The sequence below is a fragment of the Roseibium sp. SCP14 genome (assembly GCF_040329475.1).
Taxonomy (GTDB): Bacteria; Pseudomonadota; Alphaproteobacteria; order Rhizobiales; family Stappiaceae; genus Roseibium.
Genome location: NZ_JBDZYH010000012.1, coordinates 1 through 57,671 on the forward strand (window position 1 = coordinate 1; position 57,671 = coordinate 57,671).

General features: G+C 57.1%; 47 protein-coding genes (1 of these 47 running past the window's edge). 27 read left to right on the forward strand and 20 right to left on the reverse strand.

All coding sequences use genetic code 11. The annotated features are described in order from the left end of the window. The first annotated feature begins 1,718 nt into the window (after window positions 1-1,718). Complete coding sequence (locus ABLQ08_RS29545) at window positions 1,719-1,994, forward strand: ribbon-helix-helix domain-containing protein (protein ID WP_352950047.1); 276 nt, start codon at window positions 1,719-1,721, stop codon at window positions 1,992-1,994. Further along, on the forward strand, window positions 1,981-2,325 hold the full coding sequence (locus ABLQ08_RS29550; protein ID WP_352950291.1) for a type II toxin-antitoxin system RelE/ParE family toxin: 345 nt from the start codon (window positions 1,981-1,983) through the stop codon (window positions 2,323-2,325). Before ABLQ08_RS29545 ends, ABLQ08_RS29550 begins: the two co-directional genes overlap by 14 nt. A gap of 70 nt (window positions 2,326-2,395) precedes the next feature. Here ABLQ08_RS29550 and ABLQ08_RS29555 read toward each other — a convergent pair whose 3' ends face one another. After that, window positions 2,396-3,619, reverse strand: coding sequence for a tyrosine-type recombinase/integrase (locus tag ABLQ08_RS29555; RefSeq protein ID WP_352950049.1), 1,224 nt, complete (start codon window positions 3,617-3,619; stop codon window positions 2,396-2,398). Window positions 3,620-3,822: 203 nt separating this feature from the next. Here ABLQ08_RS29555 and ABLQ08_RS29560 point away from each other — a divergent pair, with 203 nt between their 5' ends. The 3 genes from ABLQ08_RS29560 to ABLQ08_RS29570 all read left to right on the forward strand — a co-directional run bounded on the left by ABLQ08_RS29560 (window position 3,823) and on the right by ABLQ08_RS29570 (window position 8,378). Further along, window positions 3,823-4,953 (forward strand): RHE_PE00001 family protein, encoded by a 1,131-nt coding sequence (locus ABLQ08_RS29560; RefSeq protein ID WP_352950293.1) that lies wholly within the window; start codon window positions 3,823-3,825, stop codon window positions 4,951-4,953. 202 nt (window positions 4,954-5,155) lie between these two features. Next, complete coding sequence (locus ABLQ08_RS29565; RefSeq protein WP_352950051.1) at window positions 5,156-6,118, forward strand: helix-turn-helix domain-containing protein; 963 nt, start codon at window positions 5,156-5,158, stop codon at window positions 6,116-6,118. A gap of 268 nt (window positions 6,119-6,386) precedes the next feature. Next, window positions 6,387-8,378, forward strand: a complete 1,992-nt coding sequence (locus ABLQ08_RS29570; RefSeq protein ID WP_352950053.1) for a tyramine oxidase — start codon at window positions 6,387-6,389, stop codon at window positions 8,376-8,378. A gap of 250 nt (window positions 8,379-8,628) precedes the next feature. On the opposite strand, the gene ABLQ08_RS29575 is transcribed toward ABLQ08_RS29570, so the two are convergent. From ABLQ08_RS29575 to ABLQ08_RS29590, 4 genes are read right to left on the reverse strand one after another with little or no spacing between them, the layout of a single operon-like run. Continuing rightward, window positions 8,629-9,285: a GntR family transcriptional regulator gene (locus tag ABLQ08_RS29575; protein ID WP_352950055.1), complete on the reverse strand. Its 657-nt coding sequence runs from the start codon at window positions 9,283-9,285 to the stop codon at window positions 8,629-8,631. 58 nt (window positions 9,286-9,343) lie between these two features. Beyond that, the gene (locus tag ABLQ08_RS29580; protein ID WP_352950057.1) at window positions 9,344-9,769 is read right to left on the reverse strand and encodes a universal stress protein; all 426 of its coding nucleotides are present in this window, start codon (window positions 9,767-9,769) and stop codon (window positions 9,344-9,346) included. Next, window positions 9,762-12,356: a TRAP transporter permease gene (locus ABLQ08_RS29585; protein ID WP_352950059.1), complete on the reverse strand. Its 2,595-nt coding sequence runs from the start codon at window positions 12,354-12,356 to the stop codon at window positions 9,762-9,764. Before ABLQ08_RS29585 ends, ABLQ08_RS29580 begins: the two co-directional genes overlap by 8 nt. 59 nt (window positions 12,357-12,415) lie before the next feature. Beyond that, window positions 12,416-13,396 carry a TAXI family TRAP transporter solute-binding subunit gene (locus tag ABLQ08_RS29590; protein ID WP_352950061.1) on the reverse strand — a complete coding sequence of 327 codons (981 nt, stop codon included), beginning with the start codon at window positions 13,394-13,396 and terminating at the stop codon, window positions 12,416-12,418. 310 nt (window positions 13,397-13,706) lie between these two features. On the opposite strand from ABLQ08_RS29590, the gene ABLQ08_RS29595 reads away from it, so the two are divergent. Beyond that, window positions 13,707-14,882: an NAD(P)/FAD-dependent oxidoreductase gene (locus ABLQ08_RS29595; RefSeq protein WP_352950063.1), complete on the forward strand. Its 1,176-nt coding sequence runs from the start codon at window positions 13,707-13,709 to the stop codon at window positions 14,880-14,882. Then, window positions 14,883-16,250 carry an NAD(P)/FAD-dependent oxidoreductase gene (locus ABLQ08_RS29600; protein ID WP_352950065.1) on the forward strand — a complete coding sequence of 456 codons (1,368 nt, stop codon included), beginning with the start codon at window positions 14,883-14,885 and terminating at the stop codon, window positions 16,248-16,250. It begins immediately after the preceding gene. A 26-nt stretch (window positions 16,251-16,276) separates the two neighbouring features. Here the strand turns inward: ABLQ08_RS29600 and ABLQ08_RS29605 are convergent, their stop codons facing one another. Further along, window positions 16,277-17,197: a LysR family transcriptional regulator gene (locus tag ABLQ08_RS29605; protein ID WP_352950067.1), complete on the reverse strand. Its 921-nt coding sequence runs from the start codon at window positions 17,195-17,197 to the stop codon at window positions 16,277-16,279. Window positions 17,198-17,295: 98 nt separating this feature from the next. Here ABLQ08_RS29605 and ABLQ08_RS29610 point away from each other — a divergent pair, with 98 nt between their 5' ends. Then, window positions 17,296-18,261, forward strand: a complete 966-nt coding sequence (locus ABLQ08_RS29610) for a sodium-dependent bicarbonate transport family permease (protein ID WP_352950068.1) — start codon at window positions 17,296-17,298, stop codon at window positions 18,259-18,261. Between the two features lie 89 nt (window positions 18,262-18,350). On the opposite strand, the gene ABLQ08_RS29615 is transcribed toward ABLQ08_RS29610, so the two are convergent. Next, window positions 18,351-21,500, reverse strand: a complete 3,150-nt coding sequence (locus ABLQ08_RS29615; RefSeq protein ID WP_352950070.1) for an efflux RND transporter permease subunit — start codon at window positions 21,498-21,500, stop codon at window positions 18,351-18,353. A gap of 14 nt (window positions 21,501-21,514) precedes the next feature. Beyond that, window positions 21,515-22,615, reverse strand: coding sequence for an efflux RND transporter periplasmic adaptor subunit (locus tag ABLQ08_RS29620; RefSeq protein ID WP_352950071.1), 1,101 nt, complete (start codon window positions 22,613-22,615; stop codon window positions 21,515-21,517). Here ABLQ08_RS29620 and ABLQ08_RS29625 point away from each other — a divergent pair. The 5 genes from ABLQ08_RS29625 to ABLQ08_RS29645 all read left to right on the forward strand — a co-directional run bounded on the left by ABLQ08_RS29625 (window position 22,614) and on the right by ABLQ08_RS29645 (window position 29,322). Then, on the forward strand, window positions 22,614-22,787 hold the full coding sequence (locus ABLQ08_RS29625; protein WP_352950073.1) for a hypothetical protein: 174 nt from the start codon (window positions 22,614-22,616) through the stop codon (window positions 22,785-22,787). The genes ABLQ08_RS29620 and ABLQ08_RS29625 overlap by 2 nt on opposite strands. A gap of 364 nt (window positions 22,788-23,151) precedes the next feature. Beyond that, window positions 23,152-23,961, forward strand: a complete 810-nt coding sequence (locus tag ABLQ08_RS29630) for an ATP-binding cassette domain-containing protein (RefSeq protein WP_352950075.1) — start codon at window positions 23,152-23,154, stop codon at window positions 23,959-23,961. Then, window positions 23,951-24,832 carry an ABC transporter substrate-binding protein gene (locus ABLQ08_RS29635; protein WP_352950076.1) on the forward strand — a complete coding sequence of 294 codons (882 nt, stop codon included), beginning with the start codon at window positions 23,951-23,953 and terminating at the stop codon, window positions 24,830-24,832. The genes ABLQ08_RS29630 and ABLQ08_RS29635 overlap by 11 nt, the downstream gene beginning before the upstream one ends. Then, the gene (gene fhuB, locus ABLQ08_RS29640; RefSeq protein WP_352950078.1) at window positions 24,829-26,808 is read left to right on the forward strand and encodes a Fe(3+)-hydroxamate ABC transporter permease FhuB; all 1,980 of its coding nucleotides are present in this window, start codon (window positions 24,829-24,831) and stop codon (window positions 26,806-26,808) included. Before ABLQ08_RS29635 ends, fhuB begins: the two co-directional genes overlap by 4 nt. Window positions 26,809-27,126: 318 nt before the next feature. Beyond that, window positions 27,127-29,322 (forward strand): TonB-dependent siderophore receptor, encoded by a 2,196-nt coding sequence (locus ABLQ08_RS29645; RefSeq protein ID WP_352950079.1) that lies wholly within the window; start codon window positions 27,127-27,129, stop codon window positions 29,320-29,322. Between the two features lie 38 nt (window positions 29,323-29,360). Here the strand turns inward: ABLQ08_RS29645 and ABLQ08_RS29650 are convergent, their stop codons facing one another. The 9 genes from ABLQ08_RS29650 to ABLQ08_RS29690 all read right to left on the reverse strand — a co-directional run bounded on the left by ABLQ08_RS29650 (window position 29,361) and on the right by ABLQ08_RS29690 (window position 39,621). Further along, window positions 29,361-30,296 (reverse strand): AraC family transcriptional regulator, encoded by a 936-nt coding sequence (locus ABLQ08_RS29650; protein WP_352950081.1) that lies wholly within the window; start codon window positions 30,294-30,296, stop codon window positions 29,361-29,363. A gap of 139 nt (window positions 30,297-30,435) precedes the next feature. Next, window positions 30,436-31,212 carry a slipin family protein gene (locus ABLQ08_RS29655; RefSeq protein ID WP_352950083.1) on the reverse strand — a complete coding sequence of 259 codons (777 nt, stop codon included), beginning with the start codon at window positions 31,210-31,212 and terminating at the stop codon, window positions 30,436-30,438. A gap of 2 nt (window positions 31,213-31,214) precedes the next feature. After that, window positions 31,215-32,645 carry an NfeD family protein gene (locus ABLQ08_RS29660; RefSeq protein WP_352950085.1) on the reverse strand — a complete coding sequence of 477 codons (1,431 nt, stop codon included), beginning with the start codon at window positions 32,643-32,645 and terminating at the stop codon, window positions 31,215-31,217. A 192-nt stretch (window positions 32,646-32,837) separates the two neighbouring features. Beyond that, window positions 32,838-33,641 (reverse strand): ATP-binding cassette domain-containing protein, encoded by an 804-nt coding sequence (locus ABLQ08_RS29665; RefSeq protein WP_352950087.1) that lies wholly within the window; start codon window positions 33,639-33,641, stop codon window positions 32,838-32,840. Window positions 33,642-33,650: 9 nt separating this feature from the next. Beyond that, entirely contained in the window at window positions 33,651-34,517 is an 867-nt protein-coding gene (locus ABLQ08_RS29670) for an ABC transporter ATP-binding protein (protein WP_352950089.1), read from the reverse strand. Then, window positions 34,514-35,365, reverse strand: a complete 852-nt coding sequence (locus ABLQ08_RS29675; RefSeq protein WP_352950091.1) for an ABC transporter permease — start codon at window positions 35,363-35,365, stop codon at window positions 34,514-34,516. Before ABLQ08_RS29675 ends, ABLQ08_RS29670 begins: the two co-directional genes overlap by 4 nt. Then, on the reverse strand, window positions 35,358-36,368 hold the full coding sequence (locus ABLQ08_RS29680; protein WP_352950093.1) for an ABC transporter permease: 1,011 nt from the start codon (window positions 36,366-36,368) through the stop codon (window positions 35,358-35,360). Before ABLQ08_RS29680 ends, ABLQ08_RS29675 begins: the two co-directional genes overlap by 8 nt. A 105-nt stretch (window positions 36,369-36,473) precedes the next feature. Then, entirely contained in the window at window positions 36,474-38,000 is a 1,527-nt protein-coding gene (locus ABLQ08_RS29685) for an ABC transporter substrate-binding protein (protein ID WP_352950095.1), read from the reverse strand. 52 nt (window positions 38,001-38,052) lie between these two features. Continuing rightward, window positions 38,053-39,621 (reverse strand): phytoene desaturase family protein, encoded by a 1,569-nt coding sequence (locus ABLQ08_RS29690; protein WP_352950096.1) that lies wholly within the window; start codon window positions 39,619-39,621, stop codon window positions 38,053-38,055. Window positions 39,622-39,733: 112 nt separating this feature from the next. Between ABLQ08_RS29690 and ABLQ08_RS29695 the strand changes: the two genes are divergently transcribed. From ABLQ08_RS29695 to ABLQ08_RS29715, 5 genes are read left to right on the forward strand one after another with little or no spacing between them, the layout of a single operon-like run. Then, a complete protein-coding gene (locus ABLQ08_RS29695; RefSeq protein ID WP_352950098.1) occupies window positions 39,734-40,528 on the forward strand; it encodes a cyclase family protein in 795 nt (264 codons plus the stop codon). Between the two features lie 10 nt (window positions 40,529-40,538). Then, complete coding sequence (locus ABLQ08_RS29700; protein WP_352950100.1) at window positions 40,539-42,095, forward strand: phytoene desaturase family protein; 1,557 nt, start codon at window positions 40,539-40,541, stop codon at window positions 42,093-42,095. Beyond that, a complete protein-coding gene (locus ABLQ08_RS29705; RefSeq protein WP_352950102.1) occupies window positions 42,092-42,586 on the forward strand; it encodes a MarR family winged helix-turn-helix transcriptional regulator in 495 nt (164 codons plus the stop codon). The genes ABLQ08_RS29700 and ABLQ08_RS29705 overlap by 4 nt, the downstream gene beginning before the upstream one ends. 21 nt (window positions 42,587-42,607) lie before the next feature. Beyond that, complete coding sequence (locus tag ABLQ08_RS29710; RefSeq protein WP_352950104.1) at window positions 42,608-44,758, forward strand: indolepyruvate ferredoxin oxidoreductase subunit alpha; 2,151 nt, start codon at window positions 42,608-42,610, stop codon at window positions 44,756-44,758. Continuing rightward, complete coding sequence (locus ABLQ08_RS29715) at window positions 44,758-46,311, forward strand: indolepyruvate oxidoreductase subunit beta family protein (protein WP_352950106.1); 1,554 nt, start codon at window positions 44,758-44,760, stop codon at window positions 46,309-46,311. Before ABLQ08_RS29710 ends, ABLQ08_RS29715 begins: the two co-directional genes overlap by 1 nt. An 86-nt stretch (window positions 46,312-46,397) precedes the next feature. On the opposite strand, the gene ABLQ08_RS29720 is transcribed toward ABLQ08_RS29715, so the two are convergent. Together ABLQ08_RS29720 and ABLQ08_RS29725 are read right to left on the reverse strand one after the other, a co-directional pair. After that, window positions 46,398-46,934: a GNAT family N-acetyltransferase gene (locus tag ABLQ08_RS29720; RefSeq protein WP_352950108.1), complete on the reverse strand. Its 537-nt coding sequence runs from the start codon at window positions 46,932-46,934 to the stop codon at window positions 46,398-46,400. A 231-nt stretch (window positions 46,935-47,165) separates the two neighbouring features. Beyond that, window positions 47,166-48,302 carry an aminotransferase class V-fold PLP-dependent enzyme gene (locus tag ABLQ08_RS29725; RefSeq protein WP_352950110.1) on the reverse strand — a complete coding sequence of 379 codons (1,137 nt, stop codon included), beginning with the start codon at window positions 48,300-48,302 and terminating at the stop codon, window positions 47,166-47,168. Window positions 48,303-48,579: 277 nt separating this feature from the next. Between ABLQ08_RS29725 and ABLQ08_RS29730 the strand changes: the two genes are divergently transcribed. From ABLQ08_RS29730 to ABLQ08_RS29770, 9 genes are all read left to right on the forward strand, one after another. After that, entirely contained in the window at window positions 48,580-49,230 is a 651-nt protein-coding gene (locus ABLQ08_RS29730; RefSeq protein WP_352950295.1) for a GntR family transcriptional regulator, read from the forward strand. 33 nt (window positions 49,231-49,263) lie between these two features. After that, window positions 49,264-50,352, forward strand: a complete 1,089-nt coding sequence (locus ABLQ08_RS29735; RefSeq protein WP_352950112.1) for a cupin domain-containing protein — start codon at window positions 49,264-49,266, stop codon at window positions 50,350-50,352. 64 nt (window positions 50,353-50,416) lie between these two features. Further along, window positions 50,417-51,619 carry an ABC transporter substrate-binding protein gene (locus ABLQ08_RS29740; RefSeq protein ID WP_352950114.1) on the forward strand — a complete coding sequence of 401 codons (1,203 nt, stop codon included), beginning with the start codon at window positions 50,417-50,419 and terminating at the stop codon, window positions 51,617-51,619. 17 nt (window positions 51,620-51,636) lie between these two features. Next, the gene (locus ABLQ08_RS29745; RefSeq protein ID WP_352950116.1) at window positions 51,637-52,410 is read left to right on the forward strand and encodes an ABC transporter ATP-binding protein; all 774 of its coding nucleotides are present in this window, start codon (window positions 51,637-51,639) and stop codon (window positions 52,408-52,410) included. Continuing rightward, window positions 52,407-53,126 (forward strand): ABC transporter ATP-binding protein, encoded by a 720-nt coding sequence (locus ABLQ08_RS29750; protein ID WP_352950118.1) that lies wholly within the window; start codon window positions 52,407-52,409, stop codon window positions 53,124-53,126. The genes ABLQ08_RS29745 and ABLQ08_RS29750 overlap by 4 nt, the downstream gene beginning before the upstream one ends. Continuing rightward, window positions 53,123-54,013 (forward strand): branched-chain amino acid ABC transporter permease, encoded by an 891-nt coding sequence (locus ABLQ08_RS29755; protein WP_352950120.1) that lies wholly within the window; start codon window positions 53,123-53,125, stop codon window positions 54,011-54,013. Before ABLQ08_RS29750 ends, ABLQ08_RS29755 begins: the two co-directional genes overlap by 4 nt. Continuing rightward, window positions 54,013-54,963, forward strand: a complete 951-nt coding sequence (locus ABLQ08_RS29760; RefSeq protein ID WP_352950122.1) for a branched-chain amino acid ABC transporter permease — start codon at window positions 54,013-54,015, stop codon at window positions 54,961-54,963. The genes ABLQ08_RS29755 and ABLQ08_RS29760 overlap by 1 nt, the downstream gene beginning before the upstream one ends. A gap of 276 nt (window positions 54,964-55,239) precedes the next feature. Next, entirely contained in the window at window positions 55,240-55,947 is a 708-nt protein-coding gene (locus tag ABLQ08_RS29765) for a ribonuclease activity regulator RraA (RefSeq protein ID WP_352950124.1), read from the forward strand. Window positions 55,948-56,116: 169 nt separating this feature from the next. Further along, complete coding sequence (locus ABLQ08_RS29770) at window positions 56,117-56,680, forward strand: peroxiredoxin (protein WP_352950126.1); 564 nt, start codon at window positions 56,117-56,119, stop codon at window positions 56,678-56,680. 165 nt (window positions 56,681-56,845) lie between these two features. Here the strand turns inward: ABLQ08_RS29770 and ABLQ08_RS29775 are convergent, their stop codons facing one another. Then, a protein-coding gene (locus ABLQ08_RS29775; RefSeq protein WP_352950128.1) for an MFS transporter crosses the window boundary here: on the reverse strand, window positions 56,846-57,671 show its 3' portion. It continues 452 nt past the right edge of the window; the window shows 826 of its 1,278 coding nt (coding positions 453-1,278); its start codon lies beyond the right edge, outside the window — the gene reads right to left on this strand; it ends in the stop codon at window positions 56,846-56,848.

Sequence of the window (57,671 nt, forward strand, 5' to 3'; positions counted from 1 at the left end):
CCTACCGCTATATCGAGCCGATCACCATGGTCGGCCTGTTCTTCCTCGCCGTCTCAATCCCGGCCGTCATCCTCTCAATATGGCTGGAAAGAAAGTTCGCTATGAACCCAAATCGGTTGTGAAAAACAGGGACAAGTTATCTCTTACGAGCGCTTCCTGCCATGGAAGCGCTTTTTTTATGTCTGCTTGCCAGCGTCAATTCATGCGCCAAAGACCGACAGATACGTACAGCAGGACCGTTCAAGACGCTTAACAGGATCGAAGACCAGGAGCCGAGCTGAAAGAAAAATAATGCAAGGCAGCGTTTTCTTCAGGAGTTTCTTTGGGTGCGTTGAAGAGAGTGCAAAATGGTAGCGATTCTGTTTTGGGCGAGATATTGCAATTGCAATAAGAGTCGGGCTCCTTGCTGCGAGACAACCACATATTAGCTGAAGCGCGCCTTCCCCTGCCCTCTCCTCTTTACGACTGTTTCAGGGTCGATTAGTCCAAGCGGTGGTCATTTGTGAAATTTGCAGCTCTCATCGAGGCCGAATGCAGGTTATTCGGCAGGAAACCTCGATTGTCTCGCATCGATGACCAATATTGCAATTGCAATATCGAGGTCGAAATAGAGTGTCTTCAGCGGCGTAAACACAGCGTGCCCCTTCCCCTTGTGAAACCTATTCCTGGCCTCGTAGCAGGCATAAACTCCTCGGAGCAAGACGTCACACACATCTGAATTGCCGGACTCCGTTTCGAAATGCAGAGCCAGAAACTACATTTCTTGCAGGTCGCGGGTCTCGGGAAATCGCTCGATGGTTTGCCACTTCCCACCTTCTGTTCGTTCCTCGTCGCCCTCCCCTCGGCAAGAATATCTGAAGAAGTCTTCCGGCTGGCACCGGTAGTGTCGTCTTCACCATGTCAGTGAAGCAAATGCCTGCATCAGAGGTATTGGAAAACAGGGGTTTGAATTCGGCTCGCGCAGCAAGAAACGTTTTGACCGAATGGGGAAGGGTTGAAGAACAGGCCTCATACTCGACCCTCTGAGGCAAGCAAATGTTTGACGGGCTTGATGGGTCTGGTCTCAACTTGAAAACGGGTAGGGGAGGGGTGCGATTTTCGACTTGTCGGCCAGGTAACCAAGACACGCGTGATCTGGTGTCTTGCCCGTTTCGGGATGTTTTGAGCGGGCAACGAAGGGCTCGAATTGCGCAGGTCCGAGTATTCACTCTCCGGGAATTTGGTCACTACATTCGGAACGTCGTTGGCAGTCCGAATGAGACACTCAAGGTCAAGTGAGTTGGAAGTTCTCAAGCGGTGAGGGCAGTTCAGGTTGTTGGCTGGCTCAGCTGGATTGCGGGTTGGTTTCGACGTACTTGCAGATGTCAAGCATGACCCAAATGTTGAGATAAGGGATTTCAACCGCGATTCCGAGGTTGGATCGTGACATTACTCGTTGATTGCCGAGGCAGGCGCAGCGGGGCGGCGGCCGTATCCGGGTTCGAGTGTTCTTGTTGGAACTGATCAGATCTGTAACCATTGAGGCGACGGGAGGCCTGGATTATCAGCTGTCTCAATCGAAAACTCAGGTCCCAGTCCCGATTGGTTATCCAATGAACTTGATCTGTCGGGCCGAGTGAGCAAGCCTTTGAGAACATGCGACATGCTTCAGTTGCCAAGACATAAGCGCCTTGACGACCGTGCTACTGGGTAGCATATTTCATGGAAAGGAGCGTTTCATGAGCGTCAAGTCGTCCATATCACTGACCGAACAGCAAGACGCATTTGCGCGTTCGCTCGTTGAATCAGGTCAGTATTCGAGCCTCAGCTCCGTTTTGCAGCAGGGATTGGAGCTGTTGCGCCAGAAGACCGAGCTGGAGTCCCTGGAAACACAGGCATTGCGGCACCTACTCGGGCAGCGGCTGGACGGACCTACGGTACCTGCTGCGGAAATGGAAAATCGAGTGGAGGCCATGATTGAGCAAAAGCGGCGTGCCTTCAATGTGGACACTTGAGTATTCGGCAGCCGCTGAACGCGACTTTGAGCTGATTTTCGACCATCTCTTCACCTCCTACACCGACCTGGGCGACGACACGGAGGCAGCGTTCGAGCGCGTGGTCAGTCGGATTCGAACCATCCGGTCTTCCATTGATGGACTGTGCAATACACCCTTTATTGGAACGTTGCGCCCCGATATTCTGCCGGAACTGCGGTTTGTTCGTCGGGAACAGGCTGCCGTCTGGTTTGTCTCTGACGAAAAGCGTCAGAAGGTCATCGTGGCAGCGATTTTCTTCGGCTCACAGGATCACATTCGCCATATGTTGACGCGATTGCTGACCGAGTAGAGAAGGTCCTCGCAGCATTACCAATTCGCTGAAGATGGCGAAGCCATAACAGGAAAATTTCCTGGACATATCACCCGAGAAGACGCGCCGATCGGCTCCGATTACGCCCGGCATCGTTATAATAGGAGGAAGCCTGGGCAAACGACCTGTGGCGGGATTGCTGCATGGCATCCTGGATCGGAACCTTCTGGTTGGCTGCTTCCGTCAGAAAGCCGGACCGCAAGCCGTGGGCAGAAAAGTCTTTTGGTTCAAGCCCTGCAATTGCGCATCTCTTTTTCAAGATCGCATTGACCGATTGTGGTGTAAGACCTCGTTGCTTGACATTGCCCCATTGGTCGATCGCTCTGAAAATCGGTCCTTCGACAATTTTCGCCGCATCAAGCCACGCTTTTAGGGCATCCACGGACCGGCCAATGAGGAGAACCATATTGTCGTCCTCCGCAGCAGACTCGGTTTTGGTGCGTCCGAGCCGAATGCTGGCACATGGCAACAAGGGACTGTCCGGGCGTTCCGGATCCGCGGGTACCGGGTCTTCGAAAGAAATCTGCGGCAAGCGTAGTCTGGCCAGCTCCGAGCGGCGGCGCCCGCCGGATGAAAAACCGGCCAGAAGCAGGGCCTTGTCACGCAGGTCGACAAGGCTGGGTGCAGATGCCGCAGAGCCGTCGCAGGTTTTCAGCAAAAGCTCCAGAAAATCGGCGGTGAGTGCCTTGCGGCTTTTTCGTTTCCTGGGGCGGTCTGCGACCCGAATGGCAAGACGCAAGGCTGAGCGAACATCCGCGTGCTTGAAGTTGCCCGAAAGGCCACGCCAGCGATGCAGCGTTGACCAGGAGGCAAGCCGTCTTTGAACGGTGGATGGTGCGTGCGGCTGCAGGGTGCCGTCCGACTTACGGGTTCGCAACAGGCCTTCATCCTCCAGAACATCTGCAACGTCTTTCGGCATGCCATGAGCAGTATCGTTTTGGCGTCGGTCGGGATCCCACAAGTGGTGGGCTATAAACTTGAGGATCAAGGGGGTTGGGGCCGGCCAGAGCAGACTTTCTCCCATCGCAGCCATACACCAGGCTTCCAGATAGGAAAGATCCGAGGTGAGGGCGCGCAGTGAATTTTCGCCCATTCCTTCCTTGGCCAGATGCCGCAATGTTTCGATGTCATCATCTGTGAGCAGACGGGCCAGTTGTCCGGATCGCTCATTGGACGCAAGAGCTGGCAATATTGCAGCGAGCGTATCAAGTTTCTCCAGCTTCTCATCTTGGATTTCTGAAGGCAGGGGGCGCCAAACGGGTGTTTTCTGCATGTTCGTGCGGTCTCTCGGACGAGCCAATGTGTTGAAACTCTAGCAAAATCTGCGCGAAACGTCTAGCTATCGATAATAGTTAGTTATCGATAGTTAAAAATGTGTTTTGACGTGTATCCAAGTAATGATAATTATATATACGATAGCTATCATAAACGAAAGAAAAGCAGGATAAAACAATCGCTTATGATGTAAGTAAACAGATTTCAAAGCTTGACTGGTCTCGACTCGCCTTGCCAATGGACGCAGCTGGTCGCGAGCTGACCCGAGCAGATGAACGACTGAAGCGTTCTTCGGAACTTGCTGACGGCATTAGAGCGCGAGGGCACATTCTAGACGCGTGTGCCGGTATGTGGCTGGACGGCGACCTGGTTCATCTTGAGGACCTCGTCCTGCACGATGCAGGGGCTGATGTTCGCGCACCGACCCACGAGTTGACGCTTGCCGCCCGTTTGCTGCGCCTGAGGAGAACCGTCGAACGACAGGACTTCGATTGGGTTTTCAGTCGAGCTGGACTTCTTGCTCTTGCGGGAAGGGGAGGGCAGGCGCGCGCAGGTAGTGACGAAACTTCATTCTTCTCAGAAGCGGCAGATGCAACGCTTGACGATGAGGACGAAGTCTCCTCCTTCGAAGACGATTTGCTGGCAGAAATTGATGCGATTGCCGATCGCGCGCAAAAACTGGCGGACAGCGCCGCGAGCGCGGCCGGTCGTTTGGAAGGCCACCGTTTGGACAGTGGCAATGCGAGCAAATTGGAAGATTTGCTCGGGGATCCCGATCATGACGAAACGCAGCTCCTGAACAGCTGGCATCGGGTCGTCGAGGACACCCGCGCTCTGCCACCCGTCCTTGGCGCTGCCCTGATCCTTGACGCCTGGCTGGTGCTCGAGCCGCTCGAAAGACGCTCCGAACTCGGGCGCTTGATTGCCGCGGCAGCTTTGCGACGCTCCGTGACGCCCAACCATCTTCCGCTCGTTGCCGTCGGACTTCGTCAATCAAAATTCCGCTGGCGCCGATCCGATCCGGTTCAAACGCGCCTGTCGATGCTTCTCACCGGCTTCGAAGTTGGAGCCCAGGAAACGATGGAGCAGATGAACCGCTTGCACTTTGCCCGAGAGCACATGTTGCGTCAGTGCCAGAATTGCAGGCGCAACTCCAAACTTCCGCAACTGGTCGACCTGTTCATTGCGCATCCGTTTGTGTCGATTCCGCTTGCACGCAAGAAGCTGAAAGTCACCGCCGCGGCTGTTGATCGGATGCTTGAACAGCTTGGGTCCGCGCTCCCCCGCGAGCTCACGGGTCGCGGACGTTATCGCGCCTGGGGAGTGCTGTGAGGTCAATCCCGGCGAATGCAATCTGAAGTTTGGAGGCTGGAAAATTTTGAGCAGCTATCGGGGACAGTGCTATTGCGTCGTGTCCCGAATTTTCGGTGCGGGAGAGACCTTTTGTCAGGTGAGCGAAAAAGTGGCGCTTCCAGGCGCCCTTGCTTGACAGGCCGAAGAAGCTCTTCCTAGGGTAACGGGCTTGGGAGGAAGGATGAGCTTTTCGTTGCCACCCGTTCCGTTGGAGACATTCGATCAGGATCACTGGCGGTCCCGATTAACCGATATCTGCGGTCATTTTCAGACCAGGACCGACAGGAAGAATCTTACCGGTCGTGCCGATCTGTTTCAGAAGGGCACTGTCGATTTTGCCCTTGTCGGTCACAATGCCAACGAGATCACTCGCTCAACGCGCGAAATCAGCCGCGATGGTGAAGCCTATTATTTCCTGATCATTCAACTCGCCGGCATCGCGGAACTCGAACAGGGGTCGACACGCGCCGTTCTGAAACGGCAAGGAGACATGACGCTGATAGATTCAACGCGTCCTTGTACCTTCCGCACCGACCCGACACTCGGGTCGGATCAACTGTCGATCCACATTCCGCGTCACTTGCTTCACGATTGTGGTTACCTGACTTCGTTTGACTGTGCGCAACGTCTGGCATCTGAGGACGAAGAGAGCAAGCTGTTGAACCAGCATCTGCGGGTGCTTTTAAAGTCCGCGGACGGCAGTCGTTCCCAGCACCATCTGTCAAACGCCTTTCTGGAGTTGGTACGCGCTGTCTTCGTTGAAGACGGTGCAGACAACTACACTGTCCAATCCAGTCGACGGATGCAGCATCTGATTGCCGTCATCCACGATCACGCTTTGGAGGAAGATTTCTCCGTATCGCGGCTTGCGGAGATTACCGGGCTCTCGAAGAGCGGTATTTTCAGAACTTTCCGCGCCTATGATCTGAGCTGCAACGACATGATCAAGCGGGTGCGGATAAGCCGTTTCAAGCGCGAGTTGGAGAACCGTATTCATTACAAGCAGGACTACCGGATTGCCGAGCTCGCATTCGAGTGCGGGTTCAAGGACATCTCCACTTTCAACCGGACGTTCCGAACTGAAATCGGCATGGCGCCCCGCGCCTATACCGAACACCTGACCAGAGTACGACAGTCGTTCTGATTGAGATCAAGCTGCGTCTGACACGATTTACCTAGTTTTTGAAAGCGTTCGCAAAGACGATGGCCGCCGGAGCGCGCTAGCATGCGGCGATTGGACCGGGCTGCGGACGCATTCAGAGCAGCTCCGGTATCCGACATTTTTCCAGCCAGGCGCGTTGTCACGAAGGAAGATGCGCCGGGCTACCGCTTCGCTGGGAGAACTGGAGCGGAAAATGCACTGCCGGGTGTCCGATACAGATCGGACGTCTTGCTCAAGAGGGAGGAAAGTTATGACCATTCGCAGGACGTTGTTGGGGTCCTTATGCGCTGTTGCACTGTCGAGTACAGCAATGGCGGATCCGCATCCACTCGACGGCTTGACCGCCGATGAAATCGGCTCCGTCATGGCAATATTGAAGGCTGAGGGAAAGGCGAACGAAGATACGCTTTATCCGTTGATCGAACTTCTGGAACCGCACAAGGACGAGGTTCTGGCACGCGGCGACGGCCGTGCGATCGACCGTCAAGCGACGGTTCACTATTTCGATGGCGAGAGCTTTCACAAGGCAATCGTCAACGTCTCCCAGAACAAGGTGGAAAGCGCGGAACCGCTTGCCGGTCAACCGATGGTGATGTTTGCCGAATTCATAACGGCGATGGAGGTTGCGCTTGGAGACGAGCGCATGCTCGCAGGTCTTGAGAAACGAGGCCTGACACCGGACGACGTATTCTGCCTTCCGCTTACCGCGGGCAATTTCTTCACTGAAGACGAGCAGGGCAAACGTCTGATGAAAGTGCCATGCTACGTCAACCCGACCGGCTCCAACTTTTATGCCAAGCCGATCGAAGGTCTGTTTGCGATCGTGGAGCTGAAATCGAAGCAGGTGGTCGACGTGGTCGATGAGGACGTGATCCCTTTGCCGGAGGATCCCTGGGGTTATACGGAAGAAGAAATTGCCGGGCGTGTCGACCTGCGACCGGAAGCGAGCCCTGCCCATATCAGCCAGGAAGGCGGGCCGAATTTTACCATCGACGGCAGCGAGATCACCTGGGACATCTGGAAAATGCGCTACCGTACCGATAAGCGCCCCGGTCTCATCCTGTCGGACATCCGCGCCAATGACGGCGGCAACTGGCGTTCGGTTCTGTATCAGGCCAATCTGTCGGAAGTGTTCGTTCCCTACATGGATCCGAGCGAGGGCTGGTACTGGCGCACCTATATGGACAGCGGCGAGTACGGTTTCGGGCTTTTCCTGACACCACTGCGCAAGGGCATCGACTGTCCAGCCAACGCCACTTTCCTGCCGGCGATGATCCATGACGACAGCGGCAATCCGCTCCAGATCCCTGATGCGATCTGCGTCTTCGAACGTAATATAGGCGATCCGGCCTGGCGTCACTTTGAGGTCTTCGCGCAAGGAGAAAACCAGTTCACACCTGCAGAAGGACGGCCTGAAACGGAACTCGTGGTGCGCACCGCATCGGAGGTCGGAAACTACGACTATCTGATCGACTACCGGTTCAAGCAGAATGGCGAGATTTACATCAAGGTCGGTGCCAGCGGCCTGGACGCCGTCAAGGGCGTGGCATCCCGGTCTCTGTCTGACGCAACGGCCGGGGAAGACACCAAATATGGTTCCCTGATCGCTCCCAATCTGGTGGCACCGTTCCACGACCATTATTTCAACTTCCGTCTCGACTTCGACATCGACGGACCGCGGAACACGATGATGGTGCAGGAAATCGTTGCCGGAGAGGTTCCCGAAAACAGTCCGCGCCGGTCGGTCTGGACAGTCAAAAACACTCCGGTAAAGAGCGAGATGGAAGGACGCTTCAGACTGAGCTCCATGAAGCCGAAGGCCTTCCACATCATGAATACCAACGAGGATGGTTACCTCGGTTACAAACCTGGCTACATGCTGCATCACGGCAGCGTTGCCTATGGACCGTTCGATTTCGACAACGACCCGCCCATGGCGCGCAACCGGTACATCGAGTACAGCGTCTGGAACACCGCTTATGATCCTCGAGAGCGGTACGCTGGTGGTGAACTTGCGTTCGGAAGCGATGGCTCCGATGGTCTGGCAAAATGGGTTGAAGCCGATCGCGACCTGAGGAACAAGGATATCGTCACCTGGTTCACCGCAGGATTCCACCATGTGCCACGCATGGAGGACTGGCCGGTCATGTCAACCGAGTGGAAGACCGTTCACATCCAACCGATGAACTTCTTCCCGCACAATCCGGCATTGACCATCCGGATGCCGAAAGAAACCAACTGACCGAAATGCTACCTGTTGACGGCAAATCAACAGGTAGCGGCTGATGCCGGAAAACTGGATCTGGCCTGTCCTGACACTTTTTCGGCACCACGCTGTTGAAGATGCGATTAGCGAAACCGAGACGGTCAATGTTGAGCTCGTCGCCTCGGCCCGGTCGTTCGATCGGGCCGAGGTGCGCAGCGTTTCATGCCTGTTCATGGAGTGTTCGGTCCGGGTGTCGCCCTGGAGGACGCGAAGGCCGCTACTTAGCTTATGACCGTGTGCCCCGCCGCATGTACGCGGCCGTTACCTTTTTCGTCGTCTCGATATGCTGCTTCAGCAACTCAACGGCTTCTTCGGTTTTGCCTGCTTCGCAAGCTGCAAGAATATTCTGGTGCTCCTGATGAGGGCGCTCCAGACCCGAGGCTTCTGACACAAGCATGTTCGTGAACGGACCGAGACGGGCACGAACATCCGCAATCATTTGCAACAGGGATGGATTGTCGCACGGCTCGTAGAGGGTCTGGTGAAAAGCGATGTTGTGCTCGCTCCAGCTCTTTGAGTCCGACTGCGCGGAATAATCGTCTAAAACGTCTTTTGCCCTGGCAAAATCCGACGGGATCATGTTCGGAACACTGAGTTCCAGTGCTTTGCACTCAAGCGCGATACGGATATCCATGAGGTTGAGCACTTCATTGCTGGACATCTCCCTGACAGTCGCCCCCTTGTTCTTGCGAAACAGGACAAAGCCGTCGATTTCCAGTTTGAGCAAGGCCTCACGCACCGGAATCTTGCTGACGCCAAAGCGCTTGGCGATTTCCTCCTGGCGCAAGGCCTCGCCAGGAAGCAGCACACTTGTCACGATCTCGTCTTTGAGAGTCTCGTAGATGGGGATGGCTGTCGATTTTGCTTCGGACATATCGCTCATGGTTCTGCTTAACACGGATTCTGACTTGCTTTCCAACATCGACAAGGGTGAGTTGCCGTTAATCCCGTACAACCATGACTGAGCAGTCGGCGTGACGCACCACCCTAGCCGCGTTGGGCCCAAGCAGATAGTCTCGCGCCTCGGGATGGTGCGAGGCCATCACGATGAGGTCTGCGGCAAGCTTTTCTGCCGTCTCGATGATCTGGTCGTAGATGGCACCATGGGTGACGATGTGCTGAACTCTCATGCCTGACAGGTCGTGCGCCTCGGTGAATGTGTGCAACCTTTGGCGGGCCGCTTCCGTAGCCTTGGTCTGAAACCCTTCGGGAAAGAAGGTTGAGGCAAACGAAGCGAGCGGTGGCACGACGTTCAGAAAGTGCAGAGTTGCATCGTGACGAGTGGCCAGATCGAGTGCGGCTTCAACAACCTTCTCGTTTACATTCGTTGCATCAAGGTCAATGGGGATGAGGATGTGTTCATACATAGGACGCTACCTCCTTTTTTCGGCGGCGGGCCAATTGTGCGAGAACAATCAGAACAAGTGCCCCGTAGGCAGGTATATAGAACAGTTCTTCGGGCATGCGGGTGTTTGGCCGGTTCAACTCCAGCACCTTCCAGTCAAAGTCGACGCCCCATTTCTGGGCCGGACTGTTGAAGTCGACACTGTCGACATATACGTCGCGCCCCTCGAACCGCATCGTCATGCCGGTCGCTGACTGCAATCGGTCTTCACCCGTCTCGCCTGCAGGACCCAGAGGGATGGCAATCTTCCGCCGGATCATGTCGCCGGAGAAGTTCTCACCCTCCATGAGCATCTGGATCTGGGCGTTGTCTTCGGCGTTGCCGACGGTTTCATGAATTGCGTCCGGCGGGACTGACGAGAACGGTGACTGCACAAGATCGAGCCAGAAGGCGGGACGCAGAAGTGAAAGGGCAATAACGAGCATGAGGGCGCTTTCGATCCTGTAACTGCGCACGAACATGAAGCCCTGCGTTGCCGCCGCGAAGACGCACATTGCAATTGTCGATGACACGATAATCAGCGCGGCGCTCCACCAGCTCTCAACACCGATCAGAAGCATCTCGGGATTGAAAACGAAAATGAACGGCAGGATGGCTGTCCGAAGGCTGTAATAAAAGGCCTGAATGCAGGTCTTCATCGGATCCGATCGCGCGACCGCCGCGCCGGCGAAGCTGTCGACGGCGACGGGCGGCGTCGTGCCCGACATCAGGCCGAAATAGAAAACGAACAGATGAACCGCGAAGAGGGGGATGATCAATCCGTTTTGCGCAGCGAGCGTTACAAGAGGCTGGGCCATGACGCTTGCAACGACGATGTAGTTGGCCGTTGTCGGTAGCCCCATTCCCAGAACGACGCACATGATCGCGGTAAACAGAAGCATGATCATCACGTTGCCACCGGAAACGGCATTGATGATCTCCGTCATCAGAAGACCGAGACCTGTAAGCGATACCACACCGACGATGATCCCGGCAGCTGCCATGGCAACAGCAATGCCGACCATGTTGCGCGAACCTGCAATGAAGCCCTGGATAAGATCGGAAAATCCGGCCTTGAGGGTCGACGGATAGCTCACCGGATTGGCAGCCCTGAAATAGGCCATGAGTGGCTTCTGGGTGAGGATGATAAAGACCATGACCAGAATGGCCCAGGATACCGACAGTCCCGGAGACAGCCGCTGAACCATCAGGCACCAGACAAGCACTCCGATGGGCAGTACGAAGTGAAGGCCCGCCATCAGTGTAGGCTTCAGCTCCGGGATTTCGATCAGCGGCGCGTTGGGATCATCGATCTCCAGTTCGGGATAACGCGCGGCTATCCTGAGGAGCCAAAGATAGAGCCCGGCCATGAGGAGACCGGCTAGGGGTGTGGCCAGCGAGCCGGTCGCGGTCTGGAGGCCTGTCGCGACCGCGAAAACAACACCGCTGATCAGCGCGACGGCACCAAACCCGAAAAGGAAACTCCAGACCTTCGCCAGCAGCGACGATTCCCGCACCTTTGCCAGCACCGGCATGTTCGCTTTCACCGCTTCCAGGTGAACGATGTAAAAAAGGCCGATATAGCTGACGATTGCGGGCACGAACGCATGCAGCACGACTTCAAAGTAACTGATGCCCACAAACTCGGTCATGAGGAAAGCCGCAGCTCCCATCACCGGGGGCATGATCTGGCCGTTGATGGATGAGGAAACCTCGATTGCACCGGCCTTTTCACCGGAAAAGCCAATCCGTTTCATTAGCGGAATTGTGAAGGTTCCGGTTGTGACGACGTTGGCGATGGCCGATCCGGAGATCAGTCCGGTCAGCCCGGAAGAGACAACGGCGGCTTTTGCCGGGCCTCCTCGCAAGTGACCCAGCATCGAAAAGGACAGCTTGATGAAGAAGTTGCCTGCTCCCCCTTTGTCCAGCAGCGCGCCGAACAGGACGAACAGGAAAATGAAGCTGTTGGAGACACCAAGTGGTAGGCCGAATACGCCTTCCGTCGTCAGCCACATGTGATCGACATAACGGTTCAGGCTGAAGCCTCGATGCGAGATCAGGTCCGGCAAGGTCGGTCCGAGAAACACATAGGCGGAAAACAGAACCGCGATAACGACAAGCGACAGGCCCAAAACGCGGCGGGTGATTTCAAGCACCAGGGTGATGCCGACCATCGACACAATTGTCTCGGCCAGGGTGCGCTGACCGCCTGCATTGTTCACCACGTCGCGATAGAACACGACGATGTAAAGCGCGCAGGCTGCGGCCACCAAGCCGAGGACCCAGTCGTAGCGCGGAATGTAATTTCTGGGGGATCGGACAAAAGCTGGAAAAGTCAGGAAGCCGAGCAGGAGCGCAAACGCCAGGTGAATGGCCCTTTGCTGGCTGTCGTCGATCAGTCCTATCCCGGTCACAAACGGCAGGGGCGAGGCCATGTAGAGCTGATAGAGCGGCCAGCACAGGGCGACGGCGAAGATGATCCGTTTCGACAGCCCGGACGGATTTCGCGCTCCGGTGTCGTTTTCGGCAATCAGGTCGTCGAGTTCTTCCCGGTGAGTTTTGTCGGTCACGGTCCCCTCCCGTTTTGGCGGGCGCGCCGAATGAACACGCCCGCTGAATTTTCAAGCGGTTACTTGATGAGACCGACTTCGCGGAAATAGCGCTCGGCACCCGGATGGAACGGCACGGACCGTCCGTTGACGACGGCGCCGTCACGGCTGACTGCCACGTAAAGCGTTGATTGCGCCTTGAAGTCTTCGAAATTGTCGAAGACGGATTTCACCATGTTGTAGATGACTTCCTCGTCCGCGTCGGCAGAAGCAACCAGTGTCGCAGGAAGACCCCAGGTGACCCGTTCTTCATCCTGTCCGCGGTAGGTTCCGGCCGGAATGACCGACTTACCATAGTAGGGAATTTCAGCGATCATCGCGTCGATCGTGTCGTCGTTCCAGTTGAGGACATTGGCATCGCAGGTGTTGGTCGCCTCCGTGATGGAAGATGCGGTCACACCGGTCGTATAGAAGAAGGCGTCGATCTTGCCGTCGCAAAGTGCCTGTGCCTGTTCACGGGAGGTAAGGCGGGTGGCCTGACCGAAAAACGCCTCCGGATCAGTGCCGTAGCGAGACAGGGCAAATGTCATCGTTGCCTCGGTTCCGGAACCCGCATTGCCGATATTGACGGTTTTGCCTTTCAGTCCGGAAAAGTCCGAGACGTTCTGGTCCGCCCTGGCAACGAGGTGTGCCGTGTCGAGGTGAAGCGAGAACAGGAAACGAAGGTTTTCGTTCGCGCCGTTTTCCTCGAATTTCGAAGAGCCGTTATATGCATGGTAGAGCCAGTCGGCCTGTGCGATGGCAACGTCCATCTCGCCTGCCTGGATGGAGCGCAGGTTGGCAACCGACCCACCGGTTGATTCAACGGTGCAGCGAATGTTGTGCCCCTGGGCCTTCCGGCTTTTGTTCAGAACATTGCAGATAAACCCGCCGGTCGGGTAGTAACCGCCACCAATTCCCGCCGTTCCGATGTTTACGAACTTGCGATCTTGCGCGGATGCTCCGCCGGCAATCGCAACGGTAATGGCCGCCGCGGCGGCAAATCTTGATAAATTGTACATCCCTTTTCCCTCGTTCAGATGAGAACACTTGAGTTCGAACGCGTGTGACCGCGTTTTTGATTTCTGTTTCCGGAAACCATCGAATTGCCGCTCGCGAGCCCGTTTCAGAGGGGCAGAAAGCGTGCTGAACATGATTTCGAATTCAATTCTTGATTATCGTATACAATTTTGTCAAGAATGAATAATAAATGACATTGAACCGACCTTCCGCAAGTCTCAAAGAACTGCGTTGGAACCTTGTCGGTGGACAGGCCGAGGCCCGGAGTTATCAAAGGTCCGGAGCCAAGGGCAAAAGAGAGGAAAACGGCACATGAAATGCGATGTCGCGATCATTGGGGGCGGGATCATGGGATCCGCAGCCGCCTATTTCCTTGGTCGAAGCGGCAAGGCAGGTGAAGTGGTGGTCATCGAACCGGACCCTTCCTATCAATTCGCAACCACTCCGCAGGGAGCCGGTGGCGTCAGGCAGCAGTTCAGCGTCGCTGAAAACATCCAGATGTCCTGTTTCAGCCTGGATTTTTACAAGGGTTTTGCTGACGAAGTCGGAGATGTGCCCGACCTTCCGGATTTGGGCTTTACCAGCCAGGGCTATCTGTTTGTGGTAACCCGGGATGGCGAGGAAATACTCCGGCGGAACCAGGAACTTCAGGCTTCCTTCGGGGTGAAAGCCGAGCTGATCGACTATCCGGAAGTGCGGCGCAGGTTCCCGTCTATCGAACGCGACAACATCGTGCTTGGCTGTCACACGCCCGATGATGGCTGGATCGATCCGAATGCAGGTCTATGGGGCTTCCGCCGTGCAGCGGAGCATCTTGGCGCCACCTACATTAAGGCGCGCGTGACCGGCATGACGTCCGACGAACATGGTGTGAGATCTCTCACGCTCAGTGACGGTCAAACCGTGGAAGCGGACTTTTTCATCAACACGGCAGGTCCCTGGGTTGCCGATATCGCAAAGATGTCGGGGGGCGATCTGCCGGTCGTGCCGATGTGCCGTGTGCAGCACTATTGGAAATGTGCAAATGATGTGGAGCCGTTACCGTTGGTCAAGGACGAAAGCGGCATGTTCTTCCGTCCGGAAGGCGAAGGTTTTGTTGGCGGGCGTCCGAGCTTCGAGATCGAGCCGGGATTTGTCGACGACATCGGTCGTGGCTACTTTGCCAATTATTTCGAGGAAACGATCTGGCCGATGATGGCCGCCCTCGTGCCGAAATTTGAAGAAATACGCCTTGAGAGCAGCTGGGCTGGTCACTACGCGCAAAATACGCTCGACGGAAACATGATTATCGGGCGCTATTCTCCAGGACACGACAACATCGTAACTGCGTGCGGGTTTTCCGGACACGGAATCATGCATGCCCCCGCGGTCGGCCGCGCGCTGTCGGAGCTCGCTCTTGCCGGCAGGTATGAAACCCTGGATTTGTCACGATTGGAAATCGGTCGCGTTCACCGGAACGAGCCGCTTGCCGAAATTGGAATCAAGTAAATGAGCGATCGAACCTTCGAAGTGGCCATTATCGGCGCAGGCATTATCGGTATTTCCACCGCGTACTATCTTGCGAAGAATCACGGTGTTTCCAACATCGTGCTGATCGATCGGGACCAGCCGATGGCCTTCACGTCGGCGCAATCGGGAGAAAATTACCGCAATTGGTGGCCGCATCCGGCGATGGTGAATTTCACCAATCGCGGCATAGACCTGATCGAAGAGATTGCGAGGGCCGGCAACAACAGCATCAACATGACCCGGCGTGGATATTCTCTCGTCACCAGATCGGACAATATCGATGACCTTCTCGGCGAGTTGCATAAAGGTCTCGGCGAAAGCGCCAGGGACCTGTTGCGCTTTCACGATGACCGGAATGCATCGGCTTACAAACCCGCATCAAGGCCGGGCTGGGAGGAAGCACCTGAAGGCGTTGACATTCTCAGCGGTCGGTCGCTGATCAGCCGGTATTTCCCGTCCTATTCCGAAGAGGCCCGGAACATCATCCATATCCGCCGGGGAGGTGACATCAGCGGGCAGCAATTGGGAATGTTCATGCTGGATTTCCTAAAGGAAAAAGGCGCAGTGCGGTTGGGCGGCTCCGTTGAGGACATCGAGAAAAGCGACGGTTTCAGGATCCGGATAAGCACGGCAGACGGAAAAAAGACCGTTCAGGCGGAGAAAATCGTAAATGCCGCCGGTCCTTTTGTCGGCAGGATTGCGGCAATGCTCGGTATCGATCTTCCGATCTACAACACCTTTCAGCAGAAGATCGCCTTTGAAGACCGGGCGAAGGCCATTCCCCGGAATATGCCCTTCACCATCGATCTGGATGCCCAGCATATCAATTGGTCGGACGAGGAGCGCGCCATGTTGCTGGAAGACCCGGACTTCAGCTGGCTCGCGAAGGAAATGCCGGGGGCAATCCATTGCAGGCCGGACGGTGGCGACAACGGTACCTGGATCAAGCTCGGCTGGGCTTTCAATGAAAAAATCGCCGAGGCCACCTGGGAGCCCCCGCTTGATGACAATTTCCCGGACATCGTTCTGCGTGGAGCCTCACGCCTGAATCCGTCACTCAAGACTTATCTCGGACAACTGCCCCGCCACATGCACCACTATGGTGGCTGGTACACGATGACGGATGAGAACTGGCCGCTGGTCGGTCCGATGGGTGTCGACGGAGCCTTCATGAACTGCGCCTATTCGGGCTTCGGTACCATGGCGGCAACGGTTGGTGGTGAGTTGGGCGCTGCCTGGGTCGCAGGTGCGGCTCTTCCGGATTATGCAGAGAATTTCTCGCTGCTTCGCCGCAACAATGCAAAGCTGATGAAAAGCCTGCTGGAAGGTGCAAAAGGAGTTCTTTGAACAAGGTGCGGCTACTCCGGTTCAGGTCAATTCTGTGCCGGGTCGGCCAGCTCGTAGTGCCGGGCAACTTTGAGCAACGACTTTTCAAGAAAGGCATGGGCGCTGGAGAACTCTTCTCCGCTGCGGGCCAGGAGCGCGATATCCCTGTTTGCGGCTCCCATGGCGATGGGTTTGATCGCCACGCCGTCGCGGTAAACGGCCTGTTGTCTGGCATAAAGGTCGGGAAGAATGGCGACGCCAATTCCGGAGGCGGCCATAAGCAGCACGGAATCTAGCGTCGTTCCTTCGTATTCATCAGACACCACGCCGCCGCATTCCGCCGCCAATGCGAAGGCAATCCTTGAGAGGCGGTGGCTTTGATCAAGGGTCAGAAACAGGCGCCCTTCCAGGTCGGATGCAGACACTTCGCCGGCGATTTCTGCAAGTGGATCGTCTGTGGCGACACCGATCCATAACCGCTCATTGAACAGCCTTCGCTGCATCGTGTTGGCGTGATCCTCAGGCGTCGAAATGATGAGATCGAACAACCCCGATTTCAATCCGATTTCCAGGTCATGAGTGTTCTGGTCTCGCACGACCACACGGAGCCCGGGGTGTTCCCGGTGAAGGTCCCTGACGACCGGCGGCAAAAGGAACGGACCGATAGATGGCAGCACTCCCAGTCGTAATCGACCGGAGAATGGAACATCCGACATCATGGCGCCACGCAGATCCTGAACCTGGCCGATGATCTGCTGGGCACGCCGCACAAATTCTTCACCCTTCGCGGTGGTCAGGACACCACTGCGTCCACGCTCAAACAGACGTATGCCAAGCTCCGCTTCCACTGTGGACACCTGAGCCGAAAGGCTGGGCTGGCTGACATTGAGGGCGTCGGCCGCCAGACTGAAGCGGCCGAGGCGATGGATGGTTACCACGTATTCGAGCTGGCGCAGGGTTGGACGCATATCTATAGTTTGTAACTAAGTAAAAGGTAGAAACATAGTATTGGAACTATCTTGTTTGACAAGGCATGTCCGCTCGACATCACAGAACGAGACACGCCATGCCATCCATCATCGATTCCCTGTCCAGCAATCTGCTCGTCCCGACAATTCTCTTTTTCGCTCTCGGACTGCTGGCCGCGTTTGCCAGGAGCGATCTGTCTATTCCGGCCGGCGCGGCAAAGTTCATGTCGCTCTATCTTCTCCTGTCCATCGGGTTCAAGGGCGGCGCCAGCCTGGCGGCGCACGGCCCGGACCTCGGGTTGTTTCTGGCTCTTGCTGCAGGCGTGTTCCTTTCCTTCGCGATCCCGTTCGCAGCGTTCCTGCTGCTGCAGATCATGACCCGCCTGGATCGGATGAATGCGGCGGCGGTGGCAGGGCATTACGGCTCGATCTCAATCGTGACTTTCGTCACCGCAACAAGCCTGCTTGAACTGACGGGTCTCTACTACGACGGTTACATGGTCGCGGTCGCAGCTGCGATGGAAGTACCTGCCATCCTGTCGGCTCTGTGGCTCGTGCACAAAGGAGGCGGTCACAGAACGAGTTCACCCGGTCTGTGGCGCGATCTGCTGGCAAACGGATCAATCGTTCTCTTGACGGGCAGCTTCGCTATCGGTGCAGTGACCGGTGGCCAGGGGATGGACATGATAGCTCCGTTCATCGTCACCCCCTTTACCGGCGTTTTGTGCCTGTTCCTGCTGGATATGGGACTGTCTGCAGGCCGAAGCCTGCTGACCAACCGGCACATGCTGTCCTGTGGGCTGTTCGCATTCGGAGCCATCATGCCTCTGGTCGGGGCGGCGATGGCTTGGGTGATGGGAACGCTGATCGGACTACCAGATGGCAGCCTGTTCCTTCTGATGGTGCTGGCAGCTTCGGCCTCCTACATTGCAGTGCCCGCAGCTATGAAAATCGCCCTGCCGGAGGCCGAGTCGGGCGTTTATCTGACCCTTTCGCTGGGTGTTTCGTTTCCCTTCAACATAACAGTCGGATTGCCGATCTACTTATGGCTTGCAACCATGTAGAAGCTGGCCCGTCGACGGTCCCAACATCCTTTTGGCGTTGATCTCGACCCTTCCGTCAGGTGTCATTTCGGGAGTCTGAATGTGGGTTCTCAAAACTCCTGTGCCGGCTTGGGCGCCGGTTTCTTGCGCCGCAGGCCGGCGATCCGTTCGCTGACGGACTGAAAGGCCGCATAGAGAACCGGGATCATCAAAAGACCCAGTGTGCTGTCGATGATCATGCCGACAAAAACCGGAAAGCCGATGGAAACCCGCCCGGCAGCACCGGCGCCGCTTGCCAGGACAAGTGGCAGAACACCAAGGATGAAGCAAAGCCCGGTCATTGTGACCGGCCGGAATCGCATATGAGCCGCCTTGATCGCGGCTTCCTGAATGCTGTGTCCCTCCTCGCGGAAAGTTTTCGCGAATTCGACCACCATGATGGCCTTCTTGGCTGCCAGGCCGATCAGAAGCACCATGCCGATCTGGGCGTAAATGTCGTTGTTCAGTCCTGGAACGAGTTGAAGCGGAATAAACGCTCCGAATACGGCGAACACGGTGGACGCCATGACCGACAGGGGCAGAACCCAGCTTTCATACTGGGCGACCATGAACAGATAGGCGAACACCACCGCCAGGATCAGAATGTAGGTGACAAGGCCGCCTGCCTCGACTTCCTGCAAGGTTACACCCGTCCAGTCATAGCCATAACCTTTGGGGAGGGTGGTCTGCGCGACATCGATGAATTTCTTGATGGCAGTGCCGGTGCTCACTCCGGTATCCAGCTGGGCGTTGACGGAAGCGGACGTGAAAATGTTGTATCGATAAAGGGTCTGGGCCCCGAGCGTCGGCTCGGCGGTAATGAAGGTTCGAAGAGGCAACGCCTCGCCGTCGGCATTCTTGACGTAAATGCCTCTCACCCGGCTGGTGGTCTGCCGGAACTCCGCATCGGCGGACATCACGACCCAGTAAACGCGTCCGTCCTTGACGAAGTTGTTCACGTAAAGAGATCCGAAACTGGCCTGAAGCGCGGTGAAAATGTCGCTGACTTTCACCCTCAGGGTTTCCGCCCGGTCCCGGTCGATTGTCAGATGATACTGTGGTGCACTTGCCGAAAAGCTGCTGAAGGCGGACTGGAACTCGGGCTCCTTCAACAGTGCCGACAAAAACGCTGACTTGACGGCGTTGAAATCCTCGATATTGCCCGACTTGAAATCCAGCAATTCGGCCGACAAGCCACCGCTGGATCCAAGACCCTTGATGACCGGAAGCGGGAACACGAAGGAAGTTGCCTCCGGAACAGCGGCGAGGGACTCGTTCAGCGACATCATGATCGCCTGCCACTGGGTGTCCGGGGTCGTGCGCTTGTCCCACGGGTCCAGCAACAGGATGAGCAGTCCGACGCTGGACTTGTTGCCGGCAATGATACTGAAGCCCGCCACGGAAGTGACCGATGCGATCCCTTTGTGCTTTTCTACTTCGGCGCCGATTTCCTGGATTGCCTTTTGTGTTCGCTGAAGGGATGCGCCATCGGGCAGTTCAACGCTCACAAACAGAACGCCGTTATCTTCCTGCGGGATGAAACCCGTCGGCGTTGTCCGGAAGAGGTAAACCGTCGCCACGACCACCGCCAGAAACAGGAGCAGCGATACGGGCATCATCTTCAGCAAGAGCCGAACCGCCGCAACATAGGCATCGCGAAGCCGGTCGATCAGGGAGGGGATCAGGCGAAGAAAACTTTTTGGATGGCCGGTTTTGCGCGACAGGAACATGGAGCAGAGCACCGGGCCGAGCGTCAGCGCATTCACGGCTGAAAGGGCAAAGGCGAAGGTGATGGTGAGCGCAAACTGGAGATATATTTTGCCCGTAATTCCGGGAAAGAAACAAACGGGAATGAACACAGCGGCCAGAACAAATGTCGTCGCAATGATGGGCCTTGTGACCTGCGACATGGCCTTGAGCGTTGCCTCCCGTGGATCAAGGCCTTCTTCCTCCATGATCCGTTCGGTGTTTTCGATGATGACGATCGCGTCGTCAACGACAAGAGTGATCGCGAGAACAATCGCGAACAGGGTGATCATGTTGGCGCTGAAACCGATGAAATAGATCAGCGCCATGGTTCCCAGAAGCGAGACCGGAATGGCAATTGCCGGGATCAGTGTGGCGCGGAAGCTCAGAAGGAACAGAAAGGTAACCGAGATCACCAGCACGGTCGTGATGGCAAGGGTAATGGCAATCTCTTCGATCGACTTGCGAACTGCAGTCGTCACGTCATAGGCAAGTACGTATTCCATGTCATCCGGGAATTGCTGGGAAAGCTCTTCCAGCTGTGCCTGGACCGCATCGGCAACGTCGAGCGCATTGGCGCCGCTTTCTTCGAAAATTCCCATGATCGCGGAGGGCTGACCGTTGTAATAGGCCGTTGCCGCATAACTCTCCGAACCGAGTTGAACCCGCGCAATGTCCTTCAGGCGAACGAACGAGCCGTCTTCCTGTGCCTTGAGAATGATGTTCTCGAACTGATCGGCGGTTTCCAGAAGGCCGTCCGCTTCCAGTGTGTACTGGAAGGCGGTTTGCCCATCGCCGAATGGCGGGGCTCCGATCTGTCCTGCTGCGGCCTCCACATTTTGGGCTTCGATGGCATCGGAAACGTCAGAGGCCGACAGGTTCAGCGCAGCCATCTTTTCCGGGTTCAGCCAGACCCGCATGCTGTAGTTCAACGGTCCGAACTGATCCACCAGTCCGACACCGCTGATCCGGCTCAAGGAGTCCTGCAGGAAGTCTGCGGCATAGTTGCTGAGGTAAAGTTGGCTGTAAGTCTTGTTCGGCGACAGAAGGTTGACCACCTGCAACAGGTTGCTGTTTTGCTTGGAGGTTGAAATGCCCTGTTGCGTGACGGCTTCCGGCAGGAGGGGTGTTGCCAGAGCAACCCGGTTCTGAACGTCAACGGCCGCAATGTCGGGATCGGTTCCGATCGCAAATGTCACCGTCAACTGGTAGGTGCCTTCGCTTGAAGACGATGATGACATGTAGATCATGCCGTCTACGCCATTTACCTGTTCTTCGATCGGGGTTGCGACAGCATTCTGGATCAGAGCGGCATTTGCCCCCGGATAGGTCGCTGTCACCTGGATCTGTGGCGGCGCAATTTCCGGAAATTCGGCGATCGGGACAAAGCGGATGGCAATGGCACCGACGAGGACCGTCAGGATCGCAATCACCAGAGCGAAATTCGGGCGATCGATGAAGAACTTTGAAATCATGCCACGGGTCCCGATCAGGATTGCGTTTCGGTGGGCGTGACTTTCACGCCTTCATGAATTTTCTGCAGTCCCTGTATGACAACCGGGTCTCCGACCTTCAGGCCGGAGGCGACGGCCCAATCGCGGCCGATCTGGAACCCCAGTTTCACGTCTCTGCGCTCAACCGTGTTGTCCTTTGCCAGCACAAAGACGAAGTGTCCCTTGGTATCAAGCTGGATCGCCGTTTGCGGAATGACGACAACTTCATCGGCATTCGGATCGTCAAAGGTGACGGTCACCACCTGTCCCGGTGTCAGCAGCGCATTCGGGTTCTTGAAAGCCGCGCGGATGGCGACCGTATCCGTTGCCGTCTCGACCTGATTGCCGACGTAGTCCACCTGGCCTGCGAAGCTGTATGCCGCGCCATCGGAAAGCTGCAGTTTGACATCGAGGACCGAGGAATTTTCCTTAACCAGGCCTTCCTGCCGCTTCAGGATGAGATCTCGTTCACTCATGTAGAACACAACGTAGATCGGGTCGATGCTGGTGATCGTCGCCAGAACGTCGCTGTCGGAACCGATCAGATTGCCGACATCGACTGAAGACCGAGATATCCGGCCGTCGATCGGACTTGAAATGGTCGTGTATCCAAGGTTGATGTTGGCTGTCTCAAGATCGGCCTGGGCTTCTCCGACTGCGGCAACATCCGCCAGATAGGCCGCCTCCGCGGCGTCGTAGGTTGTCTGCGCGACATCGCCCTTGCCAAGCAGGTCCTTCTGCCTTGCAAGCTCCAGTTCCGCGTCCCGGGCGGTTGCCTTCGCTCCGTCAAGCGTGGCTTTCGATTTGTCGACACTCGCCTGATAAAGGCCCTGTTCGATCTGAAACAGGACTTCGCCCTTCCTGACACGGCCCCCTTCGATGAAATCCCGCTTTTCCAGAATGCCTTCGACGCGCGCATGAATGTCCACCGTGCTGACCGCCTCGACCCGGCCGACATAGACATCTGCCATACCAGGCTTCGAGTTGGTGGCGCGCTCGACCAGAACCGCGGGAGGCTGACCTTGGTCTTGAGCAAAAGCGGGAAAACCGATGAGAGCCGGAAGCAGAAAGGCCCCCATAGCTGGAAAAAGCTTCATGAAATCCAACCTCCTGGCGGAAATTGCCGGAGATTACAGTTACACCCTGTACGGGAATGGTCAATTGACGGGATTTGATCAGAGTGAAATTCGATATCTGAACCGTCATTGCGAACCGGCTTGCTTCAAAGCCAGCTATTGCGGTCTTACCGAACCGGAATTTTTGGTGTAGTAAGCAGGCAGCCAAGGCAAGACCGGCGTCAGTACAACGCCGAGTACCACCTCAGCCTCAAGATATCTCCTGCAACTCTCTTCAAAAGATTTCCGTGTTTCCGGTGCGAGCCGGACCGAAGCAACTTCCTTGTCCAGCTCTTCTTGTGATGGATGGTTGGCATCGCGGTGAGCCGGTTGAAAGCCGGCGTATCCAGAACCGCGATTGACTGCAGGACTTTATCAAAAGTCAGGTTGAAGGCGTCATTCAATGCGAACGACCTCGGACCTGACGACGGAAATGAAGGCCGGGCACTCCTCAATTTTCCAAGGGTCTTCTTTCATGCAACCGCAATTGACGAAGCTGAAGGTTGAAGTACGGATCAATGACCACAAATTCTTTTGGGCAGGACACCAAATCCAAATCTCTCTTTTCATGCAGGAAAGCGAGTGTCGAGATTGACGGCAAACGGCTCTTGTCGGTTGATGGCCTGGATTTCAGTCCAGCTCAGGTCACCGGCCTGATCGGGCATAATGGATCCGGCAAGTCGACTCTGCTCAAGTTGCTGGCCGGTCAAATGCCATCATCGACCGGTGAGGTGCTTTTTTCGGAAAAACCCGTCCTGGCCTGGGAGCGCCGCGCGCTTGCACGGTCGATCGCTTACCTTGCCCAGGATCCGCCTCCCACAAAGGGGCTTCTGGTTCGGGAGCTGGTTGCGCTGGGCAGGTATCCCTGGCACGGCGCCTTTGGGCGCTTCAGCGAAACCGATGCAGCAAAAACCGAAGAAGCTCTTCAGCTTACGGACATGTCTCATCTGGCGGACCGTCTCGTTGATACCCTGTCCGGTGGTGAGCGGCAACGAGCCTGGATTGCGATGATGGTTGCTCAGGATGCAAGGTGCCTGCTGCTGGACGAACCCATTTCGGCGCTGGATATCGCGCATCAGGTGGAAGTGCTCGAACTCCTCAAGACCCTCAGCCACAGTCGGGGCCTCGCCGTCATCGTCGTGCTGCACGACATCAACATGGCTGCCCGCTATTGCGACCGGTTGATCGCTCTCAAAAATGGTGAGTGTGTTGCCAATGCCGACCCGGAAAGCCTGTTGAATTCTCAGGTGCTGAAGAGCGTGTTCGGTATCGCAATGAATGTCGTTCCGCATCCTGCCGGACAGGGAGTACTTGCCTATGTCGATTGACAGGCGACATCTTCTGTCCGGGATCTGCTGTCTTTCCGCAAGCCTGACCATCCCGGCCATAGCTGCAGCTGACGCGAGGATCGTCTCCCTGGACTATGCGGCGGCAGAAACCCTTATCAGTCTCGGACTGCCTCCGGTCGGCGTGCAGTCGAGTGACCACTGGGACAGGTGGGTGGTCGAACCGGAATTGCCTGCTTCGGTTGCCAATGTCGGGCAGGACCTGGTGGTCAACCTGGAAGTGATTGCGTCGCTGAGACCGGATCTGATCATAACGACGCCCTATACGGATGCATTGCGAGACCGGCTTGAGACCATTGCACCGGTCTTCAAGGTTTCGGTCTATGACGAAACGAAATCGCCGCTCCGCAACGCATATCGCGAAACCCGTGAATTGGGCAGGGTCGCGGGGATCGAGGAAGAAGCCGAGGCCTTTTTGGCGGATGCAGATGCGCGGTTCGATGGTTTTCGTGAAAGGCTGACTGCGAAAGAGCAGCCTCCGGTCGCTCTGGTCAACTTCATGGATAACCGTCACGTACGGGTTTATGGCGCCAGTGGACTTTACCAGGATGTTCTGGACCGGCTTGGTATTGAAAATGCCTGGACTCGTCCGACCAATTATTGGGGGTTTGCGACGGTCGGACTTGAAGAGCTCGCTCGCACGGCACCGCCCGATATGCATCTCATCGCCTTTGAACCCATTGTCGATGACATCAGGCCCACCCTTGCCTCGAGCCCGATCTGGAGATCCATGCCGGTTGTGCAGGAAGGCAACTTCGAGGTCTTTCCCGCTGTGCTGACATTCGGCATGGTTCCGTCGGCCCTTCGCTTCGCGCGTTTGCTGACAGAATATCTGGAGGGAAACAACGCATGAGTGCGCACGCCTTGCCGAACCGGGCTCCCTGGCTTTCCGGTCTTTTGTTTTTGATCGCGGCGCTGCTGTGCTGGCTCCTGATATCGACACATCTGCCCACATTGCTGAACGCCCCGGCTGGATACGACATCGAGCGAATGATTGCGCTCTATTCGACTTTGCCCCGTATGGCGACTGCGCTTTTGTGCGGCGGCGCGCTTTCTCTTTCCGGAATTCTGCTGCAGATCGCGCTCAAGAACCCGTTGGCATCGCCAACGACGCTCGGGGTGTCGGCCGGAGCGCATCTGGCACTGGTTCTGGCGACCTTGTTTGCGCCCGGATTGATCGCCTTCAGCCGGGACGCGGTGGCTGCCACCGGTAGTCTGGTAGCAGCCGGACTCGTTTTTGCGCTTGTTTCGAGACGTAATTTTTCTCCAGTCACATTGGTGCTCGGCGGCCTGGTCGTCAGTCTTTATTGCGGTGCCGCCGCCACGCTGCTGACGCTGCTGAACGACAGATACCTGGCCAGTCTGTTCATCTGGGGGGCCGGATCCTTGTCACAGCAGGACTGGTCCATTCCAATGGGGCTTGCACCGAAACTCCTTGTTTTGATGATTGCAGCGGGCTTTCTAGTTCGCCCCCTCGCAATATTGAGCGTGGGCGATGAAGCGGCAAAGGCTCTTGGAGCAACACCCGGTCGCCTTCGAGCCCTGACGGTCGCGCTTGCTGTCGGCCTGGCTGCTATCGTGACCAGCGCGGTCGGTGTCATCGGCTTCATCGGCCTGGCCGCTCCCGCCCTAGCGCGGCTTGCCGGAGCACGAACGATTGTTAGTCAGATTGTCTGGTCGACCCTGGTCGGCAGTTCCCTGCTGTTTCTGACCGATAACGCCATTCAGTTGCTCGCCGGTCCCCTGTCGAATTTCATTCCCACCGGCGCGGTTACGGCGCTTTTGGGAAGCCCGCTGCTGCTTTTGCTCCTGCGAAAGACAAAATCCCTGCAGGCGCCCGAGGCACGTCAAGTGGCAATCCGGCGCTGGGCAGCGCCAGTACCTTTGACGGTGACCCTCGGTATTTTGCTACCCGCGTCGCTGTTGGTCGGTAGCATCGTCTTCGGCAGAACGGCGATGGGTGGATGGGAGCTGATCTTCTCCGGTCCTGCTTTCGATTTGCTGTTCGAGTTACGCACGCCGCGTGTTGTCAGCGCGGCCGCCTCCGGTGTCATGCTTGCCATTGCAGGTGTCATCCTGCAGCGGCTTTCCGGAAACGATATGGCAAGCCCGGAAGTGCTCGGGGTGAGCTCCGGGGCAATGCTGGGTCTCGCCTTTGGCGTGTTCTTTCTGACACCAAGCCAGACCGGCCTCCTCGTTGTCTGTGCCACCATTGGCGCATTTGCAATCATGGGGCTCATTCTTCTCATGAACCGGAAAAGCGGATTTCAGGCGGAGCGCATGGTGTTGGCAGGGATTGCGTTTACTGCCTTGCTCGACGCATTGATTGGTGCCCTGGCCGCCACCGGCGATCTGCGTTCACTCCTGCTGCTGCGATGGATGAGCGGCTCCACATATGGAGCGACCGGAGCGAGCACTCTGTTCCTGGCGTGCTTTTCCGTCGTGCTGTTCGGGCTGTCGTTGGCATTGGTTCGCTGGTTGGATCTTCTCGAACTCGGACCGGGTGCCGCAAGCGCGCTTGGGGTTCCGATCAGTCGGGCGAGGGGGATACTGTTCTGTCTTGCGGGCTTGATGACGGCTGCCGCGACGCTTTCCGTCGGGCCGCTCAGTTTCATCGGACTGATGGCGCCGCATATCGCCCGTCAGCTCGGTTTTGTCAGAGCCGGGGCACAGATATTCATTGCTGCATCTGCCGGTGCAAGTCTGATGATCACCGCCGACTGGATCGGCCGTTATGGCTATTTCCCCTATGAAATGCCTGCAGGGCTGATTTCCGCCCTTGTCGGGACGCCTTTCCTGATGGTGCTCTTAAGCCGCCGCACACGCTGACGCGTCGCAATTGCAGAACCGTAAAGTTGGTGTTCGGCTTTCCGAGCGCCGAAGGAAAAGGATCTTATCCGGGAAGCAACCTGAAGATGAGTGTTCTTGAGTTGCACCGGGATACTTGGCCCAAACGCAATATCATTGGGCCCATTCAAGACAATCTCCCAAAGTTTCCCAGCCTATAACGGCGTGAAACCCCCGCCAACGACGGCTTGGTGACATCCGCCACCGCCCAGCTCAGCCAGGTATGAGAAAGCCCGAGCGCAACCGACGCGCCTTTGGGCTTCAGTTTCCGCCAAACACTACCGAAAGGCTGCGCTTGAAATGTGCGAACGTGTCTCGACCGGCATCAAGACCTCAACCATCACCTTCGACAAGAGATCAGCGTCGCGACGCGCTTTGCGAGTAGACCTGATTTCGGGCACCGCGCTGGCCGTCCTGCTCGGAGCAACCGGATCCGTCTTCGGCCAGGACGAAGACGCTGTCGTGGATCTTCTGCCGATTGTCATTCAGGACAGGCTGATGTTTACCGGTTCTGTCGATGGGTATCTTGCTCCGGCAACCGAGACAGGCATCACGGCAGGTGTTCCATTGAGTGAAGTGCCGCAATCGATTTCCGTTGTCACTTCGGGAGAGTTGGAGGCCAGACGGCCGCGCCAGGTCGAAGATGCGATCAAGTATGTTCCGGGCATCAACCCATCGACTTGGGGAACGGATGACCGTTTCGACCAGTTTTCGATCCGTGGTTTCGATATTGGTTCCAACTCGCTTTACCGCGATGGACTGCCGCAAAAAGTTCTGGGTTTCAACGGCTTTACGACCGATCCGTACATGGTGGAGCGTATTGATGTTTTGCGCGGTCCGGCTGGTGTTCTCTATGGTTCGAACGACGCGGGCGGGATGGTCAATCTGGTGACAAAACGACCTGTCTTTGAACATCTCGGAGAAGCACGCGTGGGCTATGGCAGCAACAACACGTTTGAAGGAGCCTTTGACTGGTCCAATGTCGTCAACGAAGCGCGAACCGTCGCTGTCCGGGTGACCGGGCTTTACCGGAATGGCGAAACCGAAATCGAGGATTCGGAAAACGATCGGGCGTTTCTTGCGGGCAGTCTGACCTGGGCTCCGACCGACGACACCTCCCTGACCCTGTTGGCGCACCTTCAGAAGGACGAACTGACACCGATCAATTTTTATCCGATCGCGGGCGAGGATTACGACACGGCCTGGGGCAGCCTGCCTGACGATTATTCGCGAAAGCAATCGGATTACAACCACTTCGATACGGAACAGGCCTCCCTGGGATGGGAACTTACCCATGGCTTCGGTGACGGTTTCACCTTTAACCAGAAGTTCAGATACGCTGCACAATCGACCGACTACGGGCAGCTGGACTATTCCTATGCAGACCAGTCCGGCCTTCACTACTACGCGTTCCGAAACGACGAAGACGCCAGATCAATCGGGTTCGGCAATAATCTGGAGTGGAAGACTTCCCATGCGCTTGGCGAGAACAGTTTCATCGCCGGCGCGGATCTTCAGCACAACAGATACGATGTCACGCAATATCTGGACTACAGCCTTTATGACGTGTCCTGGAATGACCCGAACCTCGATTTCCCGGTAAGCGATCCCGCGACATCCACTTCAACGCGCAATACCTATCTGGAGACAGGCCTGTTCTTTCAGGATCACATGAAATTCGATTTCGGAAGTACCCTGACGTTCGGTCTGCGCCAAAGCTGGTTTGAAACTGAGGTCGAGGATCTGAAGAGCGACAGCAGGCAAAGCCAGTTCAACAGCGCACTGACCGGAATGATCGGCGTGACGCATCAATTCGAAAATGGTTTGATCCCTTACGCCAGCTATACAGAAGGTTTCGTCCAGAACTTCGGTAAGACCATTGACGGAAACGCGCTTGATCCATCCAAGAGCAAGCAATGGGAAGCAGGGCTTCGATATGAGTTTCCATCAGGAGACCTGATGGTGAGCGCCGCGGCGTTCGATCTGCGCAAGACGAATGTCAAGGACTATGACTTGAACGACCCGACATTCAGCAGTTTCACACAGGCCGGAGAAGTACGCTCCCGCGGTATCGAGCTGGAGGCTCGCGGACGGATAACCGAAAATCTGCAAGGGGTTCTGGCCTATACTTATCTGGATACCGAAATCACCAAGTCCTCGGATCCAGCCAAAATTGGCAACGAAAACGCAATGGCTCCGCCGCACCAGTTTGCGGCCTGGCTGGACTATGATGTTTCGGACCTGGTTGAAGGCCTGTCGGTTGGGGCAGGTGTCCGTTTCAATTCCTCAGCCTACTCGACACAGTACAATTTGCGTGAGACGCCGAGCTACGCAATCGCAGACGCCTCCTTGCGCTATGAGATCGACCAGTTCGAGGTCTATCTCGGCGTCACCAACCTGTTCGATGAAGAATACTATGGCGTCTGTTACGACAGCTACGGTTGCACAGATGGCGAACGCCGCAGGATCAGCCTGTCGATCAGCACCAAATTCTGATGTCGGAGCGCAGGCAAGATCGATCCGGCGGCAAGTGATCAGTCACGCAGACTGTTCTGCAAGCCATCAGGGGCTTGCCGTGCACTGGCCAGGCTTTTCGTTTGCGGTGATTTGCGGCTAAGTCGGGCGGCAAATTCGGAAGGTGTCTGTCCGATTTGCCGTTTGAACATTGCTGTAAAGGCTGAGGGACTTTCGTAACCAAGTTCCGTGGCGATGTTGGCAACATTCGTTTCGGTGCCCAGTTTTTGAACGGCAGCGATGATCAGAACCTGATGTAACCACTCGGTGAAGGTCATGTTCAGTTCGGACTTGAACAGACGGGTCATCGTACGGACGCTGACATTACCGACGCCAGCCAATGCGACTTTGCACATCGTTGCCGAAGGATTGCGCAAGACTTCCTCGCAAATCCTACGCAGTCGGGTGTCCTGCGGCATCCGGACGGAAAGGTCGACGGATTGAATTGAGCAAATCTCATGAAACAGCAGCAAGATCAACGCATCGTAGACCGGTCCTTTGTCGCGGCGGATCTGGTGACTGATCAAACGCTCAAAGATGGACTTCAGCAGCTCGGATGCTTCGCAAACCTGACAAAGTTGAGGTAGGCCGCTCAGCTCATTTTCATTCGCGTAGACACTGACGAAATGCACGTCACGCAGAGCTTCGGCAGAGTGGACCTGATTTTTCGGGATCCAGATCATGTGGCCCGCGGGGACGGCAAACGACCTGCTTTCTGTGGCGAAGGTGACCATGCCCGACAATATGTAGGTGACCTGACCGAGATCGTGGGCATGGAACCCTTCGTAAAAGGGTTCCGAATACGCGGCCTCAAATGCGAACAGCCGATCCATTTTGCCGATCAGATCGTCAATCAGTCTGTCTGTATCGTCTGTTTCATGAGTGTAGTAGCGATGCGTTCCATGGGCCGTGAGAAATTCGCCCGGAAGAACGGATCGGGTGTCGCAGTTTGTCATGTTTAGTCTTAGTCCAAGAAAAGACGGTGCGTTGGCTTCTCCGGACAACGAACCTGACGCTATCGGAGAACAATTTCCGCCTGTTCTACTCCATTTCAGTCAAAAAAATCATTGAGAAGTCCTCAACATCCGATCTCAATCACTCGCCTTCTCCGTCCGGTTTGCCCGGTGCTGTCGGCAGAAGGTCGAGCGGCAATGGAAACACGATTGTACTGGTCTTGTCGTTGGCAATGTCGTTGAGTGCGTTGAAGAACCGCAATTTCATCGCATTGGGTTGACGGGACAGCATGTCACCGGCCTCGACCAGCTTTGCTGCGGCCTGTTGTTCGCCTTCCGCATTGATGACCCGCGCCCGGCGCAGCCGTTCGGCTTCCGCCTGTTTGGCGATTGCGCGGATCATGCTTTCGGTAATGTCGACATGCTTAATCTCGACATTCGCCACCTTGATGCCCCAGGCATCCGTCTGACGGTCGAGGATTTCCTGAATGTCGGCATTCAGCTTGTCGCGTTCCGCCAGCATTTCATCCAGCTCGTGTTTGCCGAGCACTGAGCGCAGCGTTGTCTGGGCCAGCTGGCTGACAGCTGCCGAATAGTCGGCGACATTGATGATCGCGCGTTGTGGATCGACGATGCGGAAATAGATCACTGCATTCACCTTGACCGAGACATTGTCCCGGCTGATCACGTCCTGGCTTGGCACATCCTCGACGAACATGCGCAAGTCGGTGCGCACCACCTGTTGGATGAACGGGATCAGGAGCACGAATCCAGGTCCGCTGACCCGCGTGAACCGTCCCAAGGTGAAGACGACACCGCGCTCATATTCGCGGAAAATGAACACGGCGTGATAGAGCACGAAGATCGCGAAGGCCACGATCAGGAGCGGGGCAATCAAGTCGACTATCTGTGTTTCCATGGCTAGCGCTTCCTTTCCGGTTGCAGGTCCGATGCGGCATTCACAATCAGTGTGAGACCTTCGACATCACGAACGCGCACCACCTGTCCGGCGCTGAGATCCTTGGCTCCCGTTGCATGCCAGCGTTCGCCTTCCGTCCAGACAAAGCCTTCGGAGCCATGCCATTCGATCACGTTTGCCATTGCTCCGATCATTTGGGCTCGCCCGCTGACGGGCGCGTGGCGGTAGGCGCGGAGCAGATACCCGAGCAGCAGCACCAGAATTGCACCGCTCGCAGCCGCCAGTGTGCCGATCAGCCACCAGGAAACCTGGAAACCCGGTGCATCCGTATCGATCAGCATGAAAGCTCCGAAAACGAAGGCGATGAGCCCTCCGATGCCGAGTACGCCGATTGTCGGCGTCATCGCCTCGACGACCATGAACGCAACGCCGAGGCCGATAAGCGCAAGTCCGGCATAGGTGAACGGAAGCATGTTGAGCGCATAAAGGCCAAGCGTGAGGCTGATTGCTCCGACCACTCCCGGCACAATCGCACCCGGGTTCCAGAACTCGAAGATCAGTCCGTATACACCGATCATCATCAGGATAAGCGCAACATTGGGGTTTGACAGCACGCTCAGGATCCGCGTGATCAAATCCATTTCGACCGTCTCGATCGGCAGTCCCGCGATCGAAAGCGTCTGTTTGTTTCCGCCGATCTCGACAACCCGCCCGTCAGCAGCTGCGAGAAGTTCATCGGTGTTCCCGGCCACGATGTCGATCACATTGATTTCCAGGGCAGATCGGGACGAAAGGCTGGCTGCTTCACGAACGGCCTTTTCCGCCCATTCTGCGTTGCGGCCATGCATCTCTGCCAGGCCTCGGATCAAAGCCACTGCATCGTTGGTCATCTTGGCGGTCATCGCATCTTCGGGCGCCATCATACCCGCGCCGCTCTCTGGAGAACCGTCCTGTTCTGTATCTCCTGATTTGCTCTCTTCGCGTTCCTCGTTTGGAATTCTCTCGGGAAATCCGCCGAATTTCACCGGAGTTGCTGCGCCGAGATTGGTAGCCGGTGCCATCGCCGCGACATGTGTCGCATAAAGGATGTAGGTCCCGGCGCTGGCGGCATGTGCCCCTGCGGGGGATACGTATCCGATGACGGGAACCGGCGAGCCGAGTATAGCGGAGATGATTTCGCGCATGGAATCGGCAAGACCGCCCGGTGTGTTGAGGGCCAGGATGATCGCTGACGCATCTCGCTCCTCGGCAAGGTCGATGACACGCGTGACGTGTTTCACGGTCGCCGGACCGATGGGCCCCTCAATCGCGGTCATCAGCAGAACCGAACCGGTATCAGATATGTCTTTATTTTGCGCCGCCGTTGGGGACCATGTCACACCCAGGATTGCCGCCGCGGCAATGAGACGACGCAATCGCTTGAGAACTCTCACATTCGTCTCCTGAACGGTATTATATGGCGCAGGAGGGCAATCAACAATGGAGAGGGGAACCGAAGGTCATCAATGCGGGAGACGAGTTCGCCAATTTTCGGATTTTTCTTGAGGCCGGGACACTAAAGGAGTGTCTCCGACGGTGAACGCGATGCTCGAAATTCCGGCATTGCCAAAGACAAAATGCCGACCTCAGCTCCAGACCTGATCCGGATCGGGAAGGGGGATTGCGTCGAGCAACGTGCGGGTGTAGGCAGCTTTCGGATTGGAGAACAATTCGGGCGTCAGCGCGTTTTCGACAATCTCGCCCTGATAAAGAACAAGTATGCGGGTGCACAGGCGCCGGATCACCGACAGGTCGTGACTGATGAATGCCAGGGTCAGACCGAGTTCGCGCACCAGCGTTTCCAGGACGTTGAGGATCTGGGCCTGGGACGAAACATCGAGACCCGAGACAATTTCGTCGGCCAGAATGAAGTCCGGTTTGAGCGCGATTGCACGGGCAATGCCGACACGCTGTCTCTGCCCGCCCGAAAGTTCGTGCGGGTAGCGGGCGGCAAACTGTCGTGGCAATCCGACCATGTCGAGCGCTTCATCTACCCGGGCCGCAATGTTGTCGAACCCTTGCAGCGATAACGGACCGGCGATGATGCCACCGACCCGCCTGCGCGGGTTCAGCGAGGACATCGGGTCCTGAAAAATCATCTGGAAACGCCTGCGCAGCGGCCGCAACTCGTTTTCGCTCATGTGAGCAATGTCCGTCCCCTCGAAGCGGATCGAACCCGCGTCCGGTTCGATCAGTCGGATCAGGGCGCGCCCGAGCGTCGATTTTCCTGACCCCGATCCGCCGACAATTCCGAGAACTTCGCCCTTGGGAATATCGAAGGAGAGCCCTTTCAGAACTTCGGTGCGGGGCGCGGCTCCGAGCAGGGGTTTGCGCGAAAGATCGGCAAAGGAAACCTTCAGGTCCTGCAGTTGGTAGATCATTTCACTCACGCGGCTTACTCACCCGTTCAATTGCTCATCGAAGGCAGCAACTTCCCGTTCCACCGCGCTGATCACGCTATCCGGCACGGGCATCAGCGAGCCGTCCGGATCTGTGTATTTGGGTGTTGCCGCCAGAAGGGCCCTGGAATAGGGATGTTTCGGTCCGGCAAAGAAGGAACGGACGCTCGTTTCCTCAATGACCTTGCCGGCATAAAGCACGGTCAGCGACTGGCTGATTTTGGAAACCACGCCGAGATCGTGCGTGACAAAAAGCAGGGCGGTCTGATGCCGTTCCTGCATCTCGCGGATCAACTTGAGGATCTGCTTCTGCACGGTCACATCAAGCGCGGTTGTCGGTTCGTCCGCAATGATCAGCTTCGGTTCGGCCGCAAAGGCGGAGGCGATCAGGATGCGCTGCCGCATGCCACCGGAGAGTTCATGCGGATAGGACTTCATGACCCGGTCGGGCGACTGGATGTGAACTTCGTTCAGGAGCTCCAGCGCACGGGCTTCGGCTTCGTCGCGTTTCCAGTCGAGAATATCCACGAGCCGATCCGTAATCTGCGGCCCGACCCGACGGGATGGGTTCAAGGCCGTCAGTGGGTCCTGCGGGATCAGGGCAACCTTGGCACCGATCCGTTGGCGACGTTCCTTTGGCGACAAAGTTTCGAGGTTTTCACCGTCAAGAAGGATCGCTCCGCCGGTGAGCCTTGCAGCCCGCGGCAAAATGCCGAGAACAGCCTTGCCGATCATGCTCTTGCCCGCGCCGCTTTCACCGACAAGTGCGCGAACTTCACCCGCCTCGACGTCAAGGGACACCTTGCGCAGGAGAGGCAGGCCATTGCTGAGCCGGACCGTCAGGTCCCGGATGGACAGGTAATTCATCGCAGCACCGGATCGAAATGTTCCTTCAGGCCTTCTCCAAGCTGGGAAAAACTCAGCACCGTCAGGAAAAGGGCAAAAAGTGGGAAAACAAGCACCCACCAGGCCTGGTAGATCGATGTCCGCCCCTCGGCGATCATGCCGCCCCAGGTCGGTTCATCAGTTGAAATGGAAAGGTTCACGAAGCTCAGGATTGCTTCCACAATCACGGCAATCCCCATTTCCAGAGTCAGCAGTGCAACGATGGTGGGCAGGACATTGGGCAGGATTTCGGTAATCGCGGTGCCAAGGCGGGTGCGCCCGGCCACTTGCGCTGAGGCGACATAGTCCATGGCCCCCTGGCTCATTGCCTCCGCACGCACAACCCGCGAAAACCGGGTCCAGTCGATCACGACGATGGCGATGATAATGGACGTCAGGCCGGTGCCGAGAACCGCGATCAGAAGGATCGCGAAAAGAACGGGTGGAAACGCCATCCAGATGTCGACAAGGCGTGAAATCACCAGATCGGCCCAACCCCGGTAAAAGCCTGCGATCAGACCAAGCGTTGCGCCGACGAGACAGGTCAGTGTTCCGGCGATCAGGGCAACAGTCAATGCAAGCCTTGCGCCGTAAAGCATCCGGCTCAACAGATCACGGCCGAGAGAATCCGTTCCAAGCAGATAGGACGGGTCGGCTCCCTGTTCCCAGAAAGGTGGTAGTCGCGCAGCAAATAGATCCTGCTCCAGCGGATCATGCGGGCTGATCATCGGGGCGAAGACCGCTGCCAGTACAAGCAGAAGCAGCCAGGTTCCGCTCAGCCATAGGCGAAGGCCAGGCAGACGGCGAATTTGTCCACGAGCATCACGCATGGCGCAGTCTCGGGTTCAATGCGGCATAGGTCATGTCAACCAGCAGATTTACGAGTGTGAAGAGCAGAGCGAACACCAGGACGATGCCCTGAATGAGCGGCAGATCCCGATTGATCACGGCATCGATTGCCATGTTGCCCAGGCCTTCATAGGAAAACAGACGTTCGATGATCACGGTGCCGCCGATCAGGAAGGTGAACTGCACACCGATCAGCGTAAGCGTCGGCAGGATCGCGTTCGGCAGGGCATCGCGGGTGATGATCGATGTTTCCGAATAGCCTTTGGTTCTTGCAAGGGTGATGTAGTCGTCATGCATGCATTCCTTCAGCGATTGCTTGAGAAGCTGAAGAATGATGGCTGCCAAGGGCAGAGCCAGCGCGAGTGCAGGCATCAGCATGTGGCCGAGAAGGTCGAGCACGACATCAAACCGAAGACGTATCAGAGCTTCGAACAGGAAGAAGTTCGAATGGAAGTCGAAGCCGAGGGATGGGGATACCCGGCCCGAAATGTGGAACAACGGCCAAAGGACGCCGAACAGCAGGATCAACGCGAGACCCCAGAGGAAATCCGGCAAGGAGAGCGCCATTCCACCTGCAACGTCAATTCCGCCTTCCACCCGGGTGCCGCGATAGAGAGTTGCCGTCAATGCGGCTGTTCCGCCCAGAAGGACCGCGATCATGAGTGCCATGACCGACAGTTCCAGCGTGGCCGGCAGCCGTCCGATCACCAGATCGTAAACCGGCTGCCGGGTCGTGATGGATGTTCCGAAGTCACCTTGCAGCACATTGGTGATCCAGATCCAGAACTGTTCAGGGATGCTCTTGTCGAGACCGTAAAGCGTTTTGAGACGTGCGATGTCCGCCTCGGTGGCGCCGGGGGGAAGCATCATCGCAATCGGGTTTCCCGGCACGATCCGGATCACGAAAAATACGATAACCGCGGCCCCCAGAAGGGTGACAATTGTAGTGGCTAAACGCGTCAACAGCGCACGCACGATTGGCATGATGATGAAAAAGCCCGTTTTTCAGGAAAAAAAGCCGCCGCAGCACCCTAAGGAGCAAGTTGGTGCGGGTACTGCGGCGAAGGCGAGTAGGAAATTTTCCTGAAGTTAGGACCGGGTCATCAGATGCGGCAGAAGTGCACCGGATGCATGCGGGGTCACCTTGACCTTGTCGCTATGCAGTATGGGCTGCACATACTGTATGAGCGGCAAGACCAAGGCGTTCTCTGCAATGTGGCGGTCAACGTCCTTCCAGCCGTCGATGCGCTTCTGCTCGTCGGCTTCACCCCAAAGCGGAAGGATCTTCTGCATCAGCTCTTCGCCGTCCCAGACCGAATGCGGTGACGGGCCGAACATTGCAAAGCCGGTGGACGTGGTCGGATCGCCGATGGCATTGCCCCAGTTGTAGAACGCCGCCGGAGCGAGCGTATCGGCCGCCCGCAATTCGTAATGTTTCGCGATCTCGTAGACTTCGATTTCCGCCTCGATGCCGACCTTGCGCCAGAGGCCGACGATCACCTGAATGATTTCGTAGTCCTTTGGCTTGAAACCACGTGTTGTCTGGATCTTGAACTTGACCGGATTGTCCGGACCGTAACCGGAGGCGGCAAGCAGCTCTTTGGCTTTCTCCGGATCGTACGGCACCGTGATCGACGGATCATAGGCCGTATAATCCGGGGTCTGGAGCGTATCGATGGCAACGCCATAACCGGACAGAAGACGCTCGATGATGGTCTTCTTGTCGATGGCATGGGCCATTGCCTTGCGCACGTTCGGATCGTTCATCGGCTCGACATCATTGATGAAGATCATGCCGATATCGGAGATCGGTGCTGCCGTGCCGACGATGCCGTTCTGTTCCTTCAGCCGGTCGAATTCCTCATAGGGCATCTCCAGAGTGACATGGGCATTGCCGGACATGACCTCGAAGGTTCGGCTGGAAGCGTCGGTGACGAACTTGATCGTGACCGTCTTGAACTCCGGTGCGCCGCCCCAGTAGTTTTCGTTGGCCTTCAGGCGAACGAACGCGTTGCGCTCGAACTTGTCGACCATGTAAGGCCCTGTTCCGATCGGGTTGGCCTCAAAGCCTTCTGGTCCGACTTCCTCGTAATATTTCTTCGGCAGGACATAGCCGGTCAGGAAGCTCATCCACTTGAAGATTGTCGGCTCGTATTCCTTGACGTCCGCGGTGATACGGTTGCCGTCGATCTGGAAGTTGCCGATCTTGCCCCAGATGAACTGGATCGGGTTGCCGGTGTCCGGGTTTCCGGCTCTCTCCAGTGACCAGACGACATCTTCCGGTGTCAGTGGATCGCCATTGTGCCAGGTCACGCCTTCGCGCACATCCATCCAGATCTTGGACTTGTCGTCATTCCAGCCCCATTCGGTGATGATACCCGGACCAAAACTGAGATCGGGGTTTTGATGGATGAACATGTCGAAGACAGACTGATAGATGCCCTGGATCGTTGGGTTCACCGCAGACGGACCGACCGTCGGGTCCCAGCTGGGCAGATTGACGTTGTAGGCGATAACCAGTTCATCGATGTCGCTTGCAAAGGCAGGCGTTGAAACAGCCGTCAGCAACCCGCTGGCGGCCGCACTTTTCAAAAGCGTGCGTCTCGAAACATTCATTGTCACTGTTCCCCATTCTTGTTTTCAGACGCCGGGACTGTTCTTGTTTTCGCTATCCGGCCAGTTTTTGCGCGAGCAGATATCCGGGCCCGGCTCCCGTGCCTGCCCCCGGCCAGACGGCAGCCCCGGTGTGGAACAGGTTTCCAACCGGCGTGCTTCCGTCCGCAAAACCGCGAACAGGCCTGAACATGAAGTGCTGGGTCAGGTGATGACTTCCGCAAATCTGGTCTCCTCCAACCAGATTGGGGTTGTCCGCCTCCAGCATGGCGGGTGTCACAATATGGCGACCCAGAATTTTTGAGCGCGTCCCCGGGGCATAACGCTCCAGAATATCGAGGGCGCGTTCTGCGAACGGTTCGCCTGCCTCTGCCCAGTCGGTGGCTGTGATCTGACCGGCAGCATCACCCCTGATGTCGCCCGGCGCCATGCGAACTTGCAGCCAGAGAACGTGTTTTCCGTCCGGAGCCCGGCTCGGATCAATTGCGGTCGGTTGACCGCATACGATGATCGGCTCGTCGGGAAGAAGGCCGGCCTGCGCCTGGGCGTAGGTTCTGGCCATCTGGTTGAGATCCGGTGCCAGGTGAACATAGGCAAAAGTCTTGAGTTCTTCGCCCGCCTTCCAGTCGGGCAATGAATCAAGCGCCAGATGGATCATCATCGTGCCCGGCGCATGTGCGGACTTCTCCAATCCAGTGTCATAACGCTGGTTGCCGGTGCGGCCCGTCAGTTTCAGGAGGTTCTTGGGCGCCACATTGGCGATCACTGCCTTGCGCGCAAAGATCTTTGAGCCGTTTGCAAGCTCGATGCCCTTTGCCTGGCCATTCTCGACCAGAATGCGAGAAACTTCCGCGTTGCAGGTGAGCGAACCGCCCTTGGCTTCCAGCGTGGCGGTCATCGCCTTGATCGCCGTTTCCGCCCCGCCCCTGCCAAGCACCATGCCGAATGCCTGATTGGCCATGCCTTCCAGATAGGGAAAGAGCGCACCGCCGGCGATGTCCGGGGCAAAATCCAGATGCATTCCCCAGGCCGCAAGCAGGGCGCGGACCTTGGGGGACACAAAGGTCTCGTTTAGCCAATCACGCGGTGACGACAATAGAAAGCGCCCAAGATCCAGAACGCCTGCCGCACCGGTCTTTCGCCACTCTTTAAAGAAGATATATGCAAACGCACGTTTTTTTGCAGGACTGCCAAGGAGGCCGATCAATGGATCTGCGGTGGCCGGAAATTTCGCGCTGAGATCCCGCCAGACTTTTGCGTCTTGAGGGCTGAGAGTCTCGATCCGGCCTGCAGTCGTTTCCATGTCATTGCTGACCCCAAGCCACGATCCGTCCGGAAAAACAGAAGAGAAACAATTGGATGCGGCAACGAACTCCAAACCGTGACGACCAAGTTCGTCACCATATTCCTTGCAAAACCCGGAGCCGGCAAACAGGGAAAGGTTCATGGCCGCCCAGTCATGGCGATACCCTGGAAGGGTATATTCGCCTGTCTTGACCGCTCCGCCCGGGATTGCCGCGCGTTCGAAGACACCAACCTTCCAGCCCTTGGCCGCAAGATGTACGGCGCAGGCCAGACTGTTGTGTCCGCTGCCGATGATCACGCCGTCCAGTGTCTCATCCATCGTGCAAGTCCTTGTCCCCTCGAAATAGATAATTGCAAATACAAATAAATCTGTCTAGCATTGAATTGCGATAACGAGCCGACAGGCCACAGAGGTACAGAGGGAACGAGAGATGTCAGCAGAGAGCGCGCTCAGCGGACTCGGGTCAAAGATCCTGTCCGGCGAGATCGAAGTGGTGGACTGCTCGGGCGTATTGGGACCCAATACTCCCATTCTTCAACTGCCACCTGATTTTGCCAAGAACACCCCCAAGGTCGAAATTCACAAGATCAGCGAATACGATTCCGACGGACCTTTCTTTGCCTGGAACTGGATGGTTCTGGGAGAACATTCCGGCACGCATTTCGATGCCCCGCATCACTGGATCACCGGCAAGGATTATGAGGACGGCTTTACCGACACGCTCAGCGTTCAGCGTTTGGTGGCGCCGGTCAATGTGATCGATTGCTCGAAGGAAAGCGCTGAAGATGCCGACTTCCTTCTGACCGCCGACCTGATCAAGGCCTGGGAAGCCGAACATGGCGAAATCGGCGCCGGCGAATGGGTCGTCATGCGCACCGACTGGGACAAGCGTGCCCACGATGAGGGTCTGTTCCTGAATGCCGATGAAACCGGTCCGCACAGTCCGGGGCCGACACCCGATGCCATCGACTATCTCCTGTCGAAGAAGATTGTTGGTTGGGGAACCCAGTGCATCGGAACGGATGCCGGTCAGGCCGGAGGCATGGAGCCTCCCTATCCGGCACACAATCTTTTGCACCGGGACAATTGTTTCGGTCTGGCATCGCTTGCCAATCTCGACAAGCTGCCGGCAAAGGGTGCGATCCTGATCGCGGCTCCTTTGAAGATCGAGCGGGGCACAGGCAGCCCGATCCGCGCGCTGGCGCTGGTTCCAACAAGAACCTGAGGCCGGCTTCGTGTCCGCACCGCATCTGATCATCGGTTCCGGAATCAACGCCCTAGTCGCGGCAGCCTTGCTGGCGCGCAAGGGCGAGTCCGTGCTTCTGCTCGAGCGTTCGGAGCATCTTGGCGGATGCATGCGGACCGAGGAAATCACCTTGCCCGGATACCGGCATGACGTGATGGCCGCTACTTTCGTGTTGTTTCTGACGTCACCTGCGTATGGCGAGCTGGCGGAAGATCTTGGCCGGCATGGCCTTGAATTCTGCCATACGCCACATCCGACCGCGGTTTTGCGACCGGGTGGTCAGTCGGCGGTGTTGACAATGGATCGAGCGGCGAATGTCGCTGCGTTCGACGCATTGAACAAAGGTGACGGCAAGCAGCATGACGCCGATGTCGGCGGCATCGAAGCGGACGCAGAGTTCCTGTTCGCCTTGCTGGGCAATCCGCTCTGGTCGGGCAAGATGGCCAGGCTCGTCGCCAAGCAGGCGTGGAAGCGCGGATTGAAGGGGCTGAAATCCTGGTTCGGTGATGCGCTTCAACCGGCGCGTGCCTGGCTCGATAACGGCTATCAAAGTGAAACGGTTCAGGCACTTTGGGCACCCTGGGTGCTTCACACAGGCTTGACGCCGGAAAGCACATATTCAGGTCAGATGGGCCGCGTGATTGCATTTGCCCTGGAAGCTGCCGGCGCGCCGATTGCGAAAGGTGGTGCCGGAACCGTTCCTGAAGCCTTCCGGAAGCTGATTGAAGAAAAAGGCGGCGAAGTTCGAACAGGTGTTGATGTCGCGCGTATCGTCGTCAGGAACGGACAGGCCGTCGGGGTCGAGACAGCCGACGGCGAGACAATCGACGGAAAGTCGGTGATCGCGTCGGTCACGCCGACGCAGCTCTACCAGCGCCTTCTGGATAAAACGCACGCGCCCGAAAAGACAGGCAGCTACAGATACGGCCGCGGAAACTTTCAGCTGCACTATGCCCTCGACGGTGAACCTGACTGGATTTCGGATGGATTGGATGACGTAGCCCTTATCCATCTGTGCGACGGCATCGACAGTGTGTCGAAATCTTCAAACGAGGCGGAGCGCGGCCTGTTGCCTGAAACGCCGACCATTTGCGTTGGCCAGCCGCACCGGCTTGATGCGTCCCGTGTCCCCGCGGGAAAAGCCATTTTATGGCTGCAGGTGCCCGATGCACCGCGTGTCATAAAGGGCGATGCCGCAGGCGAAATCGCAACCGGGCCGCAATGGACCGAAGCGGTGCGGGAAGCCTTTGCCGACAGGCTGGAAGGCATCTTGCGCAAGCACATCCGGAATTTCGATCAGATAAAGCTGGCCCGGCGGACCTACTCGCCTGCGGATCTCAACGACCTCAACATCAATCTTGTCGGCGGCGACCCTTATGGGGGCGCCTGCACCATTGATCAATTTTTCATCTGGCGCCCCTTCACCCATTCCATTAATAGCGCCACCACAATCGGGAACCTCCATATGATCGGCGCGTCGACCCATCCGGGTCCGGGCCTTGGAGGCGGCTCCGGATATAATCTGGCGAAGAGGATGGGTGCATGAGTGACGAAGACGGGCTGGAGCTCACTGAAGAGAATGCCCGCGTTCCCCGGCTGGGCGAGATTGGACTTGAGAATTTCCCGCCCTACCTGATGAACCGTATCATGGGGCGTTACAACGCCGCGCTCAGGGATGAGATGGGCAAGCTCGGGCTGACAACGCCCAAGATGCGGACGCTTGCCGTTTTGTCCGTCCTTGATGGTCTGTTGATCCGGGATCTGGCGATTTACGCGGTTGTCGAAACATCGACGCTCAGCCGAGCCCTTGACGCCCTGGAACGCGACGGGCTGGTTCAGCGGGTCACCGACCGGGAAGACAGCCGGGCAGTCCGGATTCACCTGACGTCAAAGGGCCGCGAAACCCACGACATGCTCTGGCCGCATCTGGCAACGGCCTATCAGCAAATGTTTCGCGGCATCAGCGAGGCCGACCAACGGGCGTTCGTGGCGACGTTGCAGGCCATTTTGAAGAACGTGCGCAAGCATCCGATATAGTGACCGCGTAGGGAGGAGCCGATGGCCGAAAGGTCGTTCAAGGCTGAGGTAGAGCATCTTCGCAAAGGAACAGGGGACGTTTTCACGGGCGAGGGCATTCTTGCCATCACCAAGGCGCTCCTGGAAAACGGCGTCGGGTATGTCGGCGGCTATCAGGGTGCTCCCATCTCCCATCTCATGGATGTTCTTGCCGATGCCGAAGACCTCATGGGCGAACTTGGCATCCGGTTCGAGGCCAACGCCTCCGAGGCGGCTGCAGCCGCCATGCTGGCAGCCTCTGTTCACTATCCCATCCGCGGAGCGGTAACTTTCAAGGGATCCGTCGGCGTCAATGTTGCTTCCGACGCTCTGGCCAACCTGGCTTCCTCCGGCGTCAATGGCGGCGCTCTGGTCATCGTCGGCGAGGATTATGGCGAAGGCTCCTCCATCATGCAGGAGCGCTCCTACGCCTTTGCCATGAAGTCTCAATTCTGGCTGCTTGATCCGCGCCCCAATCTGCCATCCATCGTCAAGGCGGTTGGCGATGGTTTTGCTTTGTCTGAAGCAAGCAATTCACCGGTCATGCTCATGGTGCGGATCCGGTCCTGCCATGTGACGGGAAGTTTCGATACCAAAGACAACGTACAGCCACCTTTGTCGGTGAAAGACGCCCTTGCCAATCCGCAGCGTGATTTCAATCGGGTCGTTCTGCCGCCGATGTCTTACGCTCACGAACACGACAAGGTCGACAATCGCTGGCCGGCCGCTGAAAAATTCATTCTGGAAAACAAGCTCAACGAGCGGTTCGGGCCAGACACCGGCAAGGTCGGGATCGTCTGCCTTGGTGGTATGTACAACAGTGTCATCCGTGCCTTGCAGCGGCTCGGATTGGCGGATATCAGCGGCAACACCTCCGTTCCGCTCTACGTACTCAACGTAACCTATCCTCTTGTGAAATCTGACCTTCTGGACTTCTGCGCGGGCAAGGAAGCCGTGCTGCTCGTCGAGGAAGGTCAACCGGAGTTCATCGAGCAGCAGCTTGGCGCGATGCTTTACAAGGAAGGCGCAACCACGCGTCTGGAAGGCAAGGGCATTTTCCCGAAGGCCGGGGAATATACCGGGCAGATCATGTTTGACGGTCTGGAGGCTTTCGTTCGCCGCCATGCACCCGATCTGTTGCCGGGCAAGGTTCTGGCCCCGAACACGCCAAAGCCTGAGCTGCCGGACCTGAGCAAGACTGTGCCGATCCGTCCTCCGGGTTTTTGCACCGGGTGTCCCGAGCGGCCGATTTTCGCTTCGCTCAAACTGGCCGAACAGGAGCTGGGCAAGCACCAGATCACCGGTGACATTGGCTGTCATCTTTTTGCCTGCCTTCCACCGTTTGAAATCGGTGGATCGACCATGGGCTACGGCTTGGGGCCCGCCTCCAATGCGGCGTTTGACGGTGGAGGAAAACGGCGGGCAATTTCGATCCTCGGCGATGGCGGTTTCTGGCACAATGGTCTCAGCTCGTCCATCGGCAACATGGTGTTCAACAAGTCCGACAGTGTTGCGATCATTGTCGACAATTATTATTCGGCTGCGACCGGCGGGCAGGATGTCCCGTCGAGCCGTGCCGAAAACAAGACCAAGTCGACCAACAATCCGATCGCAAAAGCTCTTGCGGGTGCGGGTGTGGAGTGGATCCGCCAGATTGACCGCACCTATGACGTCACCAAGATGCGCGAGACCATTCGCGAGGCCTTGACCACGGATTACAGCGGTCCGAAGGTGATTGTTGCCTCGTCGGAATGCATGCTCAATCGCCAGCGGCGGGAAAAGCCGCAGCGCAACAAGGCCATCGCCAACGGGCAAAGGGTCGAGCAGCCGCGTTTCGGCGTCGATCAGGATGTCTGCACGGGAGACCACGCTTGCATTCGCCTGTCAGGTTGTCCTTCCCTGTCACTGAAGACGCTCGATGATCCGCTGCGTGATGATCCGGTCGCGCATATCGATCAGTCCTGTGTCGGCTGCGGCAACTGCGGTGAGGTCGCAGATGCCGCAATTCTGTGTCCATCCTTCTACGAGGCGCGGGTGGTTCACAATCCGTCCGGCTTTGAAACCTGGCTGTCGGGCGTGCGAAAGAAAATCATCTCCTGGCTTCAGGAGCGCCGGGCCAGCCGTCGCCTGACCTTCACCGGGGAGGGCGTCTGATGTCTTTAGCTTTGCCACTTGATGCTCAGCCGACTGATCCTGCCCTGGACGGCATCATCAAACTTGCCATTCTTGCCGTCGGCGGACAGGGCGGCGGTGTCCTGACCAACTGGATCGAGTCCCTTGCCCGCGCGCAAGGATATCACTGCCAGGCAACGAGTGTTGCCGGTGTCGCGCAGCGAACTGGGGCCACCATCTATTATATCGAGATGGCACCGGGTGATATTGCTTCGCCGGTGTTCTCGCTGGCGCCTTCCGCAGGTGATGTTGACATCATGATCGCAGCGGAGCTGATGGAGGCTGGGCGTGCCATCATGCGCGGGTTTGTAACCCCGGATCGCACCACCTTGATCGCATCGACCCACCGGATGTTGGCGGTGTCGGAGAAAACGGTGCCCGGTGATGGCATGGCGTCGTCCGATGAGGTGAAGGCTGCGGCAGAGGTTGCTGCGCATAAGCTCATACTTGCTGACATGGACGTTGCGGCCGTCAGTGTTGGGTCGGTGATTTCTGCGTCTCTGTTCGGGGCCCTCGCCGGCTCCGAAGCGCTGCCGTTCGAGCGCGCGGCATTCGAAGAGGCAATTCGCGCGAGCGGCAAAGGGGTTGATGCCAGTTTGCGGGCATTTGCTGCAGGATACGAGCTTGCGCAAAGCGGTGAGCCGGCCCCGGCTGACGAAGTGCCTGTCGCCAGTCAGGAAATCGTTGCACCCAAAGGTCCTCAGACCAGTCAGAACGCATGGGCGAAACTGGAGGCGCGTATTGCAGCACTGCCTGAACCGGTTCGGGAGATGGCGCGGGCAGGGCTTGTGAAAGTCGTCGATTTTCAGGACGACACCTACGGTAAAGAGTATCTGGACCGAGTTGAGGTACTCATACGCCTGGACAGTTCCGACAAGGGCTTCGAGTTGTCCCGGGAAGCCGCGAAATACATCGCAAACGCGATGGCCTATGACGACGTGATCCGGGTTGCCGATCTGAAGACGCGGGCACAGCGGTTTGACCGGATCGAGAACGAGATGCGGGTAGGCGACGAGAAGGTGATGCAGCTGATCGATTACCTTCATCCTCGCGCTGAGGAAATCGTCGGTCTTCTTCCGGAAAGAACAGGCCGTAAGCTGGAAAATGACCCGGCCTGGATGAAACGGATCGACCGCTGGTTCAATCGGGGGCGCCGAATTCGCACCGACAGTCTGCGCGGATTTGCCATGCTCTATTTCCTTGGTGGATTGAGGGGGTGGCGGCGCAAAACTCTCAGGCACAGGATGGAGCAGGATCACCTGGAGGACTGGCTGAAGATGGTCTCAGGCTATCTGCCGGATCGTTATGACATGGCCGTCGAGATTCTCCGCTGCCGCCGCCTGATCAAGGGATATTCAGACACGCACGCGCGCGGCCTGTCGAAGTTCGACAAGGTTCTGTCGGGGGCAAGACTGGTTGAAAGCCGGGAAGACGGGCCGCAATGGGTCGCGCGTCTGCGCGAAGCTGCGCTTAAGGACGAAAAAGGCACCGAGCTGGATGGCGCGCTGAAAACCATCGAGAGCTTTGTGAACTGAGCTGAACGTGACCTTAAGATGTTTGCGGGACCGGCTGTCCCGCGAGCCTCAATTGACTGATGAGCTTCAACTGCAGCGGCTCATCATCATCTCGTCCCGATCTCATAGTCGAGGTGAATGTCTTCCGGTTCTTCCTCGAACAGCGCCGGGTCCGGCTCAATGAGAACCCGGCATCCGAGACCAAGATAGAATTTGACGGTATTTTCGGTAGGTGTCGCAGAAATATACAGCCGACCTGCACCGCGTTTCCTGGCTTCTGTGGCTGCAGCGTCAAACAGCTGCTTGCCCAATCCCTGGCCTCTGTGACGACTTCCAACATGTAGAAATTTGAGTTGGAGGAAGTCCGAATTGTCGCCAAACAGCTGATTCCCGAGAACTGCAATGCCGATCAACTGGTCCGTGTCGAACAGACCGCAGAACCAGTCTCCGCCGTCATAACCGGTTTCAAACGCAGGAGTTGTCGCCTTCACCATGGCCGGCGACCAGCCCGGGACATCGATATGTTCTGGTTTCAGAACCAGTGCCCCGTTTTCCATCACAAAGCTTGCTTCGATCACTTCGGAGCGGTCAATCGTCCAGATGTCGTTTAGCTCTGCTCGTTTGAGTTCTCTTGTGGTGATCATGAAAACTTTTGAAATCCCTAACTGAAATCGCCCAGATAAAAGACACCGGTTTCGCGCAACAGGGCATGTACCTACACCTGTGCGGCGAAGCAATAAGGCTCTTGAGCCATCACTCCATCTTCCAGCCGATTCCGGAGAGGTCGCGGTTAGGTTCAAGTTCTTGCAATGCCCTTGGTCAATTCTGGCGCAAAGGGGCTGGCAGTGTGGGCGAAACCCGCTGTCTGCCCGGTGTCAGTTTCCGCGGATCGATTTGCTCAGAACGTCAACAAGCTCGCGCGTTGCATCTTCCGTTGTCTGTACCCCGGGTGACAGCCGGAGGGTTGCGCCTCTGATATCTGCTGAAAATCCGGCCTGGTCCAAATCCGCAAGAGTGCCGGCAGCGACCTTTTCAGAACTCATTTCAAACATCAGGCTGCCACCGCGTTCCTGCTGGTCACGGGGCGTCAGAAGTTTCATTCCAAGCGTATCCCCACCATTAATCAGGATGTCGCAAAGCAGGCGATTGTGATGCAGCAAGTCGGCACGATCTGTTGCTGCATGCCATTTCAATGCCGGAACGGTTGCTGCCGCAGGCAGGATCGCAGGTGTTCCGTTGTCGAACCGGCGAATGTCGGGCGCATAGTCAAACCGGCCGATATCCCAGTTGAAGGGATTGTCCTGACTGAACCAGCCACGCAGATCCGGCTCGCATTCTTCAATCAGGTCCGGGCGCACATACAAGATGCCGGCCCCAGGCGTTCCGCACATCCATTTGAGGCTTGTGGAAACCGCAAAATCGACGTCCGGCTCGTTTACCGAAAAGGGCAGGAGGCCGGAAGCCTGAGTAATGTCCACGCCGATGAGACTTCCCATGTCGCGCCCATGGGCAGCAAGGCGGTCGAGATCAACACGGTGGGAGGAGGTTGAACTCACCCAGGTGATGAGCGCAAGGGCAACGTCCTGGTCCCACTCCGCAATCATGTCCTCATCGGCAACCCAGTTCACCCCCTGTCTGGGATGCACCGTCTGAAGCTCAAATCCCAGGCGTTCCTGCAGTTTTGCCAGCAAAAAGTGGTTGGACGGAAAACAGTCCGCTGCAACCAGGACTTTCCGGCCCTTCAGCCGATTGGTCGGAAGAGCGGTCAGCAACATGTGCACCCCCTGGGTGACATTCTCGCAGGTGGTGGTTGATCCGGAGGGGGCGTCGATCAATCCTCGCCAAAGGTTGATGAATTCGGCGCGTTTGCCGAGCAGGTAGGACCACTGCTGATCATCGGGAGCGCTCCAGACCGCTGCCAACTCCGCCATGGCCGAGCTCAAGTCGGATTCCTTGCCGGGATACTGGCCGATGGAATGATAGAGGAAGTAACCTTCATTCCTGACAGTCATGCGTTCCTCCAGTTCAGTTGCGTATCGGCAATTTCCGTTTTTGACGTTGCCATCGGTATTGACCCGTAGGTAGTAATTCGTATACAGTTTTTGAAATAGTTCAAGCTTAAAGAACTTGTTTCCTGCCGATATTGGCACTTGTATATGAAGGTTTGCGGGTCAAACGTAGACCTATTGTATACAGTTTGCCGGTGATTGGTTGCAGTGAGGGAGGGGTAAAATAGCAATCCTGAAATCCTCTTCGGTTTCTGCTGCCGGGCAGAGCACAAGTGTTCAGATCCACGATGTTCTGGTAGGGCGCATTCAGCGGGGCGAGATCAGTCCGGAGGAAAGACTGGTCGATACCGCAGTCGCATCCGAGTTTGGTGTATCCCGGATGCCCGCACGCGACGCGTTGATGCGACTGGCGCATGAAGGTTATCTGGAACCGACAACGCGCGGGTTCATCTTGCCCAGGCTCGACCATGTCGAAATTCTGGAAATCTTCGATCTTCGCCGGCTGCTTGAACCGCGTGCTGCTGCGATGGCGGCGCAGGGTCTGTCGGAAGAAGAGCTCGTTGCGCTGGAAGAAACGTTGAATGATGCCCGTAGCGCGATGGCGGAAGGCGATCAGGAAAGGCTTTTTCGTGCCTGCGAGATCTTCAGGAACGGATGGATTTCGGCGGTCTCGAATTCTTCGCTTCGCAAGGCACTTCACCGTTACATGACACAGGTGCAGGCTGTTCGCATGATGACCTTTGCCGACCCTGCCAATCACCCGCTTATCGTCGAAGGGAACTCCCGGCTCTTTGATGCATTCCGTCAGCGCGATGCGGTCGCAGCAAGTGATCGGATAATGCGTTTCGTCTTCGACGGCGAGGCGGCCTATCTCGCTGCGCATGAGGGCATGCAAAAAGACCAGTCAACTTCCTTTAGTCAGTCCGACTAATGCAAGCACAGACAGCACAATGATGGATCAAGAATGATGGAAACCCGCGCTGAAATGCGATTGCCGACAGAAGATCTCAGCAAGGATCTGCCGTTCTTTACCAAAACGCTGAAGATGCGGTTGGACATGATCTATCCGGCGGACAATCCGGAAATTGCGGTGTTTTCCGGACATGGCCTACGGGTACGTGTTGAAAAGGGAGCGCCGGAAGGGCCGGGCACCTTGCGGCTGTTGACCGAGAACCCGGATGAGTTTGCGGGCGGGGAACGTCTGCTCGTTGCTCCCAATGGCACACGGATCGAGATTGACGAGCTGAACCCGCCACTGGTGATGCCGGAAACCAGTCACTCCTTTGTGGTGCGGCGATTGGCAGATCAGGCGCCGTGGGTGATCGGCCGCGCGGGTATGAGTTACCGGGACCTCGTGCCTTCACGGCTCGGCGGAGCGATGATCGCCTCCCACATCAGGGTCCCGGATGGACCGGTGCCGGACATGGTTCATTTTCACAAGGTCGGCTTCCAGCTGATTTTCTGCGTGCGCGGCTGGGTCGACGTTCTTTATGAAGATCAAGGGGGCATGCGCCGGCTGCATGCAGGTGACTGTTTCATTCAGCCACCCGAAATTCGACACCGTGTCATGCATGCCGCCGACGGTATCGAGGTGGTGGAGATCGGCGTGCCGGCCGAGCACATCACAGAAATCGATCATGAGATGACCCTGCCGACGCCGGTTGAGCGTCCGGACCGGGAGTGGCAAGGCCAGAAATTCGTGCACAGTCTGGCAAGGGACGGGGCCTTCGAGCCCTTCCGCATCCCAGGCTTTGAAGCACGGGACACGACGATTTGCGACAATACCAAGGGCGTCGCGTCTGTTCTGGTTGCACGGCCGACCGTTGAAGATGCGCCTTGGACACGTCACGATTGCGATATTCTGTTCAACTTTGTGCTGTCAGGCGAAATGACACTCGAGGGCGAAGGAAAAGACCCTTACCGCCTGTCAGCCGGAGACGCCTTCGTAATCCCGCCCAATATGGCGACGCGGTACACAGGCGCAACAACCGACCTTGAACTGCTCGAAGTCAGTTTGCCGGGGCGGTTCGAAACCGAGATTCTGCGCGATTAAGCCTGTCAGGGAGGAAATGAACAGGCGTGCGGAATGAAATGAACAAGCGATGAGGGGAATAAGCATGAGGAAGTTGACTACAATTGCTGCGCTCGCAGCGTTGCTCGGTACCAGTTCCTTGGCCTATGCGGATCAGACCAAGATCGGTGTCCTGATGGACATCACGGGACCGATTGCCAATTTCATTCCACCGCTGCAGAACGCTGCGAACCTTGCTGTGAAGCAGGTCAATGAGCAGGGAGGCCTGCTCGGTGGTGAAGTGGTTGCCGTCTACGGCGACACCACCGGCACCGCGCAAGGCGCGGTAGATGCGGCCCAGAAACTGGTCAATATCGAAAACGTGCCGATTGTCATGGGCTCGCTTATGTCGGGCACGACCATTGCAGCGGCTGAAGCGGCAATCATTCCTGCCGGAGTCGCGCAGATTTCACCAACTGCCACATCTCCTGCAATGACTGATCTCGAGGATGATGGTCTCGTCTTCCGTATCGTGCCGTCCGACAACTATCAGGGTGAGATCCTGGCCAAGATGGTTCTCGATGAGGGTCTCAACAAGGTTGCCGTCACCTATGTGAACAACGATTACGGTGTCGGCATCGGCCAGACCTTCATGGAAGCCTACAAGAAGGCGGGCGGCGAAATCGTTGCCGAAGCCAAGCACGAGGAAAAGAAGGATTCCTACCGCTCCGAACTTGCAAGCCTTGCCAAGGGAGACGCAGAGGCATTGGTCGTGATTGCCTATGCGGGCGATTCCGGCGGCAAGATCGTCCGGCAGTCTATTGAAGGTGGTCTCTTTACCAAATTCGTCGGAACGGACGGATTGCGTGATGAGTTGCTGATCAAGAATGTCGGTGCGGATGCCCTGAAGACCTCCTTCTTCTCGTCCCCGACTTCACCGGCAGAAAACCCGGCTCAGAAAACGCTTCACGACGCATTCAACGCCGAATATGGCGAAGGTGCCGACAAGGCCTTCGTGGACCAGACCTACGACGCGACGTTCCTTGCCCTGCTTGCAATCGAGAAGGCAGGCTCGACCGACCGCGCGAAGATGGCAGAGGCATTGCGTGAAGTGGCCATGGCTCCGGGTGAAAAAGTCGGCCCGGGTGAGTGGGCCAAAGCCGTTGCCCTGATCAAGGAAGGCAAGGACATCGACTACGACGGTGCCAGCGGCACGGCGGAGTTCGATGAGAACGGCGATGTTGGCGGCTATATCGGCAAATTTGTTGTCGATGGTGACGGCTATAAGCAAATTGCCATCATCGAATAAGCCGGATTGATCGCAACGTGATCCAACTGGACAAGATCTGCGTCGATTTTGGTGGTTTGCGGGCTGTGGACCACGCAAGCTTCAAGATTGACGCAGGCCGCATCACCGGTCTGATCGGGCCCAATGGTGCGGGTAAGACAACTGCATTCAACGTCATTGCGGGGGCAATTAGACCAGGTTCCGGGCGCGTCCTGTTCGACGGGCGTGATGTCACCAGACTGAAGCCCTACCAACGGGCTCAGGCAGGTCTGGCACGCACGTTTCAGATCCCGCACGAGTTCTCGAGATTGTCCGTTCTGGAAAATCTGATGGCCTCGGCCTCCGCGCCCGAGGGTGAGAATGTCTTCAACGTTGTCTTTCGTCGCGGTCGGTACTCGGCCGAAGAGCGCGAGATCTATGAGCGGGCACGCGAAACCGTCCGCCTTCTGGAACTTGAGCACGTGATCGATGAACAGGCCGGAAACCTCTCAGGGGGACAGAAGAAACTGGTTGAACTCGGGCGCGCCTTGATGCGCGAACCCAAGATCATTCTGCTCGATGAGATCGGAGCTGGGATCAACCGGACTCTTCTTTCAAAGCTGGCGGACAAGATCCTGATGCTGAACAAGGAGCGTGGCCTGACCTTCTGCCTGATCGAACATGATCTCGACTATGTTTCCAAGCTCTGTGACCACGTTCTGGTGATGGCTCAAGGGGCTCTGCTGACCGAAGGATCGGTGGAGGAAGTTCGTAGCGACGAGCGGGTCATCGAAGCCTATTTCGGCGGCGGCAAATACGAGGCTCATCTATGACGGAGCGCCTGTGTGTGACCGGGTTGACGGCAGGCTATGGCGGTCCGCCTATCATTGAAGACATTGCGCTGACAGTTGAGCCGGGAGAGATCGCCGTTGTTCTTGGTCCCAATGGTGCCGGAAAGTCGACACTCCTGAAGACGATCTTCGCTCTCACCACGGTTTCCTCCGGGTCCATTCGGCTCGGCGAACGCGAACTGACCGGTTCCAAAACGTCTGCGCTGGTGCCGCTTGGCGTGTCGGCTGTACCTCAGAGCAAGAACGTGTTTCCGTCCATGACCGTGGATGAAAACCTGGATGTGGGCACTTATGCGGCCCCGCCTGCCGACAAGACGGCGACCCGGGAGCGGGTTCTTTCGCTCTTTCCGGACCTCAAGGCAAAGTTGAAACAGCCTGCCGGAGAGCTGTCAGGCGGACAGAGGCAAATGGTGGCCATGGGTCGGGCATTGATGAGCGATCCCAAGCTGGTGCTTCTGGACGAACCGACCGCGGGCCTTTCGCCCGCATACCTGGAAAAGATCTTCGATCTCCTGCTGGACATCCGCAAAACCGGGATCACGATATTGATGGTGGAACAGAACGCCCGCCAGGCGCTGCAGATTGCCGATCATGGCCACATTCTGGTAAATGGCCGCAACCATGCCAGCGGAACGGGCAAGGAGCTTCTGGCAGACGAAGACGTACGCCGCCTGTTTCTCGGAGGCGCGGCGGGATGAGCGAGTTCGTCAATTTCTATCTGTTCCCCGCACTGACGATCGGCAGCATCTATGCTCTCGGGGCTGTCGGGATTTCCATGATCTTCGGCATTTTGCGGTTTGCACATTTTGCTCATGGCGATCTGATGACCCTTGGCACCTACGGGATCCTTGCTGCCGCAGCCCTGCTTCCGGTGAACCCGTTGTTGCTCGTTCCATTCGCGATGGCGATGACGATCTTTGCCGCGCTTTTCGTCGACCGGTTCTTCTACCGTCCGTTACGCGACCTGCCGACGATTTATACGGTGATTTCCTCCTTCGGCATCGCTCTGGTGTTCCGCTCGATCGTGCAGCTTATCTGGGGATCTGAAAATCAGGTGCTTGTTGCCGGTGTCAGCCCGCCTCTGGTCCTGTTCGATACCTTCCGGGTTTCCATTCTGCATCTGCAGGCAATCGTGACGACGGCGGTCATCGCAGTGCTGCTGCATTACTTCCTGACGGCAACCCGGACAGGCCGCTCCATGAGGGCCGTTGCGGACGATCCCGAACTTGCCGAGGTCTCCGGCCTCGACACCGCCAAGGTGGTGCGCTGGACGTGGATCATCGGCGCGGCCCTGGCGGCAATCGCCGGTGCCTTTGCCGCACTCAACACCAGTGCCCATCCGAACCTCGGCTGGAACCTGCTTCTGCCGATGTTCGCGGCAGCCATTCTCGGCGGGATCGGCAAGCCAATGGGGGCTATGGCGGGCGGCTTCATCATCGGGACGGCCGAGGAGCTTTCCTCTTATCACTGGATCGGCGACAGCGCGTTGATTTCACCGTCCTACAAGACGGCAGTGGCGTTTGTGATCATGATCGGATTGCTGATCTTCCGTCCGCAGGGGCTCTTCAAGGGGAGGTTGCTGTAATGGAACTTACCGGCCTCTTCTTCTATGTCGTCAGCTTGCTGATCCTTGGGGGCATTTATGCTCTGCTTTGTCTCGCATTGAACATTCAATGGGGCATGGGTGGATTGTTCAACGCCGGTATCGCCGGGTTTTACGGCGTCGGTGCCTATACGTCTGCGATCCTGACGACCGCAGCTTCCGGAAGACATCTTGGCGGGTTCTCGATGCCCGTTCCGATCGGTCTCGTCGGCGCGGCGATTGTCGCCGGGGTTGCGGGCTGGGCGGTCGCCAGGATCTGCGTTCGCCTCAAGAGTGACTATCTGGCGATGGCGTCCATCGGCATTGCCGAAATCCTGCGCCTGGTCTTCGTCAATGAAAGCTGGCTGACCAACGGCAGCCTCGGGGTTTCCCGGATACCGCGGCCGCTAGCCGATTTCACCTCGGGGCGGACGGGGGATGTTGTCTTTCTGGGGTTTGTCTGGATTGTCGTGCTTCTGGTTTTCCTGGCTTCATCCCGCCTTTACGACAGTCCCTGGGGGCGCAGCCTTCGCGCGATCCGGGACAATGAAGCCTCGGCGTCTGCTGCCGGCAAGGATGTCGAAAAGTTCCGTATCCAGACCTTCGTCATCGGTTGTGCTGTCATGGGGATTGCCGGCGGATTGTCAGCCCACTATTTCCGCTTTCTGTCGCCAACGGCGACGGACCCCTTGCTGGTGACATTCCTGGTTTGGGTGATGCTGATGGCCGGGGGCTCAGGCAACAACAAGGGCGCCATTGTCGGTGCTTTGAGTATCTGGACAATCTGGTCGGTCACCGAGATCTTCACCAACCGGCTGCCGCCGGAATGGGCCACCCGCAGCTCCTTCATCCGCATGCTGCTCGTCGGCCTTCTGCTCCAGTTTGTGCTCCAGCGCTTCCGCGCAGGACTCATTCCGGAAAAGTCACCTCCGGTGAAGTTCCGGAAGGAATAGCGGGTTCAATTTCAAATGCTTCCGGCACTGGTACACAGCCGTCGAAACATCACGTCATCACCGACTGTCAGGTACTTTGCAAGTGCCTGTATGTTCATCAGGTCTACCGACCGGAAGACGCACCGGTTGCAGCTTTATCCGAAATACAGGATCCGCATGCTCCCATTCCATCTGATGCGTTCATCCTGCGAAACAGGCAACACGGTTGTCATTCTGACCGCCAGGGTTGAAGGTGGTGATGTCAGCAGGCAGAGATGATTTCCAGGGGCATATGAAATGACGACATATTCAATAGACACGCTTGAAAAATACAAGAGTGTCACGACTGCGACCCTGACCACCGTTTTGCTGAAGAAAGGGCTCAGAAACGTCTGGATCCGGGAAGCCTTTCCTCTCAGTCCCGACCAGGAACGCGTCGCCGGGCCGGCTTTCACCTTGCGTTTCGTGCCAAGCCGTGAAGATCTCGCCACGCCTGCGTCCTGGACATCGCCCAACTCGACGCGCGGGGCGGTTGAAGCCATGCCCGAAGGCTGCGTCGCCATTGTGGCTGCCGATGGATGCTCGGATGCCGGTGTTTTCGGGGACATTCTCTGCCAGCGCATGAAGTACCGCAAAGTCGCTGCGATGATCACCGACGGGGTCGTGCGCGACCTGGAAGGTGTTGTCCAGTCGGAATTGAGCGTCTGGAGCAAGGGTACTGCCGCGCCTCCCTCGGTAGCGGGTCTGACCTTCGTGAACTGGCAGGAGCCTGTTGGTTGCGGCGGGGTCGCGATCTTTCCCGACGATCTGATCGTGGCCGACAGGGATGGAGCCGTCGTTGTACCGGCCGCGCTTGTCGATGAGGTGCTGGAAATGGCGCTGGAGCAGGAACGGCTTGAAGCGTGGATCCTTGATGAGGTTCAAAACGGTGCGTCTCTGCCGGGTCTGTATCCGCCAAACGAAGAAAATCTGCGCCGCTACAGGGAAAGCCGAACCAAGACATAGCGGGCATGCGCAACTTATCTGGATATCACAGGAGACAAACGGCTGGTTCTGGTCATGGTACTCGCTTTAGCAATACTGCGTTGTTGATCTACGCCGTTGTCCGGTCAGCGACTTCCAAAAGCTGCCCCGATATGGCATTCAACGGTGGTTTGCTGGGAGTTTCAGAAAAGTGACCAATCTGACTCAAGTGGAGTGGTCGAAGTTACCGTCTCCGGAAGACGATGGGCGAGCAGCACATTTGACCGGAGCAAAGATGGCATCGGTGCCTCTTGTGGCGACTGATGGCTCCGTAGTCGACCTTGCCGGCGTCTCCGGCCTGACGGTCGTCTATGCATATCCTATGACAGGCCGTCCTGACACGCCGCTCCCCGATGGTTGGGATGATATTCCCGGCGCTCGCGGTTGCACCCCACAATCATGTGCATTCCGTGATCATCATGCTGAGCTGAGCAGTTTCGGTGTGTCTCAAGTCTATGGCCTTTCAACACAGACATCTGGCTACCAGCGCGAAGCCGTAGAGCGATTGCATTTGCCTTTCGCGCTTTTGTCGGATGAAAACCTGGCTCTTGCCAGTGCAATGCGGCTGCCAACCTTCGACGTCGATGGCTTATCGCTCCTGAAGAGACTGACGCTGGTCATTCGTGATGGCGTGATAGCCGAAGTCTTCTATCCCGTCTTTCCGCCGGATCGAAATGCTGCGGATGTCATGAACTGGCTTTCGCGGCAGTTGTGAACTGACGGGACGCTCGCGTTCGTGCGCGCAAATTCAATACAGACCGGGTCGCCAACGGCGAACATCTCGGGCAAAACCGGCCTTCGGACAAGCCCATTTTCTGGTCGCGTGATACGACCGCCGATGCCCTGACGTCCCAGTGCCAGCCACGGTCCGTAACCACTCCTATTCCAGCATCGATTTGCCTCTGGTTTCGGGGATCAAGAGCACGGTGATCAGGCTTAGGACCGAAAGGGCCATCAGGTAGTAGACCGGAGCAAAATCGTCCGCGGTACGTTCAACGAGATAGGTCGCGACCAGCGGCGTCGTGCCCCCGAACAGCGACAGGCAGAAATTGTAGGAGATTGAAAGTACGCTGACCCGGACCCGGTGCGGCACGATTTCGGCCTGGGTCGCGATATTGGCGGCGTAGACGCAGCTGAAAAGCACGGTGAAGCCGAGTTGACCGAGCAGGATCAGAACGGTGTCGGTATGGTGCATCAGCCAGAACAATGGCCAGGAAAACACAATTATCCCGATGATGCCTGACAGCAGAATCGGCTTGCGGCCAATGCGGTCGGCCATGAGTGCGAACGCCAGCGGCAGGAAGGTGATGACCGCCATGCAGATCGTGTTGATGTCCAGCGCCTTTGCGGTCGAAACGTGCATGCGATCGGTCAGGTAGCCGACCGCATAGACGAACATCATGTAAAAACCCACATTGATCGCCAGTGCCAGACCCATCACCTTGAGCATGTCCCGCCAGTGCTCCGTGAACGCCACCACCACCGGCGAGCGCTGCCACTCCTCCTCGTATTCCGGCGCCGGTGGCTCCTCGATGTGGCGGCGCAGCAGCATTGCGACCAGAGCAATCAGCGCCCCTGCCAGGAAGGGCAGGCGCCAACCCCAGGTCTGAAGCGCATCCTGGTCCAGCAGGTTGTTGAGCAAGGTCGAGACTGCCGAACCCAGAAGGAAACCGCCGAACGCTCCGCACAGCACCCAGCTTGCGTAA

Bases quoted from the DNA above. Each gene is read 5' to 3' on its own strand.
- ABLQ08_RS29545 (WP_352950047.1), top strand. From the start codon at position 1,719: ATGAGCGTCAAGTCGTCCATATCACTGACCGAACAGCAAGACGCATTT.
- ABLQ08_RS29550 (WP_352950291.1), top strand. From the start codon at position 1,981: ATGTGGACACTTGAGTATTCGGCAGCCGCTGAACGCGACTTTGAGCTG.
- ABLQ08_RS29555 (WP_352950049.1), bottom strand. From the start codon at position 3,619: ATGCAGAAAACACCCGTTTGGCGCCCCCTGCCTTCAGAAATCCAAGAT.
- ABLQ08_RS29565 (WP_352950051.1), top strand. From the start codon at position 5,156: ATGAGCTTTTCGTTGCCACCCGTTCCGTTGGAGACATTCGATCAGGAT.
- ABLQ08_RS29570 (WP_352950053.1), top strand. From the start codon at position 6,387: ATGACCATTCGCAGGACGTTGTTGGGGTCCTTATGCGCTGTTGCACTG.
- ABLQ08_RS29575 (WP_352950055.1), bottom strand. From the start codon at position 9,285: ATGAGCGATATGTCCGAAGCAAAATCGACAGCCATCCCCATCTACGAG.
- ABLQ08_RS29580 (WP_352950057.1), bottom strand. From the start codon at position 9,769: ATGTATGAACACATCCTCATCCCCATTGACCTTGATGCAACGAATGTA.
- ABLQ08_RS29590 (WP_352950061.1), bottom strand. From the start codon at position 13,396: ATGTACAATTTATCAAGATTTGCCGCCGCGGCGGCCATTACCGTTGCG.
- ABLQ08_RS29595 (WP_352950063.1), top strand. From the start codon at position 13,707: ATGAAATGCGATGTCGCGATCATTGGGGGCGGGATCATGGGATCCGCA.
- ABLQ08_RS29600 (WP_352950065.1), top strand. From the start codon at position 14,883: ATGAGCGATCGAACCTTCGAAGTGGCCATTATCGGCGCAGGCATTATC.
- ABLQ08_RS29605 (WP_352950067.1), bottom strand. From the start codon at position 17,197: ATGCGTCCAACCCTGCGCCAGCTCGAATACGTGGTAACCATCCATCGC.
- ABLQ08_RS29610 (WP_352950068.1), top strand. From the start codon at position 17,296: ATGCCATCCATCATCGATTCCCTGTCCAGCAATCTGCTCGTCCCGACA.
- ABLQ08_RS29615 (WP_352950070.1), bottom strand. From the start codon at position 21,500: ATGATTTCAAAGTTCTTCATCGATCGCCCGAATTTCGCTCTGGTGATT.
- ABLQ08_RS29625 (WP_352950073.1), top strand. From the start codon at position 22,614: ATGAAATCCAACCTCCTGGCGGAAATTGCCGGAGATTACAGTTACACC.
- ABLQ08_RS29620 (WP_352950071.1), bottom strand. From the start codon at position 22,615: ATGAAGCTTTTTCCAGCTATGGGGGCCTTTCTGCTTCCGGCTCTCATC.
- ABLQ08_RS29630 (WP_352950075.1), top strand. From the start codon at position 23,152: ATGACCACAAATTCTTTTGGGCAGGACACCAAATCCAAATCTCTCTTT.
- ABLQ08_RS29635 (WP_352950076.1), top strand. From the start codon at position 23,951: ATGTCGATTGACAGGCGACATCTTCTGTCCGGGATCTGCTGTCTTTCC.
- fhuB (WP_352950078.1), top strand. From the start codon at position 24,829: ATGAGTGCGCACGCCTTGCCGAACCGGGCTCCCTGGCTTTCCGGTCTT.
- ABLQ08_RS29645 (WP_352950079.1), top strand. From the start codon at position 27,127: ATGTGCGAACGTGTCTCGACCGGCATCAAGACCTCAACCATCACCTTC.
- ABLQ08_RS29650 (WP_352950081.1), bottom strand. From the start codon at position 30,296: ATGACAAACTGCGACACCCGATCCGTTCTTCCGGGCGAATTTCTCACG.
- ABLQ08_RS29655 (WP_352950083.1), bottom strand. From the start codon at position 31,212: ATGGAAACACAGATAGTCGACTTGATTGCCCCGCTCCTGATCGTGGCC.
- ABLQ08_RS29670 (WP_352950089.1), bottom strand. From the start codon at position 34,517: ATGAATTACCTGTCCATCCGGGACCTGACGGTCCGGCTCAGCAATGGC.
- ABLQ08_RS29675 (WP_352950091.1), bottom strand. From the start codon at position 35,365: ATGCGTGATGCTCGTGGACAAATTCGCCGTCTGCCTGGCCTTCGCCTA.
- ABLQ08_RS29680 (WP_352950093.1), bottom strand. From the start codon at position 36,368: ATGCCAATCGTGCGTGCGCTGTTGACGCGTTTAGCCACTACAATTGTC.
- ABLQ08_RS29685 (WP_352950095.1), bottom strand. From the start codon at position 38,000: ATGAATGTTTCGAGACGCACGCTTTTGAAAAGTGCGGCCGCCAGCGGG.
- ABLQ08_RS29690 (WP_352950096.1), bottom strand. From the start codon at position 39,621: ATGGATGAGACACTGGACGGCGTGATCATCGGCAGCGGACACAACAGT.
- ABLQ08_RS29695 (WP_352950098.1), top strand. From the start codon at position 39,734: ATGTCAGCAGAGAGCGCGCTCAGCGGACTCGGGTCAAAGATCCTGTCC.
- ABLQ08_RS29705 (WP_352950102.1), top strand. From the start codon at position 42,092: ATGAGTGACGAAGACGGGCTGGAGCTCACTGAAGAGAATGCCCGCGTT.
- ABLQ08_RS29710 (WP_352950104.1), top strand. From the start codon at position 42,608: ATGGCCGAAAGGTCGTTCAAGGCTGAGGTAGAGCATCTTCGCAAAGGA.
- ABLQ08_RS29715 (WP_352950106.1), top strand. From the start codon at position 44,758: ATGTCTTTAGCTTTGCCACTTGATGCTCAGCCGACTGATCCTGCCCTG.
- ABLQ08_RS29720 (WP_352950108.1), bottom strand. From the start codon at position 46,934: ATGATCACCACAAGAGAACTCAAACGAGCAGAGCTAAACGACATCTGG.
- ABLQ08_RS29725 (WP_352950110.1), bottom strand. From the start codon at position 48,302: ATGACTGTCAGGAATGAAGGTTACTTCCTCTATCATTCCATCGGCCAG.
- ABLQ08_RS29735 (WP_352950112.1), top strand. From the start codon at position 49,264: ATGATGGAAACCCGCGCTGAAATGCGATTGCCGACAGAAGATCTCAGC.
- ABLQ08_RS29740 (WP_352950114.1), top strand. From the start codon at position 50,417: ATGAGGAAGTTGACTACAATTGCTGCGCTCGCAGCGTTGCTCGGTACC.
- ABLQ08_RS29750 (WP_352950118.1), top strand. From the start codon at position 52,407: ATGACGGAGCGCCTGTGTGTGACCGGGTTGACGGCAGGCTATGGCGGT.
- ABLQ08_RS29755 (WP_352950120.1), top strand. From the start codon at position 53,123: ATGAGCGAGTTCGTCAATTTCTATCTGTTCCCCGCACTGACGATCGGC.
- ABLQ08_RS29760 (WP_352950122.1), top strand. From the start codon at position 54,013: ATGGAACTTACCGGCCTCTTCTTCTATGTCGTCAGCTTGCTGATCCTT.
- ABLQ08_RS29765 (WP_352950124.1), top strand. From the start codon at position 55,240: ATGACGACATATTCAATAGACACGCTTGAAAAATACAAGAGTGTCACG.